Origin of the sequence: Ectorhizobium quercum (genome assembly GCF_026552795.1) — a bacterium.
Taxonomy (GTDB): domain Bacteria; phylum Pseudomonadota; class Alphaproteobacteria; order Rhizobiales; family Rhizobiaceae; genus Ectorhizobium; species Ectorhizobium quercum.
The window spans coordinates 56,025-112,883 of the sequence record NZ_JANFPI010000002.1 but is presented as its reverse complement, the minus strand read 5'-3'; the positions used below and the strand labels follow the sequence as shown (position 1 = coordinate 112,883).

Annotated in this window: 52 protein-coding genes, 1 tRNA gene, 1 other RNA gene and 1 pseudogene (2 of these 55 running past the window's edge); 35 read left to right on the top strand and 20 right to left on the bottom strand. The window is 64.0% G+C overall.

From position 1 onward, the window contains the following. Positions 1-64, bottom strand: the 5' end (the start) of a protein-coding gene (gene metH / locus NOF55_RS05270) for a methionine synthase (RefSeq protein WP_306410937.1). It extends 3,710 nt beyond the left edge of the window; only the first 64 of its 3,774 coding nucleotides appear in the window; its start codon is at positions 62-64; the stop codon falls past the left edge of the window. A 418-nt stretch (positions 65-482) separates the two neighbouring features. Here metH and NOF55_RS05265 point away from each other — a divergent pair, with 418 nt between their 5' ends. The 6 genes from NOF55_RS05265 to NOF55_RS05240 all read left to right on the top strand — a co-directional run bounded on the left by NOF55_RS05265 (position 483) and on the right by NOF55_RS05240 (position 6,255). Then, positions 483-1,919, top strand: a complete 1,437-nt coding sequence (locus NOF55_RS05265) for a DEAD/DEAH box helicase (RefSeq protein WP_306410296.1) — start codon at positions 483-485, stop codon at positions 1,917-1,919. Between the two features lie 297 nt (positions 1,920-2,216). Continuing rightward, complete coding sequence (locus tag NOF55_RS05260; RefSeq protein ID WP_306410295.1) at positions 2,217-3,626, top strand: circularly permuted type 2 ATP-grasp protein; 1,410 nt, start codon at positions 2,217-2,219, stop codon at positions 3,624-3,626. A gap of 4 nt (positions 3,627-3,630) precedes the next feature. After that, complete coding sequence (locus NOF55_RS05255) at positions 3,631-4,569, top strand: alpha-E domain-containing protein (protein ID WP_306410294.1); 939 nt, start codon at positions 3,631-3,633, stop codon at positions 4,567-4,569. A 157-nt stretch (positions 4,570-4,726) separates the two neighbouring features. After that, positions 4,727-5,542 carry a transglutaminase family protein gene (locus tag NOF55_RS05250; RefSeq protein ID WP_306410293.1) on the top strand — a complete coding sequence of 272 codons (816 nt, stop codon included), beginning with the start codon at positions 4,727-4,729 and terminating at the stop codon, positions 5,540-5,542. 72 nt (positions 5,543-5,614) lie between these two features. Continuing rightward, positions 5,615-6,073: a hypothetical protein gene (locus NOF55_RS05245; RefSeq protein WP_306410292.1), complete on the top strand. Its 459-nt coding sequence runs from the start codon at positions 5,615-5,617 to the stop codon at positions 6,071-6,073. Positions 6,074-6,178: 105 nt separating this feature from the next. Continuing rightward, positions 6,179-6,255, top strand: a tRNA-Arg gene (locus NOF55_RS05240). On the opposite strand, the gene NOF55_RS05235 is transcribed toward NOF55_RS05240, so the two are convergent. The 6 genes and pseudogenes from NOF55_RS05235 to NOF55_RS05210 form a co-directional block, all read right to left on the bottom strand. Then, entirely contained in the window at positions 6,226-7,884 is a 1,659-nt protein-coding gene (locus NOF55_RS05235) for a recombinase family protein (protein WP_306410291.1), read from the bottom strand. The genes NOF55_RS05240 and NOF55_RS05235 overlap by 30 nt on opposite strands. Positions 7,885-7,905: 21 nt before the next feature. Further along, positions 7,906-8,175: a hypothetical protein gene (locus NOF55_RS05230; protein ID WP_306410290.1), complete on the bottom strand. Its 270-nt coding sequence runs from the start codon at positions 8,173-8,175 to the stop codon at positions 7,906-7,908. A 181-nt stretch (positions 8,176-8,356) separates the two neighbouring features. Beyond that, entirely contained in the window at positions 8,357-9,340 is a 984-nt protein-coding gene (locus tag NOF55_RS05225) for a LysR family transcriptional regulator (protein ID WP_306410289.1), read from the bottom strand. Positions 9,341-9,415: 75 nt separating this feature from the next. Next, the gene (locus NOF55_RS05220; protein WP_306410288.1) at positions 9,416-10,279 is read right to left on the bottom strand and encodes an alpha/beta fold hydrolase; all 864 of its coding nucleotides are present in this window, start codon (positions 10,277-10,279) and stop codon (positions 9,416-9,418) included. Positions 10,280-10,283: 4 nt separating this feature from the next. Continuing rightward, complete coding sequence (locus NOF55_RS05215; protein ID WP_306410287.1) at positions 10,284-10,673, bottom strand: helix-turn-helix domain-containing protein; 390 nt, start codon at positions 10,671-10,673, stop codon at positions 10,284-10,286. A gap of 126 nt (positions 10,674-10,799) precedes the next feature. Beyond that, positions 10,800-11,108: pseudogene (locus NOF55_RS05210) on the bottom strand (DUF3363 domain-containing protein); the annotation flags it as partial. A gap of 661 nt (positions 11,109-11,769) precedes the next feature. Between NOF55_RS05210 and NOF55_RS05205 the strand changes: the two are divergent. Both NOF55_RS05205 and NOF55_RS05200 read left to right on the top strand, forming a co-directional pair. Continuing rightward, positions 11,770-12,369, top strand: coding sequence for a hypothetical protein (locus tag NOF55_RS05205; RefSeq protein ID WP_306410286.1), 600 nt, complete (start codon positions 11,770-11,772; stop codon positions 12,367-12,369). Further along, positions 12,366-13,121 carry a hypothetical protein gene (locus NOF55_RS05200; RefSeq protein ID WP_306410285.1) on the top strand — a complete coding sequence of 252 codons (756 nt, stop codon included), beginning with the start codon at positions 12,366-12,368 and terminating at the stop codon, positions 13,119-13,121. Before NOF55_RS05205 ends, NOF55_RS05200 begins: the two co-directional genes overlap by 4 nt. Positions 13,122-13,535: 414 nt before the next feature. Here NOF55_RS05200 and NOF55_RS05195 read toward each other — a convergent pair whose 3' ends face one another. Beyond that, on the bottom strand, positions 13,536-14,933 hold the full coding sequence (locus NOF55_RS05195; RefSeq protein WP_306410936.1) for a L,D-transpeptidase family protein: 1,398 nt from the start codon (positions 14,931-14,933) through the stop codon (positions 13,536-13,538). 160 nt (positions 14,934-15,093) lie between these two features. Here NOF55_RS05195 and NOF55_RS05190 point away from each other — a divergent pair, with 160 nt between their 5' ends. The 3 genes from NOF55_RS05190 (at position 15,094) to NOF55_RS05180 (ending at position 16,733) form a co-directional block, all read left to right on the top strand. After that, complete coding sequence (locus tag NOF55_RS05190; protein WP_306410284.1) at positions 15,094-15,936, top strand: DUF4432 family protein; 843 nt, start codon at positions 15,094-15,096, stop codon at positions 15,934-15,936. Positions 15,937-16,004: 68 nt separating this feature from the next. Next, positions 16,005-16,346 (top strand): protein tyrosine phosphatase family protein, encoded by a 342-nt coding sequence (locus tag NOF55_RS05185; RefSeq protein ID WP_306410283.1) that lies wholly within the window; start codon positions 16,005-16,007, stop codon positions 16,344-16,346. Between the two features lie 42 nt (positions 16,347-16,388). Continuing rightward, positions 16,389-16,733 (top strand): RidA family protein, encoded by a 345-nt coding sequence (locus NOF55_RS05180; protein WP_306410282.1) that lies wholly within the window; start codon positions 16,389-16,391, stop codon positions 16,731-16,733. 100 nt (positions 16,734-16,833) lie between these two features. On the opposite strand, the gene NOF55_RS05175 is transcribed toward NOF55_RS05180, so the two are convergent. From NOF55_RS05175 to NOF55_RS05160, 4 genes are all read right to left on the bottom strand, one after another. Further along, on the bottom strand, positions 16,834-18,486 hold the full coding sequence (locus tag NOF55_RS05175; RefSeq protein WP_306410281.1) for a thiamine pyrophosphate-binding protein: 1,653 nt from the start codon (positions 18,484-18,486) through the stop codon (positions 16,834-16,836). A 22-nt stretch (positions 18,487-18,508) separates the two neighbouring features. Continuing rightward, the gene (gene caiB, locus NOF55_RS05170) at positions 18,509-19,693 is read right to left on the bottom strand and encodes a succinate--glutarate CoA-transferase (RefSeq protein ID WP_306410280.1); all 1,185 of its coding nucleotides are present in this window, start codon (positions 19,691-19,693) and stop codon (positions 18,509-18,511) included. Positions 19,694-19,875: 182 nt separating this feature from the next. After that, a complete protein-coding gene (locus NOF55_RS05165) occupies positions 19,876-20,325 on the bottom strand; it encodes a GNAT family N-acetyltransferase (protein ID WP_306410279.1) in 450 nt (149 codons plus the stop codon). 20 nt (positions 20,326-20,345) lie between these two features. After that, the gene (locus NOF55_RS05160) at positions 20,346-21,284 is read right to left on the bottom strand and encodes an alpha/beta fold hydrolase (protein ID WP_306410278.1); all 939 of its coding nucleotides are present in this window, start codon (positions 21,282-21,284) and stop codon (positions 20,346-20,348) included. Positions 21,285-21,387: 103 nt separating this feature from the next. Between NOF55_RS05160 and ettA the strand changes: the two genes are divergently transcribed. From ettA to NOF55_RS05140, 4 genes are all read left to right on the top strand, one after another. Beyond that, positions 21,388-23,037 (top strand): energy-dependent translational throttle protein EttA, encoded by a 1,650-nt coding sequence (ettA, locus tag NOF55_RS05155; protein WP_306410277.1) that lies wholly within the window; start codon positions 21,388-21,390, stop codon positions 23,035-23,037. Between the two features lie 304 nt (positions 23,038-23,341). Beyond that, entirely contained in the window at positions 23,342-24,313 is a 972-nt protein-coding gene (locus NOF55_RS05150; RefSeq protein ID WP_306410276.1) for an ArsR/SmtB family transcription factor, read from the top strand. Between the two features lie 142 nt (positions 24,314-24,455). After that, on the top strand, positions 24,456-25,340 hold the full coding sequence (gene metF, locus NOF55_RS05145; RefSeq protein WP_306410275.1) for a methylenetetrahydrofolate reductase [NAD(P)H]: 885 nt from the start codon (positions 24,456-24,458) through the stop codon (positions 25,338-25,340). A 146-nt stretch (positions 25,341-25,486) separates the two neighbouring features. Further along, entirely contained in the window at positions 25,487-25,708 is a 222-nt protein-coding gene (locus NOF55_RS05140; RefSeq protein ID WP_306410274.1) for a hypothetical protein, read from the top strand. Between the two features lie 70 nt (positions 25,709-25,778). Here NOF55_RS05140 and NOF55_RS05135 read toward each other — a convergent pair whose 3' ends face one another. From NOF55_RS05135 to NOF55_RS05105, 7 genes are all read right to left on the bottom strand, one after another. Continuing rightward, positions 25,779-26,978 carry a lytic murein transglycosylase gene (locus NOF55_RS05135; RefSeq protein ID WP_306410273.1) on the bottom strand — a complete coding sequence of 400 codons (1,200 nt, stop codon included), beginning with the start codon at positions 26,976-26,978 and terminating at the stop codon, positions 25,779-25,781. A gap of 161 nt (positions 26,979-27,139) precedes the next feature. After that, entirely contained in the window at positions 27,140-27,919 is a 780-nt protein-coding gene (locus tag NOF55_RS05130) for a glycoside hydrolase family 25 protein (protein WP_306410272.1), read from the bottom strand. 146 nt (positions 27,920-28,065) lie between these two features. Next, positions 28,066-28,722 carry a class I SAM-dependent methyltransferase gene (locus NOF55_RS05125; protein ID WP_306410271.1) on the bottom strand — a complete coding sequence of 219 codons (657 nt, stop codon included), beginning with the start codon at positions 28,720-28,722 and terminating at the stop codon, positions 28,066-28,068. Beyond that, positions 28,719-29,969, bottom strand: coding sequence for a BtaA family protein (locus tag NOF55_RS05120; RefSeq protein ID WP_306410935.1), 1,251 nt, complete (start codon positions 29,967-29,969; stop codon positions 28,719-28,721). Before NOF55_RS05120 ends, NOF55_RS05125 begins: the two co-directional genes overlap by 4 nt. 173 nt (positions 29,970-30,142) lie before the next feature. Beyond that, positions 30,143-31,177 carry a transglycosylase SLT domain-containing protein gene (locus NOF55_RS05115; RefSeq protein ID WP_306410270.1) on the bottom strand — a complete coding sequence of 345 codons (1,035 nt, stop codon included), beginning with the start codon at positions 31,175-31,177 and terminating at the stop codon, positions 30,143-30,145. A gap of 104 nt (positions 31,178-31,281) precedes the next feature. Next, the gene (locus tag NOF55_RS05110; protein ID WP_306410269.1) at positions 31,282-31,917 is read right to left on the bottom strand and encodes a hypothetical protein; all 636 of its coding nucleotides are present in this window, start codon (positions 31,915-31,917) and stop codon (positions 31,282-31,284) included. Positions 31,918-31,937: 20 nt separating this feature from the next. Continuing rightward, positions 31,938-33,149, bottom strand: a complete 1,212-nt coding sequence (locus tag NOF55_RS05105) for a pyrophosphate--fructose-6-phosphate 1-phosphotransferase (protein WP_306410268.1) — start codon at positions 33,147-33,149, stop codon at positions 31,938-31,940. 333 nt (positions 33,150-33,482) lie between these two features. On the opposite strand from NOF55_RS05105, the gene NOF55_RS05100 reads away from it, so the two are divergent. From NOF55_RS05100 to murB, 16 genes are all read left to right on the top strand, one after another. Next, the gene (locus tag NOF55_RS05100; protein ID WP_306410267.1) at positions 33,483-34,226 is read left to right on the top strand and encodes a J domain-containing protein; all 744 of its coding nucleotides are present in this window, start codon (positions 33,483-33,485) and stop codon (positions 34,224-34,226) included. Beyond that, entirely contained in the window at positions 34,223-34,990 is a 768-nt protein-coding gene (locus NOF55_RS05095; RefSeq protein WP_306410266.1) for an N-acetylmuramoyl-L-alanine amidase, read from the top strand. The genes NOF55_RS05100 and NOF55_RS05095 overlap by 4 nt, the downstream gene beginning before the upstream one ends. Before the next feature lie 90 nt (positions 34,991-35,080). Continuing rightward, on the top strand, positions 35,081-36,274 hold the full coding sequence (locus NOF55_RS05090; RefSeq protein WP_306410265.1) for an NAD(P)/FAD-dependent oxidoreductase: 1,194 nt from the start codon (positions 35,081-35,083) through the stop codon (positions 36,272-36,274). 162 nt (positions 36,275-36,436) lie between these two features. Next, positions 36,437-36,864, top strand: an RNA gene (gene rnpB / locus NOF55_RS05085) — RNase P RNA component class A. A gap of 386 nt (positions 36,865-37,250) precedes the next feature. Continuing rightward, positions 37,251-37,691, top strand: a complete 441-nt coding sequence (mraZ, locus tag NOF55_RS05080; RefSeq protein ID WP_306410264.1) for a division/cell wall cluster transcriptional repressor MraZ — start codon at positions 37,251-37,253, stop codon at positions 37,689-37,691. A gap of 65 nt (positions 37,692-37,756) precedes the next feature. Continuing rightward, positions 37,757-38,782 (top strand): 16S rRNA (cytosine(1402)-N(4))-methyltransferase RsmH, encoded by a 1,026-nt coding sequence (gene rsmH, locus NOF55_RS05075; RefSeq protein WP_306410263.1) that lies wholly within the window; start codon positions 37,757-37,759, stop codon positions 38,780-38,782. A 1-nt stretch (position 38,783) separates the two neighbouring features. Then, a complete protein-coding gene (gene ftsL / locus NOF55_RS05070; RefSeq protein WP_306410261.1) occupies positions 38,784-39,212 on the top strand; it encodes a cell division protein FtsL in 429 nt (142 codons plus the stop codon). Next, entirely contained in the window at positions 39,212-40,948 is a 1,737-nt protein-coding gene (locus tag NOF55_RS05065; RefSeq protein WP_306410260.1) for a peptidoglycan D,D-transpeptidase FtsI family protein, read from the top strand. The genes ftsL and NOF55_RS05065 overlap by 1 nt, the downstream gene beginning before the upstream one ends. Before the next feature lie 74 nt (positions 40,949-41,022). Further along, complete coding sequence (locus NOF55_RS05060) at positions 41,023-42,504, top strand: UDP-N-acetylmuramoyl-L-alanyl-D-glutamate--2,6-diaminopimelate ligase (protein ID WP_306410259.1); 1,482 nt, start codon at positions 41,023-41,025, stop codon at positions 42,502-42,504. Further along, positions 42,504-43,979, top strand: coding sequence for a UDP-N-acetylmuramoylalanyl-D-glutamyl-2,6-diaminopimelate--D-alanyl-D-alanine ligase (locus tag NOF55_RS05055; protein WP_306410258.1), 1,476 nt, complete (start codon positions 42,504-42,506; stop codon positions 43,977-43,979). Before NOF55_RS05060 ends, NOF55_RS05055 begins: the two co-directional genes overlap by 1 nt. 87 nt (positions 43,980-44,066) lie before the next feature. Further along, positions 44,067-45,167 carry a phospho-N-acetylmuramoyl-pentapeptide-transferase gene (gene mraY / locus NOF55_RS05050; protein WP_306410257.1) on the top strand — a complete coding sequence of 367 codons (1,101 nt, stop codon included), beginning with the start codon at positions 44,067-44,069 and terminating at the stop codon, positions 45,165-45,167. Between the two features lie 6 nt (positions 45,168-45,173). After that, positions 45,174-46,583 carry a UDP-N-acetylmuramoyl-L-alanine--D-glutamate ligase gene (gene murD, locus NOF55_RS05045; RefSeq protein ID WP_306410256.1) on the top strand — a complete coding sequence of 470 codons (1,410 nt, stop codon included), beginning with the start codon at positions 45,174-45,176 and terminating at the stop codon, positions 46,581-46,583. 1 nt (position 46,584) lies between these two features. Then, positions 46,585-47,739: a putative lipid II flippase FtsW gene (ftsW, locus tag NOF55_RS05040; RefSeq protein ID WP_306410255.1), complete on the top strand. Its 1,155-nt coding sequence runs from the start codon at positions 46,585-46,587 to the stop codon at positions 47,737-47,739. Positions 47,740-47,746: 7 nt separating this feature from the next. Next, the gene (gene murG / locus NOF55_RS05035) at positions 47,747-48,886 is read left to right on the top strand and encodes an undecaprenyldiphospho-muramoylpentapeptide beta-N-acetylglucosaminyltransferase (RefSeq protein ID WP_306410254.1); all 1,140 of its coding nucleotides are present in this window, start codon (positions 47,747-47,749) and stop codon (positions 48,884-48,886) included. Further along, a complete protein-coding gene (gene murC, locus NOF55_RS05030) occupies positions 48,883-50,295 on the top strand; it encodes a UDP-N-acetylmuramate--L-alanine ligase (RefSeq protein ID WP_306410253.1) in 1,413 nt (470 codons plus the stop codon). Before murG ends, murC begins: the two co-directional genes overlap by 4 nt. Next, positions 50,295-51,272 (top strand): UDP-N-acetylmuramate dehydrogenase, encoded by a 978-nt coding sequence (gene murB, locus NOF55_RS05025; protein WP_306410252.1) that lies wholly within the window; start codon positions 50,295-50,297, stop codon positions 51,270-51,272. Before murC ends, murB begins: the two co-directional genes overlap by 1 nt. Before the next feature lie 227 nt (positions 51,273-51,499). On the opposite strand, the gene NOF55_RS05020 is transcribed toward murB, so the two are convergent. Next, positions 51,500-52,804, bottom strand: a complete 1,305-nt coding sequence (locus NOF55_RS05020) for an MFS transporter (protein ID WP_306410251.1) — start codon at positions 52,802-52,804, stop codon at positions 51,500-51,502. Between the two features lie 507 nt (positions 52,805-53,311). Here NOF55_RS05020 and aqpZ point away from each other — a divergent pair. From aqpZ to ftsA, 4 genes are all read left to right on the top strand, one after another. Further along, positions 53,312-53,998, top strand: a complete 687-nt coding sequence (gene aqpZ / locus NOF55_RS05015; protein ID WP_306410250.1) for an aquaporin Z — start codon at positions 53,312-53,314, stop codon at positions 53,996-53,998. Positions 53,999-54,464: 466 nt separating this feature from the next. Further along, entirely contained in the window at positions 54,465-55,391 is a 927-nt protein-coding gene (locus tag NOF55_RS05010) for a D-alanine--D-alanine ligase (protein ID WP_306410249.1), read from the top strand. Then, positions 55,379-56,311, top strand: coding sequence for a cell division protein FtsQ/DivIB (locus NOF55_RS05005; RefSeq protein WP_370868928.1), 933 nt, complete (start codon positions 55,379-55,381; stop codon positions 56,309-56,311). Before NOF55_RS05010 ends, NOF55_RS05005 begins: the two co-directional genes overlap by 13 nt. After that, positions 56,308-56,859 carry the 5' portion of a cell division protein FtsA gene (gene ftsA, locus NOF55_RS05000; RefSeq protein WP_306410247.1) on the top strand. Its footprint extends 771 nt past the window's final position, so only the first 552 of its 1,323 coding nucleotides appear in the window; the start codon lies at positions 56,308-56,310; its stop codon lies off the right edge, out of view. The genes NOF55_RS05005 and ftsA overlap by 4 nt, the downstream gene beginning before the upstream one ends.

Below are 56,859 nucleotides of genomic sequence, written 5' to 3'. Positions count from 1 at the left end.
GGGCGGAGAAAATCTCGCTGCCGTCGCGTTTTGCAGATTCCTCACCGAAAAGATCGTCAAACACGGGCATGCTCCTGTCCTTCGTTGCGTCGTCACCAAGTCACATAAACATATCTTTATGTCAATATATGGTCATGCCGCCAGATGGCCTGTCGGGACATGTCGGACGTCTCCATAATAGACAGGCAATGCGAGGGGAATGAAAGCTTTCTCTGAAAAGACCTTGACTTATGGCGCCGAAGGCCGCATTTGAGATGCAGCTTTCACCCTTCCGGCCGCCGCGTGAGCGTGCCCTGCCTTGGAAGATTCGCAGAGGAAGGAAGAAGGCGCGACACATGTCCCGGCCGCACACGCGGCTTTCATGCGCCTGAAAGCATCTCCAACCCACAAGTTCCCATTTCACGCGGGGTTCTTGACGTCGAAACGAACCAGACCGGAATAATCCGGCCGGTTGTTTTTCGACGCCCCGAAAGGCAATTGACTTGACGAATTTTAACGAACTCGGTCTCAATCAGCAGATTCTGGCCACCCTGACGCAGGCCGGCTACGAAAAGCCGACGCCCATTCAGGCTGAGGCCATTCCGCTGGTATTGCAGGGCCGCGACCTCATCGGTCTCGCCCAGACCGGCACCGGCAAGACGGCCGCCTTCGGCCTGCCGATCATCCAGCAGCTCATGAACGACGGCAAGACGGTCGGCCCGCACGGCGTCCGCGCCCTCATCCTTGCCCCGACGCGCGAACTGGTCAACCAGATCGCCACCAGCCTCAAGGGCTTCATGCGCAAGTCGCCGCTCAGGATCAACATGGTCGTCGGCGGCGTTTCGATCAACCGCCAGCAGCTTGCCCTCCTGCGCGGCACCGACATTCTCGTCGCCACGCCCGGCCGCCTGCTCGACCTCATCAACCGCAAGGCCGTGACGCTTGCCGGCGTTACCCATCTCGTGCTCGACGAAGCCGACCAGATGCTCGACCTCGGCTTCATTCACGACCTGAAGAGGATCGCGAAGCTGATCCCCGCGAAGCGCCAGACCCTGCTGTTCTCGGCGACCATGCCGAAGGCCATCGCCGATCTGTCCCGCGACTACCTGACCAATCCCGAGCGCGTCGAGGTGACGCCGCCCGGCAAGGCTGCCGACAAGATCGAGCAGTACGTCCATTTCGTCGGCGGCAAGAACGACAAGACCGTCGTCCTCAAGGAGCAGCTTTCCGCCAATCCGGACGGCCGCGCCATCGTCTTCCTGCGCACCAAGCACGGCGCGGAAAAGCTCGCCAAGCATCTCGATCAGGTGGGCTTCGCGGTTGCCTCCATTCACGGCAACAAGAGCCAGGGTCAGCGCGAGCGGGCGCTGAAGGGCTTCCGCGACGGTGATGTCGCCGTGCTGGTGGCAACCGACGTCGCCGCCCGCGGCATCGATATTCCGGGCGTCAGCCACGTCTATAACTACGACCTGCCGGAAGTGCCGGACGCCTATGTCCACCGGATCGGCCGTACCGCCCGCGCCGGACGCGAAGGCATCGCCGTCGCTTTCTGCGCGCCGGACGAGGCGAAGCTGCTGCGCGATATCGAGCGCCTGATGGGCCTTTCCATCACGGTGGCCAGCGGCGAGCCGCATGCCGGCTCCGCGCCGTCGTCGCGCCCGGCGCGTGGCCGCGGCGGTCGTGGTGGTCGCCCTGCGGATGCGCCGCGCGGCCCGAACGGCGCCTCGCGCCGCCAGGGTGCCTCGGAAGAGGGCCGTGGTGACGCAGCGGTTGCAGGCGGCCGGGCCGATCATGGCGACAGGCCGCACCAGAATCGCGGCAAGAACCGGCCCAAATTCGGTCACGGCCGCGACAATGCCGGCCATCGTCAGGAGCAGGGCGGCGAAGGCCGCAAGCGCTCCTTCGGCCAGGGCCGCCCGCAGCGGCAGAAGCAGGCCTGATCTTTTCGCAGCAGGCGATACAGAAATCAGGATGGCGGCGTCGCCATCCTGAAACGGGCGCGAAAACGGGCATTCGCCCATTTTTCGGACGCAATGGCGCCCTTGCCTTGCCGCGGCATGCCGCGAAGGCGATGCGATTGACCAAATCGCGTGCAGACGAGCCGGGCGGAAATTCGTTCAAATCCCGGTAAAATCCAGCAGATTCCCCGTCGGAAATTTCTTGCTCCGAATTGAGCATGGTTCTTGCATTGCCCAAAACATTGTATTCAAATGGTCAAAAAATTGGGGACCGCGCCTTTGGCATTTGACGAAATGATGAATGCGGACAATGTTCCGCGCGAGCCATATCAGTCCTACTTCGAGTGGTATTCCAGTCAGGATCCTGCGCATCTGAAAAACAAGGCCCGCGACGCGGAAAACATATTCAGACGAACAGGCATCACCTTCGCAGTTTACGGACACGCGGATTCCTCCGAAAAGCTCATTCCCTTCGACATCGTTCCCCGCATCATTTCCGGCAGAGAGTGGCGCAAGCTCGCCCAGGGGATCGAACAGCGCGTCATCGCGCTCAACGCCTTTCTCGACGACATTTATCACAAGCAGGAAATCATTCGCGCAGGGCGCATCCCGCGCGAGCTGATCGAGCGGAACGACGCCTTCCTGCCGGAAATGATCGGCTTCTCCCCGCCGGGCGGCGTCTATACCCACATCGTCGGCACCGATATCGTCCGCACCGGCGAAGACCAGTTCTACGTGCTGGAAGACAATGCCCGCACCCCCTCCGGCGTCTCCTACATGCTGGAGAACCGCGAGACGATGATGCAGATGTTCCCGGAACTCTTCCAGGCGAACAAGGTGCAGCGCGTCGAGGATTATCCGTTCCAGTTGCGCCAGTCGCTGGCCTCGCTTGCGCCGCCCGGCTGCAAGGGCAAGCCGCGCGTGGCCGTGCTTACACCCGGCATCTACAATTCCGCCTATTACGAACATTCCTTCCTTGCCGACATGATGGGCGTGGAACTGGTCGAGGGCTCGGATCTGAGGGTCATCGACGGCAAGGTGAAGATGCGCACGACGCGCGGCTACGAGGCGATCGACGTTCTCTACCGCCGCGTCGACGACGATTTCCTCGATCCGCTCACCTTCCGCCCGGACAGCTGTCTCGGCGTGCCGGGCATCATGGACGTCTACCGCGCCGGCAACATCACCATCGCCAACGCGCCCGGAACGGGCATCGCCGACGACAAGGCCATCTATTCCTACATGCCGGAAATCGTCGAGTTCTACACCGGCTCCAAGCCTATTCTCCAGAACGTGCCGACCTGGCGCTGTTCCGAGCCGGACAGCCTGAAATACGTTCTCGAGCACATCGAGGAACTGGTCATCAAGGAAGTTCATGGCTCGGGGGGCTACGGCATGCTGGTCGGGCCGACCGCGAGCCGGAAGGAGCGCGTGGACTTCGCGGAAAAGCTGCGCGCCAAGCCTGGCAATTACATCGCCCAGCCGACGCTTTCGCTGTCCACCGTGCCGATTTTCGTCAACAAGGGCATCGCTCCGCGCCATGTGGACCTGCGCCCGTATGTCCTCGTCTCCGACAAGGTGAGAATCATCCCCGGCGGGCTGACCCGCGTCGCCTTGAAGAAGGGCTCCCTGGTGGTCAATTCCAGCCAGGGCGGCGGCACCAAGGACACCTGGGTTCTGGAGGACTGAAGACATGCTGGGAAGAACCGCCAACGGACTTTACTGGATGTTCCGTTACATCGAGCGTGCCGAAAACCTTGCGCGCCTCGTCGATGCCGGCCTGCGCATGTCGCTGACCCGCTCCCAGGCATCGGATTCCGACTGGGACGGCGTGTTGCAGAGCGCCGGCGTGCGCGAGGCCTTCGGCGAAGACCGCGACGTGACCGCGGCAGACGCCATCGACTACCTCTTGCGCGACAAGTCGAACCCCGCCAGCGTCTTTTCCTGCATCGAATCGGCGCGCAACAACGCCCGCATGGTGCGCACCGCGCTGACGCGGGAAACCTGGGAGGCAACGAATGAATACTGGATCGAGCTGAAGCAGGTTCTCGGGCGGCGGGTGAAGGCACAGGAACTGCCGGAGGTGATCGAGTGCATCAAGCGCCGGGCCGGCCTCGTGCGCGGCGCCTTCCACGGCTCCATGCTGCGCAACGAACTCTACAACTTCTCGCGCATCGGCACCTTCATCGAGCGCGCCGACAATACCAGCCGCATTCTCGACGTGAAATATTACGTCCTCCTGCCGGGTGTCAGCCATGTCGGCTCCTCGCTCGACAACGCCCAGTGGGAATCGATTCTGCGCTCGGTTTCCGCCCACCGCTCCTATCGCTGGGTCTATGACGGCGAGTACAAGCCGGCCGACATCGCGCATTTCCTGATCCTCAACGGCCAGATGCCCCGCTCGCTGATCTATTGCTACGAGAAGATCGTCAACAATCTCGGCTATCTGGCCGGCGAATACGGCGAACGCCACGCGGCGCATGACACCGCCGCGGCGATCAGCGACAAGCTCCAGAGCCTGACGATCGATGCGATCATGGAGAAGGGGCTTCACGAGTTTCTCGAGGATTTCGTCGGGCACAACAATCAGCTCGGTCAGGAAATCACCGATGGCTACCGGTTCTACAGCTGATGCCGCGAACCGGGAATCGCGACGAATGAGGGAACGACATTGCGGGCGGCGCGGGCTGAGCCGCCCGGCGGCCGGATCATAAATAACAGGGGAAATGGAGCGCTCACCGCATCTGTGACGTCGTGAGCCGCTTCCGTTGCAAACCGGGATCATATCCATGCGACTGAAGATCACGCACAAGACCGAGTATGTGTACGACCAGCCGGTTCCGTATACCCTGCAACGGCTGCGGCTGACTCCGCTTTCGGACCGCAGCCAGACCGTTCTCGACTGGAGCGTCAAGGTGAAGGGTGCGCAGGTCGAGGTGGGCTTCAGCGACCAGTTCGGAAATCGCAACGATCTGGTGTCGGTGGACGGGGACCGCCACGCGGTTCGCATCCTCGCCGCCGGCACCGTCGATACGATCGACACGAACGGCGTGACCGGTCCGCATCAGGGCTTCGTGCCCTTGTGGCTCTACCTGCGCGAAACGCCGCGCACCAGGGCCGGGAAGCTGGTCCGCGAGCTGGCGCGCGGCATTACCGGTGACGGTGAGCTTGCCAGGATGCATGCCCTCATGGAAACGATCCATGAGACGATTGCCTATATGCCGGGCACGACCGATTCCGAAACCACCGCCGAACAGGCGCTGGAAGCGAAGAAAGGCGTCTGTCAGGATCACGCCCATCTTTTCATCGCGACGGCGCGGGTGCTCGGCATTCCGGCCCGCTACGTATCCGGTTATCTGTGGACGGAAGAGACGCCGGAACAGATCGCGACGCATGCCTGGGCGGAGGCGCATATTCCGGCTCTCGGCTGGGTGGGCTTCGACCCGGCCAACGATATCTGCCCCGACGAGCGCTATGTCCGCATCGCCACCGGGCTGTGCTACCGCGATTGCGCGCCGGTGTCGGGCCTGCGCATCGGCAATGCCGAGGAAACGCTGACGGTTTCGCTGACCGTGGTGCAGGAGCAGAGCCAGAGCCAGTCCTGATGCAAGCCCCGAGCAAGCCCCGAGCAAGCCTTGTCTGCTCTTCTCGCAGGAGGCTCGCGGACAGGAGGGGACATGCTTTTCGGGCGTTCGGTTTTCCAATCCGTGGTGGAGCGGCTTCGCGCCGAGGCGGATGCTGAGCCGGACAAGGACGGTAAGGGGTCTCCCGCGCACCGGGTGTCGGGATTGAACATGTCTTTCGCGGCGGCGACGGCGGAAACGGACGACGCGCGTCTCCGGCGCTCGGAATGGGCCTATTCCGACATATTGGCCGACCGGCCAGAGCCTTCGCCCGGCCCCGGGGACGACGGGATCATGCCGGCCTACCTGACGGTTCTCGATGCCGATGCGATCGCCGCGGAGCTGGCGATCGGCGAAACGACCACCATCGCCGAACTGCACGACAAGCGCCGGACGTTTGCCCGCCGGAACCATCCCGACTGCGTTTCCCCGGCTTTTCGCGAAAACGCCACCATCCGCATGACGACCGCCAACCGGCTGATCGACGCCGCCTTGCGCGGCCGCCGCACCTGAGTTTTCGACATACCGACGCTGCCGGTAAGGAATTTGCGTTTTAGCCGTTGATGCGCTCGCAAAGCTGGGCTATGAACCGGCTCAGGCGAATCCCGTTCGCCGCATGCACCCGTAGCTCAGCTGGATAGAGTGTTGGATTCCGATTCCAAAGGTCACAGGTTCGAATCCTGTCGGGTGCGCCATTTCAGTACAGAACTCTGAACGCCGAATGCCGTCGTTTCTACGCTGGAAGCGGCGACCAGCGTTCGCAGAAGTTCTGATTTCGATCCCATGATGCGAACCTCGTCGTCGGCAACCTCGACGCGTTGCGTCAGCGCGCGCAGATGGTCGCGGCGGTAGCCGCCATTTTCCAGTCGGATGCGCTGGCGGGCCGTGCTGGCGAAGGTCTTGAGCATGTCGGAGGTGACACCCTGATTGCCTGAACTGTCGAGCGCGAGCTGCGTGCGCTCTGCATCGGCAGCGGCTTGATCCCGCAATGCCTTGAGGCTCACCATGCGCTCTTTCGCCATGGCGTCGTCCTTGTCCACCATGCCGGCTTCGATGGCGTCAAAGAGCCGACCAAGGCGCTGGTCGGCTTCCGCGATTCGCCTTTGAAGCTCGGCAAGGTGCTCACGGCGACGTTCGGTGCGCTCCTGCCGGCGGTCGATGACGCTGGCGAGCACGGTTTCCAGCCGCTTGGGTTGGAGCAGCCGATCCCCGATATAATCAGCGACCAGATGGTCCAGCTTGTCCATCGGGATCGTGCGGCCCTTGCAGCCGGTCTTGCCCTGCCGGGCCTTGGTCGAGCAGGTGTAGTAACGATATGTCTGCCCTGCGCTGCCCCGGCCGGTGCGAAGCGTCATCGCGCCTCCGCACTTAGCGCAGAAGCAGATGCCGGTCAGGAGCGTGGGACCACTCGACACGCGTGCAGGCGTCACCATGGGATTGCGGGATTTGAGGCGGGCTTGCACAGCGTCGAACGTCTCGCGCTCGATCAGGGGCGGCACCGCCATGATGGCGACCTCGCTCTCCGGCTTCTTCTCCCGGTTCTTATGCGAGCGCGTGTTGAACCTGTGCTCGCCGATATAGGTGGTGCGCGTCAGGATGGCGTGGATTTGCGCCAATCCCCAACGCCCACCGTCGCGGGTGAAGAAGCGGCGCTCGTTGAGATAGGTGGCGATGGCCTTGACGCCCATCGCGCCGGATGTGCCGTCGCCTTCAAGGAACAGACGATAGATCATCCGTACGGTGTCGGCGTGCAGCGGATCGATCTCCAGCTTCTTCTTGATCTTCGATCCGCGCTGCTCGGCTGCGACGATGCGGTAGCCGATAGGCGGCCGTGCGCCGTTCCAGAAGCCTTGCCGGGCGTTCTCGTTCATGGCGCGCAGGACGTGCTTGGCGTTCTCCTTCGACTGGTATTCGTCGAACAGCGCCATGATCTGCCGCATCATCTGGTGCATGGGATCGTCGCCCATCTCCTGCGTGATGGACACGAGCTTGACGCCGTTCTTCGCTAGCTTCCTGACGTAGAACTCCATCTCGAAGTGATCGCGGAAGAAGCGGCTGAACGAGTGGACCACGACAATATCGAAGGGCGCGGGCTTCGACGTGCCCGCCTCGATCATGCGCTGGAACTCGGGGCGCTTGTCGTTGGTGGCGGTTGCGCCCGGCTCGACGTACGTCTCAACGAGCTGATAGCCGCGCTGCTCGCAATAGGCTTCACCCTGCCGCTTCTGGTCGGGAATGGAAATATCATGCTCGGCCTGCCGGGCAGTCGAGACGCGCAGATAGAGGGCGGCACGCACCCCCTTTAAGAGTTGGGGTGCGGTCACGGCAGAAACCTCCTTCTCAGATCATCGGCACGGCCCGAAAAACTCATCGAAAAGATCGCCGAACCACGCCTCGAACACATCAACCTCGGCCTCTGTGACGGGAATGTCCTCCGGCCAATCGTCGGTGACGCGCATCCTCTGTCCGTCCGGGTCGAGAAGCGGCGCGTCGCCGGTTCGCGTCCGGCCGTCTGGCGTGGGATCGTCGGCGTAGTCGAACAGATCGTCGGGAAGTGGCTCGGGGATCGACTGTCGCGGTCGCCCTCTCCGGGCGTTGCGGCGCTCTGCGCACATGGAATCCTCCTTGGTTCTGGTGGATTCCGGGGTGATGAAAGTCCCGGAAATAAGCGAACCATGGAGGGGGATTGGCAACCTGTAGCGTGCCGCCTTTGCGTTTGTATGCTGGCAGCACCCCTGTTGCTCAAAGAAGCCGCTGGCCGATTGTCGAGTTGCACCTGAAGCTGACCTTGCATTTTCAACGCTGCGGGGTTGGTTGGGATGAAACGCGGTGGCGACCCATATTGCTCGCGAGCGTGAGTAGGTTTTGCAGAGTGGCGCTGCGATTGAACGGCGACCAGACGGCGGTAAAGGCAACAGGCTCCGGCTCATCGGCAAACGGCAGAAAGACAATGCCGGTAGTCGGCAGCAGCGCCGTCGCCGCCCCGACGATGGTAATGCCGAAGCCCTGTCCGACCATGGACAGCAGCGTGCCGCGTCCCACGTCGAAGCGCAGGATCGAGGGCGCGGGCCAGCGCCCGGCAACGCGTAGCACGATATGGTCATGGACCTGCGGGCCAGTGCCACCATAGCGGACAAGGAAGGTGTCGCCGACCAGATCGGCCCAAGTGATTGCCGACTGTCCGGCGAGGCGATGCCCATCCGGCAGCACCACCACCAGTGGTTCGGTCCAGATCGGGCGGGTATGGCAGTCGGGTAGCTCGGGCTTGCCGGCGACGAACGCCACGTCCAGCCGGTTGGCACGAAGCTGCATCACCGCATCGCGGGCCGTGCCTTCGGTGATTTCGACCCCGATACCCGGATGGTCTTCGCGATATTGCGCGATCAGCTCCGCAAGGAAGCTGCCGGGGATCAGGGCATGGATGCCGACCCGCAGGCGACCACATTCCCCCGCCGCCGCCATGCCTGCGGTCTTCACCGCATGGTCTAGATGATCCACTCCGGCCGCGACCCGTTCGACGAAGTGGCGCCCGGCCTCGGTCAGTCGCACGCCACGCGCATGGCGCTCGAACAGGAGAATGCCAAGGTCTTCCTCCAGCGTCTTCACGCGCGCGCTGACGCTGGACTGTGCTACCCCGAGCGCGTTGGCGGCATGGCGAAAGTTCAGATACTCGGCGACGGCGAGCGTTTGAATCAACGACACCAACGGAATACGCGAACCTAGAAGATTCGTGTGCTCCGATGCGTGGGCATTCTCCTTCCTCGAAAACCGTCGCTGCATCTGTTGCCATCTTTGATGATGTTGCCTTTCACGCTGTCGGCCGTGCAACATGACGGCCGACAGCAAGCAACGAGGTCATGTTTGCACTTCCTTGCCCTGCAAGAATTGGAGAACTGCCTCGGTATGGCCGGGGATGAAATGCGGTGCATCAGGCAGATAGTGCATTGTGAGGTTCGGCAGGTTTTGCTCCAGCCTTTGTCGTGTGACTGGTGCGTCGATGAACACATCCTTTCCACCGAGGATCGCCAGAACTGGCATATTTAGCCGCTGCAAGGCTTCGTCGCTGAACTGAGGCAACGTTGACCTGCGCGGGATAAAGTGGGTGAAGATTTTGCTGGATATATCAACAATCGCGGCAGCAGGCGGCGATAGTGGTTCATCCATCCGTCCGCCGATGCGTTCAAGCATCTTGCGCCGCCCCCACGGACCGAGCAGCAACAATGGGAGCGCCCAAAGCAGGATGTTCTTGGCTTTACCAACGCCACCGGGGCTGAGAAGCACGAGCTTGCTTACGCGCTCGGGTCGGCGGGTAGCATAGTCGAGCGCGACCCATCCTCCCAGCGACATGCCGACAAGAGCCGCAGCGGACAGAGATAGCCCCTCCATCACTTCGTCAAACCATTTCACATACGCATCGGAATCGTATGGCGGTCGAACCTGCGCGCTGAATCCCGCATCGCCGATGATGTCGATGCAGAAAACACGAAAGTGTTGGCTCCAAACCGGGATGTCGACGATCCAGCTTGCCGCGTTCGCCGCTGTCCCGTGCAGTAATATCAAGGCCGGCGCGTCCTCGTGGCCACTCTCGACCACGAATGTCTCGCCTTGACGGGTGGCAATGCGATGCTGGCGATGCGCAACCGGCCATTGACCGAGGATGTCTCGATAGCGTTCGAAGACGATTTTCTGCCCTTCCGGGGTCTTGAAGACAGATGCCATGGGGTCAAGCCTCCAAGCACGCATCGACAAGTTTAAGGAGGCCAGACACGTCCGAGGGTGTTCCGACAGCGATGACCTTCACGGCGCGTCGAATTGGATCATGTGCTATGTCAACTGATATGGCCTGTGGACGCTGCTCGCTGCTTCCCGCAGCACCAAGCATGATCGACGTGAGCCGCCGTAAAAGCTCTTGATCGACGTTGGGAACATCGACCACGGCAGTGACGCGCGCAGCCGGTGCCTCCCGTGCGGAGCCGACGCCGGCAAAAGCGTCGAGATCGGAATGAAGGATTCGGTATTGCTTGCCAATCTTTGTCGCGCGAAGGCGACCTTCGCGGATGAAGCGCAGCACCGTCTTGTTGTGCAGTTTCAGGCGCTCGGCGGCAGCCTCCACCGTGTATAGCTCTTGTGTCGTCTAAAATTCTCTATTTTATCCACAAGTCCCTATCAAATGGAATAATAGGGAGTCAACAGGCTGTTGGATGTCGTCTGGTGGACGCATCTATCGCCCCAACCCTCTCTACCGCCCCAACCGCCACGACACCGATCCGCCCTGCACGACACCCATGACCTCGCGGCCGGGCTGGCGGTCGATGACCGGCCGCCAAGGGGCAAGGGTGAACTCATGGGATTTCTCGACCACGGCGAACTTGCCGCTAGATAGCTGCACGGTGCCGGTGAACTTGCCGCTGACCTTCTCGCCGGCCACGGCGGCGCGGAACGGTAGCCCCTTGTTCTCGGCCATCTCCGCGCCGACGCGGACAACCTCGTGCTCGCGCAACGTGGCGGGAAGGCTGCGCCGATGGAAGATGCGGCCATTCCGTGATCGGATGCGCTTTTCCTCGTCGGCGCTCATGGGCGCGACTCCAGTCAAAACCCCCGGAAAACGGCCGATATGGGCGTATGGTGCCGCTCGAAACCCAGCAAATCCAAGGCCTTGCGCGAAATCGCGGCACGCCACCCCTCAAAACCACGGTGCCGGAATCGGTCGCCTAACCAGTGTGCAGACAACAACAATTTCCAGAAGCGGCCCGACATGGTGCCATCTTCTTTAATCTTGCCCTCCGCCCTTTCTGCCTTTTCTGCCCCTCCTGCCGGGAATCCAGCCGGGCAAAAACCTACCTGACTGGATGCCGAAACCAGCGCCGCCGAGCGCGGCATCGTGCGCCGGAATGGCAGCTCGCACGTTGCCCGAACATGCGACGAAAAATGGTGTGCCGCGCCAATGGGGCGGCGGTGTCAGCCCGGAGGCGAACGCGCTTCCATATTGCGCTGTAGAGAGCCGGAGGGCCGTCAGTGAAAAAGCCCCGGCGCGTAAGCGACGGGACCGTCTGAAACTCGGAAACGGCAGGTCCATTCCCGCTGCATCTTCTTACAGTTCAACAAAGGTGTTCTCTTGGCCGCTTGCACTTAGAGGTCGACAACCCCATTATCTTGGCTTCAAGCGTGCCAAGGGACTCAAGATGGCACAACAGTTTTAGGGGGGTGGCATGACCGCGAAGCTTCATATCAACATCTCGCAGGGCATTATCGACGTTGAAGGTGATCCCGAACTTGTCCAAGCGATTTACGCTGATTTCAAAGAGCAGTTGCTGGAGAGTGTAAAGGGTGTGGCTTCTGCTCCTGCGGCATCTGTTCAAGAGCCTGTGTCTTCTGAAAATGGCGATGCCGCCAGCGGTGCGGCTAATAAACCAAAAGCGAAGCGTCGCGCCGCTGCCAAGAAGAAGGCCAACGGCGACGAGGGCGGTAGCGGTGTAGTAGCGGACTCGCCGAAGCTTGATAAAAATCTGGATACTTCGGGATTGGGCACCTTCTACGGAAAGTATGTCCCAAAGAATAACGCGGAAAAGATTCTCATATTCCTTAAATTTATGACGGAAGATCTAAAGATTAGTAATCCCAATACGGATCAGGTATACACGTGTTTCAAAGCGACAGGAGAGAAGATCCCCAAGGCATTTGCGCAAGCCTTCTACGATACAAGCTCTAAGCTTGGGTATATAGACTTTCGTTCGTCAACAGATATGCCCATTACGATCGCCGGTGACAACCATTTCAATCATACGCTGAAGAAGAAAGGTGCTGAATGACCACGGCGGTCAACCGCTTCTACAATTCCATCGAGAATGCTGCCAATCAGAGTCAGAGCGCGCTCGTCGAATTGTTCATCTATTTTCTGACGGTGGAATCGGGGCAGGACGCGGCAACGCCAAAGCAGGTCGCTGATTGCTTTGCTGCGTGCGATCTTGTTGTTCCAGGAAACGTTGGCGCGCGGCTGTCCGAAGGACTCAAGAGCAAGCCAGCAAAATACATCAAGGCGAACGGTGGATATAAGCTACAGCGTCATATGCGGGAGGCCCTGTCGCGTAAACTCGGAGCCGAGACGGTCACTGCTCAGACAAGCGCGACCCTTCGGGGGTTGGAACACAAGCTCCCGGCCGGAGCGAATAAGGAATTTCTAAAGGAAGCCATCGATTGCTTCGAGCTTGGCGCTAATCGCGCTGCCATCGTCATGGCGTGGATATTAGCGATGGACCACCTGTTCGCCTATATCCTCGCGCACAAGCTCTCAGACTTCAACGCAGCCTTGGGGAAGGACAAGGGTGTCAAAATCGATTCCGTCGCCCAGCGGGATGATTTTACGGAGATTAAAGAAACGAAGTTCATCGAACTATGCCGGGCGGCGGGCATCATCTCGAACGATGTTCGGAAGATTCTGGATCAGAAGCTAGGGACACGAAACTCGTGCGCTCATCCTTCGGGAGTGACCGTCAACAAGTCTAAGGTCATCGACTTCATTGAGGACCTAGTCGACAATGTCATTCTAAAATTCTCTGTTTAATCTACGCGGGCTTATTCCGGATACCGGCATCCAAAAGAAGCGTGCGTCCAATGTCACTTACCGCGCGACGGATTGGACCTATAGCAAAGAGTTTGGGGCTACCCGCAGGACCGGGATCGGTGATAACAGCAAATCTGAATGGATTTCATGAATTCTTTTATAGGGCTATAGCGTAAACGTAGCTGTCATCTTCCCCCGGTGCGGCGCGCCATCTTTCTCTTTTCACATCGCCGCAGCCTGTAGTCTCTCCGCTCTGGAGAGGTGACGGTCGTTCGGCCTTGCGAACTTTCCGGTTCGATTTGTAAAATCAATAAAAGCAACGATTTGAGCCGTCGATGCGTCGGCGTGCCGGATATGAAAAAACGGCGAGATCCTTTCGGATATCGCCGCCGGTTTCATGCCCGCCGGTTTCGCTCAGTCGATGAATTCGACGGTGGCGCCGACCTTGACCATCTTGGCGAGTTCCGTCGCATCCCAGTTGGTGAGGCGAACGCAGCCGTGGCTGTTCGTCTTGCCGATCTTCGACGGTTCCGGGGTGCCGTGGATGCCGTATGTCGGTTTCGACAGGGCGATCCAGACATTACCGACCGGCCCGTTCGGTCCCGGCGGGATTTGCAGGATGCCGTGATTATCGCCCTGCTTGAAGTTGATCTTCGGATTGTAGGTATAGCCCGGATCGAGCGCGATGCGGGCGACCGTATGCGTGCCGGAAGGGGAGGGCGTGTCCGACGAGCCGATGGTGGCCGGATAGGCGGCGACGAGCGCGCCGCTCTCGTCATAGGCGAAGACCTGCTTGCGCCCCTTGTCGGCGACGATGCGGGTCACGGCGCCCGTCTTGCGTTCGCCAGGCGAGATCACCTTGATGACGCTTCCGGGAATGGTGAAATCGACGCCGGGGTTGAGTTCCCGCAGGTAGTTCTCGTCCATGTGGAACCGTTCGGCCAGCGCTTCCTCGACCGAGGTGTAGGACAGGGCCGGCATGGTGGCCTTCTCGCCGTAATCGTCGGGAATGGCGGCGACATAGGGACCGGCCGCATCCTGGGGCGTGATCGTGTAGTTGACGATCGGCATGCCGCCGCTGAAGCTCAGGCGTTGCAGGATGTCCTCGGAATCGTTCGGATCGAGCCGCTCGCCCGTCATCATTTCATAGGCTTCCAGCGCCTTGGTCACATTCGACCCCATGCGGCCGTCGATCACGCCCGGCGAGGCGCCTGCGCGGTCGAGCAGGGTCTGGAGCGCGGCGATTTCGGAGCGCGACTTGCCGTTCAGCGTCAGCGGCGTCTGCGGCGTGACGGTGACTTCGGGCAGGGACCGATCCTGCTCGATCGAGGCGAGGGTTCCCGTCTGCCGGTTGTCGCCGTAGTTGGCGAAGCCGTCGTCCGCCGGGGGCAGGGGGCGGGCGTCGAGCGGCGCGCGCTCGACCCGTTCGGGCATGGAAACCGCGCCGGTGGTGAGGTCGTCGCCGTCGCCGCGATAGCTGCGATAGTCGGGCACGCCGCCATAGGCGTCGCCGGGGCGGGCGTTGCGCGGCCGCGGAAAATAGGTTTCGGCCGGAATCTCGGTGGCGACGAGATTGCCGTAGTGGTCGAGAAGCACGCGGCGGCCCTCGCGATCCCGGCTGACGACGACGGAACCGTGTTCGGGCGTATAGTCGAGCAGGTCGCCTTCCGGGCTGACCAGAACCGTTTCAACGAAAGGCCTGTAAACGCTCTGCGCGGCCGCCATGTCGGCAAGCGGCGCCTGAAGCAGGACGGCAAGGGCGAGGCCAAGGCTGGTTGCTCTGGAAAGGGTCACGGTGAATCTGATCCTCATCATCTACTTCGGCCATCTCTCACATGGTAAATTTGACCCTAATATGGAAAGAATGAACTTCAGGTTAAGGTAACGTTAATTTGCAATGATTCCGCGTTATTACCCGCTTGCAGGCCCGCTTCCGGGCCGCCTGGCGGACGAAGGAATGAAGGACCGTTCCATGATCGAGTTTTCTGCCGCGCGCGGCCCCGTTCTTTTCCTCGACCGGGCATCGGTGCTGGATATCGGCAAGCTGTTCGTCGCGGGCAGGGATGTCTCGCCGGGCCGGGCCATTCCCGACGACGGAGACCCCCGCATCGACCATTCGCTGGAGGGCTTTCTGTTTACCTGCGGTCCCGATCATATCCGTCATCCGGAACCGGTGGAAGGGGCCTCGGACGGCTCGCTCTATCCGCTGCACGGCTCCTTTTCCGCCAGTCCGGCCGAGAACGTCCTCATGGAATGCTGCGGCGACGATGCCGTGTGCAGGGGCGAGGTTCCCGTCCGCCTGGCCAGCGGCGGCCATGCGCGGCTTTACCGCGTCTGGAGGATCGACGGCGCGACGGGGGAGGTCTTCCTGGAGGACCGGCTCGTCAACGACGGCGCCAGGCCTTTCGCGCCGATGCTGATGTATCACATGAACCTCGCGGCCGGGCTGCTCGATGCCGGCACGCGCCTGCAAGGGGATATGCTGGAGGGCGGTTCGCTGCCCTGGGCGTTCGGCGAGGGCGACGGCGGTGTTTTCTGCATTCCGGCGGGGGAGGCCGGACAGGCAGAGGTGCGGCTCGGCCCGGTGGCGGCGCTTTCCGGCCTGACGCTCAGGGTGCGCTTCGCCACCGCGACGCTGCCTTTCCTCCAGGTGTGGCGAAACCAGTCGGCGCCTGCCGATGTCCTCGGCATCGAGCCGGCGTCGCACCGGTGGACGGGACGCTCCGAGCTTGCGACGCGGGGCGAGCTTGTTGCGCTTCAGCCGGGCGAGGCACTGGATTACCGCCTTTCCTTCGCTTTCATCTCCGGGGAATGATGAAGCCTCGCATTGACGCAGGCACGTCCCGATCGTACAGCTTGTTCGCAATTCAAAGAGGAACGACGATGGTTGATATCAGAGAGATCGACGGCGAATATTCCGTCAGCGGTCAGATCACGGTGGACGATCTCGATCAGATCAAGGCGCTTGGGTTCAAGTCCATAGTCTGCAATCGTCCCGACGAGGAGGAGCCCGGCCAGCCGGCTTTCGCGGAGATCGCCGCGCGCGCGGCCGAACTCGGAATCGAGACGGCGCATGTGCCCGTGGGCAAGACCGGCGTCGATGAAGAGGCCGTGACCGGCATGGTCGATGCGCTCGACGATCTGCCGCGCCCCATGCTCGGCTATTGCCGTTCCGGCGCGCGCTCCACCACGGTTTACCAGAAAACCCATCACATGCGCGGCTGAAGCCGCGCCATCCATCAGCCCTTCAATAACAGGAGCATACCAATGAGCATCAAGCGTATCGAACCCGGTGCCCGCATGAGCGGTGCTGTCGTTCACGGCAACGTCGTCTATCTTGCCGGCCAGGTCGGCGACGGCAAGACCGTTACCGAACAGTCCAGGTCCGCGCTTGCCGAAGTCGAACGCCTGCTCGTTGCCGCCGGCTCGAACAAGGCGAAGATCCTTCAGACGATCATCTATCTGTCCGACATGTCCACCTTCGGCGAAATGAACGCCGTCTGGGAAAGCTGGATCGATCCGAAGAACCCGCCGGCCCGCGCCACCAGCCAGGCCGCGCTGGCCACGCCGGACTACAAGGTCGAGTTCGTCGTCACCGCCGCTCTCGACTGAGCCGGACACCGACGAGAGATGACAAAGGCCGGGAAGCGGTTGCTTCCCGGCCTTTTGCGTTTGAGACCGTAGCCGGAGGGGGAACGGCAGGTGCCGCGCCCTACCGTTTCTCGCGAATCTCCGTCAGCGTCTTTGCCGGCGTGATGGCTTCGGGATCGAGGTGGATATCGATGATCGACGGCTTGCCGCTGGCACGGGCCCGTTCGAAGGCGGGGCCGAATTCCGCTGTTTCGCGAACCGTTTCGCCGTGGCCGCCATAGGCGTGGGCGAGGGCGGCGAAATCCGGGTTGGTGAGGCCGGTGCCGGAGACGCGGCCGGGATATTCCCGCTCCTGATGCATGCGGATCGTGCCGTAGATGCCGTTGTTCACGACCACCGTGATGATCGGCAGGTTGTAGCGGATGGCAGTGGCGAATTCCTGCCCGTGCATCATGAAGCAGCCGTCGCCGGCGAAGCAGATCACCTCCCGGTCCGGATGGAGCGCCTTTGCCGCCACGGCGGCGGGCAGGCCGTAGCCCATCGAGCCGGAGGCGGGTGCGGCCTGCGTGGCGTACTGCCGGAAGCGGTGAAAGCGTTGCAGCCAGGTGGCGTAGTTGCCGGCGCCGTTGGTGAAGATGGCGTCGGGGGCGACATTCGCTTCGAGCCATTCCATGATCGGGCCCATGTGCACCGCGCCGGGACCCGTGGCGGGCGGCGTGGACCATTTCAGGTAGGCGGCGTGCATGGCCTCGGTCCGGGCGGCCCATTTCGGCGCGGCGGCGGGCGCGAGCGCGGCGAGGGCGGCGGCGAAATCTTTCGGCGCGGCGGCGATGGCAAGGTCGGGCCGGTAGACGCGCCCGAGTTCCTGCGGGTCCGGATGGACATGAACGAGCGTCTGCTTCGGATAGGGAACATCCATCAGCGTGTATGAAGAGGAGGGCATTTCGGAAAAGCGCCCGCCGACGAGCAGAAGCAGGTCGGCTTCCTTCACCGCCCGCGCAAGAGCCGGATTGATGCCGATGCCGATATCGCCCGCGTAGGAAGGGTGCAGGTGATCGAACAGCATCTGGCGGCGCAGGGAGCAGCCGACCGGCAGCTTCCACGCTTCCGCGAAGGCGCGGAATTGCGCGACGCTCGCCGCGTCCCAGCGGGTGCCGCCGATCACGGCCAGCGGACGCTCGGCCTTCGCCAGCAGGTCTCCGAGCGCTGCGATCTGGGCCGGGCCGGGATGGCTTTCGACCGGCATGTAGGGTCTGGCCGCCGGCGGCGCCGCCCTGCGGGTCAGCATGTCTTCCGGCAGCGACAGAACGACGGGGCCGGGGCGGCCCGAGGTGGCGACGGCGAAGGCGCGCGTCACGAATTCCGGGATGCGGGCCGGGTCGTCGATCTCGCCGACCCATTTGGCGAATTCGGTAAAGGCGCGGCGGTATTCGACCTCCTGAAAGGCCTCGCGTTCGCGGGCTTCGCCCTGCACCTGGCCGATGAACAGGATCATCGGGATCGAATCCTGCCGGGCGACGTGCAGCCCTGCCGAGGCGTTGGTGGCGCCGGGGCCGCGTGTCACGAAGCAGATGCCGGGTTCGCCGGTGAGGCGGCCCCAGCAGTCGGCCATCATCGCCGCGCCGCCTTCCTGGCGGCAGACGAGGGTTTCGATGCCGCTTTCATAGAGCGCGTCCAGCACCGCCAGAAAGCTTTCGCCCGGCACGCAGGACACGCGCTTCACGCCGTTCGCCTTCAGCGCCTCGACGATCAGCTCTCCTCCCGTTCTTTCCATGATATCCTCCCATTGCATATGTTCAGTTCTGTTTTCGGGCCTTCAGTTCGGCGAGGATCTCCTCGCGATGCTCGCCGAGAGCCGGGCTCGGCCGGTCGTATTTCAGCGGCGTTTGCGACATGACGATCGGGCTGCGCACGCCGGGAATGACCGTGCCGTCGGCCGCTTCGAGGTCGATGCGCAGGCCGCGCGCCTTCACCTGCGGGTCGTCGAACATCTCGCCGATGGTGTTGATCGGTCCGGCGGGCACGGCGCTTTTCTCGCAGGCGGTCAGCAGATCGCGCTTGTGCCATCGCGCCGTCCTTTCGGAAACGAGGCGGCGCACCTCCGTCTTGTGGGCGACGCGGGCCTTGTTGGTCGAAAAGCGCTCGTCTTCAGCCACGCCTTCGAGACCGAGAATGGCGCAGAGGCGGGCGAACTGCCCGTCATTGCCGATCGCGAGGATCAGGTGGCCATCGGCGGTCGGCACGACCTCGTAGGGGCTGATGTTCGGATGCGCATTGCCGAGCCGGACCGGCGACTTTCCGGAAACGAGATAGTTGAGGTTCTGGTTGGCCAGAACGCCGGCCTGCACGTCGAGCAGCGCCATGTCGATCATCTGGCCCTCGCCGGTTTTCAGGACATGGATCAGCGCCGCCTGAATGGCGGTGACGGAATATATGCCGGTGAAGATGTCGGCAATCGCCACGCCTGCCTTCATCGGTTCGCCGTCCGGCGCGCCGGTGATCGACATGAAGCCGGACATGCCCTGCACGATGTAGTCGTAGCCGGCGAAATCGGCATAGGGTCCGGTCTGGCCGAAGCCGGTGATGGAGCAATAGACGAGCTTCGGGTTGATGGACTTCAGGCTTTCGTAGTCGAGGCCGTACTTGACGAGGCCGCCGCGCTTGAAGTTCTCGATCACCACGTCCGCGTCGCGGATGAGGTCGAGCACGACGGCGCGGCCTTCCTCGCTGCGGAAGTCGATGTCGATGGAGCGCTTGCCGCGGTTGGTGGCGTGGTAATAGGCGGCGGAGAGGTTTTCGCCGTCACGGCTCTCGACGAAGGGCGGCCCCCAGGTGCGGGTGTCGTCGCCGCCGGCCGGGTTCTCCACCTTGATGACGTCCGCCCCCATGTCGGCCAGCATCTGCCCGGCCCAGGGACCCGCGAGAACGCGGGCCAGTTCGATGACGCGGATGCCGGAAAGCGGCGGTTTCCTCTCGCTCATGGCGACTCCCTGGTGCGATTCCGGCAAACATGCGGAGCGCGTTTTTGCGTCCGGAATTGCGTGAAAACAGAATGATAGTGCATGTGCCTTGCTGCTCAAGCTATAGCCACGCCGCCGCCTTCGCGCACGCGATATAAACTCATCGGGCTCATTCCGTTTTCGCAAGGCGCGCGGACGTGCCGTCAGTCCAGCGCCTTTTCCATGAACACCCGCTTCAACCCCTTCTGTTCCTGCCGGTGCGTCTCGACATAGCCGCGCCGGGCATAGATCGCCTGGTTTTCGGTCATCAGTTCGTGGGTGTAGAGGCGGATGCGGCGAAAGCCCAGCCGGCGGGCTTCCGCTTCGGCGTGATCCATGAGAAGGCGGCCATAGCCCTTGCCCTGCGCTGCGGGGCTGACGGCGATGTTGTCGAGCAGCAGGCAGTCTTCTTCCGGAATGAGGACCAGAACGCCCTCTATGCCGCCATCTCCGCGCAGCAGGTTCACATGGCCGCGGGCGATCGATGAGGCGTAATCGTCGAGCATAGGGCCCGGCCTCGCGCCGATGCGGGCGATGTAATGGGAATAGGAGGCTTCCACCAGGGCTTCCACCGCCGTCCGGTCGGACGCGGCGGCCTTGACGATATCCGGCATCGGTTCCCCTTTCGGTAAGATTATGGCGCGCGCTCCAGGCAGGAATCGCACCAAGCGCCAAGCTCCGCTATGGCCTCCTCCCGCCCGATGTCGTGCAGCGTATCATGTCGGGTATTCCGGTATATCGCAAGTTTTACAGACAGAAAACCGCGCGTGCGCATCGTTTGCGCCAGTTTCGTCACGGCCTTGCCGCCGTCCGTGCCGGGGTCTTCGTCGCCGCCGGCCAGAAAGAAGGGCAGCGCACGGGCGCGGGCGTATCCCGCCCGTTGCGGCCAGCCGGCGATCAGGTCGAAAATGTCGAGCCAGAGCGAAACGCTGGCCGGGTGGCCGCAGAGCGGATCGGCAAGAAAGGCATCGACTTCCGCCGGGTCGTGGCTCAGCCAGTCGGCATCGGTGCGGCGGTGGGCGATTGCCCGGTTCCATGCCTCGATGGTCAGGCGCGGCACGAGGTCGGCTGGCACGTCCGAGCCCTTCAGGGCCCGTTCGGCCTTGAGGATGAAGCGCGCGAGGCCGATGAGGAAGCGGCCCGGAACGGCGTTCATGTTCCACGGCGCGGCTCCGGCGAAGCGCTCCGGCGCCTCGAGCGCCGCGTTGAGCGCGATCAGCCCGCCCAGCGAATGGCCGAACAGGAAGGCGGGAAGGCCGGGATAAAGCGCCTCGGCATGGTCGCGCATGGCCAGCACGTCGGCGACGAGTGTGTCGGCGCCTTCCCGCCAGGCGAAGCGGCCGCGTGGCGCATCCGGCGCTGTTGTCAGGCCGTGGCCGCGGTGGTCGTGGGCCAGAACCGCTAAACCGCGCTTGGCCATCGCCCCGGCGAAGCCGCCGTATCGGCGGGCATGTTCGCCGAGACCGTGACACACGAGGAGGACGGCGCGGGGAGGGGCGTCTACCGGCTGCCAGCGGCAGAAGGCCAGCGATGCGCCCGTGGGGCTTTCCAGCCGTTCGATATCCGGCGGCATGTTGGTCCTCCCGCTCGTCAAAAGCCGCGTGCCGGTTGCTCATGGCCCTTAATTCGCCTACATAGCGGCACAATCCTTTTCCCCTATGCGGAGCTTTTGAGCGATGGCGCGTCAGTTCATCTACCATATGGCCGGGCTTAACAAGTCCTACGGCAACAAGAAGATTCTGGAGAACATCCACCTCTCCTTCTACCCGGACGCCAAGATCGGCATTCTCGGTCCGAACGGGGCGGGCAAGTCCACCGTGCTGCGCATCATGGCCGGCCTCGACAAGGAATTCACCGGCGAAGCCTGGTTGGCCGAAGGCGCGACGCTCGGCTACCTGCCGCAGGAGCCGCAACTCGATCCCTCCAAGACCGTTCTGGAAAACGTGATGGAAGGCGTGGCGGAGAAGAAGGCGATCCTCGACCGCTACAACGAGCTGATGATGAACTATTCCGACGAGACGGCGGACGAGGGCGCGCAGCTTCAGGACATCATCGACAGCCAGAACCTCTGGGATCTGGAAAGCCAGGTGGAAATGGCGATGGAGGCGCTGGCCTGCCCGCCGTCCGATGCCGACGTTTCCAATCTTTCCGGCGGCGAAAAGCGCCGCGTGGCGCTGTGCAAGCTGCTGCTCGCCAAGCCCGACCTGCTGCTGCTCGACGAACCGACCAACCATCTCGACGCCGAAACCATCGCCTGGCTGGAAAAGCACCTGCGCGAATATCCGGGCGCGGTGATGATGATCACCCACGACCGCTACTTCCTCGACAACGTCACGGGCTGGATCCTCGAACTCGACCGCGGTCGCGGCATTCCCTACGAGGGCAATTACTCGGCCTATCTTCAGGCCAAGGCCAAGCGCATGGCGCAGGAAAGCCGCGAGGAGGCCTCCCGCCAGAAGGCGCTTTCGCGCGAGCAGGAGTGGATCTCCTCCAGCCCGAAGGCCCGTCAGGCTAAGTCCAAGGCCCGTATCAAGGCCTATGACGAACTGGTGAAGGCCGCCGGCGAGCGCCGTCCGGGCGACGCGCAGATCGTCATTCCGGTCGGTGAGCGTCTGGGGCAGGTGGTCATCGAGGCCGAGGGGCTTACAAAGGCCTATGGCGACCGCGTTCTCATCGAGAACCTCACCTTCAAGCTGCCGCCCGGCGGCATCGTCGGCGTCATCGGCCCGAACGGTGCCGGCAAGACCACGCTGTTCCGCATGATCACCGGTCAGGAAACGCCCGATTCCGGCACGATCACCGTCGGCGAGACTGTCGATCTCGGCTATGTCGACCAGAGCCGCGACACGCTTGCCGCCGACAAGACCGTGTGGGAGGAAATCTCCGGCGGCAACGATGTGCTGAAGCTCGGCAAGTACGAGATGAACTCGCGTGCCTATTGCGGCGCCTTCAACTTCAAGGGCGGCGACCAGCAGCAGAAGGTCGGCAATCTTTCGGGCGGCCAGCGCAACCGCGTTCACCTCGCCAAGATGCTGAAGGGCGGCTACAATGTCCTGCTGCTCGACGAACCGACCAACGACCTCGACACGGAAACGCTGTCGGCGCTGGAGGACGCACTGGAAAACTTCGCTGGCTGCGCCGTCATCATCTCGCACGACCGCATGTTCCTCGACCGTCTGGCCACGCACATTCTCGCCTTCGAGGGCGACAGCCATGTGGAATGGTTCGAGGGCAACTTCGAGGACTACGAGAAGGACAAGATCCGTCGTCTCGGCGCGGATGCCGTCAACCCCAGGCGCGTGACCTACAAGCGCCTGACGCGCTGATCCCATAGTGGGAACGTATGAAACGAGGCGGTTGATGCCGCCTGCTGACTATCTGCTCATCGCTCTCTTTCGTCATGGTCGGGCCTGACCCGACCATCCACCGCGCCGCCTGCGGCGTGGACCCTCGGGTCGAGCCCGAGGGTGACGAAAGAGAGGGGTTGCCAATACACTGAAGGCGGCGATCCGGGCCGCCTTTTTCATGCCGGCGCGAATGCCGTGGATGGCATCGCCGGGCGGGCTTGCAATGCGATGCCCAATCACATAAAGATATGTTTATATCTTGATTATGTGTGTCAGGGGTGCCGTGGCGACGTTCGGTCTGGAAAAGCTGGTGGATATTCTGAAGGCGGCAGGGGAGACGACCCGGCTTCGCCTGCTCGTGCTCCTGTCCTCGGGCGATCTCACCGTCACCGATCTTACCGATATTCTCGGACAATCGCAGCCCCGTATTTCGCGCCATCTGAAGCTTCTTGCGGAAGACGACCTCGTCGAGCGCTATCAGGAAGGCGCATGGGCCTACTTCCGCCTGCGGCGCGACGGTGCCGCGACGGAACTGGTCAGGGCCATTCTCGCGATGGCCGAACGGGACGATCCGGTTCTCGTCCGCGACGCGCAACGGCTGGTGGCGGTCAAGCGCCAGCGCTCCGAAAAGGCGCAGGCCTATTTCAGCCGCAACGCCTCCGAGTGGGACGAGCTTCGCCGCCTGCATGTGAACGACGAGGCGGTCGAGGCGGCGCTGCTGAAGGCGGTCGGCGATACGCCGGTGGGCTCGCTGCTCGATCTGGGTACCGGAACGGGGCGCATGCTGCAATTGCTCGAAGGCCTCTACAGCCATGCGACGGGCATCGACGCCAGCCGCGACATGCTGTCGGTGGCGCGCGCCAATCTCGACAAGGGCGGGATCGTCAAGGCCTCGGTGCGGCAGGGCGATATCTTCAACCTGCCGGTGGACGACGAGGAATTCGATCTCGTCACCATTCATCAGGTGCTGCATTTTCTCGACCAGCCGCAGCTTGCGCTGGCGGAAGCGGCACGGGTCATCAAGCCCGGCGGCCGGCTGGCGGTGATCGATCTGGCGCCGCACGATCTGGACCATCTGCGCGAGGACCATGCGCATGTGCGTCTCGGCTTTGCGCACGAGGCGATGGCGCAGGCGCTCGAAAAGGCGGGGCTTGCGGTCGAAAAGGTCATCGACATTCCACCGGGCGGGCAGGCGGAGCGCGCGCTCACGGTGACGATCTGGCTGGCGCGCGATCCGCGTCCGGCGGCGGCCTGAAGGCCCGGCAAGAAAGGTAGAGCATTTCCAGCAAAAGTGCGTAGCGGTTTTGCGTCCGGAAATGCGCAAAAACAAAGGTTTGGAGCATTTCATCGTTTCCGTGAAAAGATGAAATGCTCCGGGATTTTACGGAGAGATACCCATGTCCACGCCCCTTCTCAGCGACGCCGATATCGGACGCCTGAAGATCTCCTTCGAATTCTTTCCGCCGAAATCGCCGGAGATGGAAGGCCAGCTGTGGGAAACGGTGGCCGATCTCGGCGGCTGGGAGCCGGATTTCGTGTCCGTGACCTATGGCGCCGGCGGCTCCACGCGGGAGCCGACGCTCGTGACCGTCCGCCGCCTGATCGCGGAGACGCCGCTGCGGACTGCGTCGCATCTGACCTGCGTCGGATCGTCGAAGGACGATGTCCGCCGCGTGGTCGAGGAATTGCAGGCGGTCGGGGTGAGCCGTTTCGTGGCCTTGCGCGGTGATCCGCCGGAAGGGCCCGGCTCCGTCTATCGTCCGCACCCGCAGGGCTACGCCAACGGCGCCGAACTGGTGAAGGGACTGAAAAGCATCGGCGATTTCGACATTTCCGTTTCCGCCTATCCGGAAAAGCATCCGGAAAGCGAAAGCGTGGCCGCCGACATCGAGATGCTGAAGCGCAAGGCGGACAATGGCGCCGACCGGGCGTTGAGCCAGTTCTTCTTCGACAACGACCAGTTCGAGCGCTACATGGACGCGGTGCGCGCCGCGGGCATCACCCTTCCGGTGCTGCCCGGCATCATGCCGATCCATAACCTGACGCAGCTCAAGCGTTTTGCCGGCCGTTGCGGCACCAGCATTCCGGCCTTCCTCGATGAGCGTTTCGCCGGAACCGAGGAGGATGCCGAGCGCCGTTTCGAGGTCGGGGCGGATGTCGCCGCCGAGCAGATCGCCGATCTGGTCCGTCGCGGCATCAGCGATTTCCATCTCTATACGATGAACCGCGCGCCGCTGACGAATGCCGTACTGACGCGCCTCGGTCTTGCCCGCAAGGGGTGAGGAAACGCGGCCGGCGACGGCGCTGAAACGGGAAAGCGGGCGGCAAGGGAGCCGCCCGCTTTCGTGTGATGCGTCACGTTTCGTGACGGAAACAGGTGGATCCGGCGGCTCTGGACGCCGGATGAGATTTCAGGCGGCGCCCTCAGATGAAGAGCATCACCGTGATGAAAAGAAACGCCGCACTGACGATCAGTTTATTGAGAGAGTTGGTTATTCCCATCTCAGCCTCCTCGCGTTTACGAAACGATAATATGTCGGTTTCGTGTCGAATGGAAAGCCGTTTTGTGTTGTGCGATGCGGCGCAGGCCCGGCGGGCGGACATGCAGCCCTGTCATCGTTTTGAAAATATTGTTCTATTTTTGGGATGAAATTAAACGAAAAAAGAAAAAGGGCTGCTTTGTCGCAGCCCTTTTTGCGTGGTTTTTGCGTCTGCTGCCGTCAAAGGGCGTTGAGAAGCGCCTGCGTCGGCCAGCCGTCAGCGGGTATGCCGAGGCGCTGCTGTTCCTTCTGAACGGCAACGCGTGTGCCGGAGCCGAGAATGCCATCCACCTTGCCGACATCGTGGCCGTGGGCCTGAAGCCTGGTCTGGAGCAGCTTCATGGAATCCACGTCGAGGCCCGGTTCCGGATTGCCTTTCTGGTAGGGCTCGGCCCCCATCAGGCGCGTCGCGAAATAGGCGGCGGAGATCGTGTAGATGAAGGACTGGTTCCACTCCAGATAGATTCCGAAGTTCGGATAGGTGATGAAGGCCGGGCCGAGGCGGCCTTGCGGCAGCACCAGGGCGGCGGGAAGAGAGGCGAAATTCGTGTTGCCGTCGCGCGGCCTGACGCCGAGGTCGAACCATTCGCCTGCCGTCATCGTTCCGCCGAGCCCCGATTTCTCGAAAGGCAGGTTCTGCGGAATGGCCACTTCCTGAATCCAGGGTTCGCCCCTGCGATAGCCGAGGCTGTTGATGAAGTTGGCCGCCGTCATGATCGCGTCCGGGGCGCTGGACTTGAGGCGCACATGGCCGTCGCCGTCGCCATCGACGCCGTGGGCGATGATGTCCCTCGGCAGCATCTGCACCTGACCGATCTCGCCGGCCCAGGCGCCGGTTTCGCTCGCCGGATCGAAATCGCCGTGGGAAACCATCTCGATCAGCGCCAGCAGTTGCGGACGGAAGAGTTCGGGACGGCGACAGTCGTGCGACAGGGTCGCCAGCGCGTTGCGTGTATTGAAATCGCCCTGCACGGCGCCGAAATCCGTTTCCATCGCCCAGAAAGCGGTGATGATGCCGGGGGGGACGCCGTATTCGGCTTCGGCGCGCTGGAAGACGGAGCGCAACTGCTCGATCTTCTGCCTGCCGATGTTCAGCCGGCTCTGGGAAACCGTGCGCTGCGAGAATTCGAGGAAGGTCTGGCGGAAGACGCCCTGGGCCCGGTCTCGGGACAGCACCTTCTGGTCGATCGTCGCGCCGGCGAGCGTCTTCTCGATCGCATCGGCGGGCAATCCCTTCTGTTGCGCCTCGGCCCTGACGCCGTCCAGAAAGGCATTGAAATCGCCGCCGCATGCGGCGGTCTGCTGGGCGGAGGCCGCGCCTGCCACGGCGGCAGCCAGGGCGAGGGAAAGGATCATGGAGCGGGAATGGGCGCCGAACATGGTGAAATCCTGTCTGCGGCGCGTATCGGGGTCGTCCTGTCCGCGCCTTGCTTCTTTTTCAAAGGCTTTTCAGGAAGATTGTGACCGAAGCAAGAAATTCAATCGCTCCGGCCCGAAAATGCCGGGAAACTGATGCGGGCCGATGCGTGGCGGCCACGCCGCTACTTGTTCATCGCCGTCAGCCACCGTTTCCAGTTTCCGGCATCGCCGGCAAAGACGTTGATGTCGGTGTTGCCGCGGATGCCGGGAATGGCGCCGGTGGCGGTGTACTGCCAGAAGGCCCAGCGGCGCTCGTCGTATTTGTCGGACGGATGCGAGGCGACCGAGCGGACCCAGAAATGGTAGTTCTTGAACTGGTCGACCAGATTGTCCGCATGGAAATCGACCGTGGTGTAGATGATCGGGCGCTTGCCGTAGTGGGCCTCGATCCTGTCCATGAAGCGCTGCATCTCGGAGCGCACGGTCAGCGGGCTCGGCCGGTAGCTGCACGTCTTCGAATCGTGGTTCCACTCGACGTCGAGAACCGGCGGCATCTTCAGCGCGGCCTTCGGTATGCTGGCGATGAACCAGTCGGCCTGTTCGTCGGCGCTCGAACACCAGTAGTAGAAATGGTAGGGCGCGTGCGGCACGCCGGCTGCGGAGGCTCCGCGCCAGTTGCCGTCGAATTTCGGGTCGATCATGTCCTTGCCTTCGGTCGCCTTGATGAAGGCGAAGGAAACGCCGGACTTGCGCACCTCGGGCCAGTCGATGTCGCCGTTCCACTTGGAAACGTCGATGCCGTGGACCTGATGGCGGTGCGGATGCCGCTCGCCGAAATCGATCGGTTTCGTGTCGTGGAAACGCGGATTGATGGAGGCGGTCTCGATCATGTCGTAGCCGACGGCGGTGCAGCCGCCCGTCAGAAGGGTCAAAGGCAGAAGTGCCAGTAGAAATCGCCGCATGGATTACCCGTTCGCTGCCCTGCCGCCTCCCGTATTTCCACCCCGGTGGAAAACGGCAGATTCGCGCCCGGTGCAAGGCGCGCGCCTGATATGTTTACATCATAACAGCGTAAACAAACCTTTAGGGCAAGGGGGGAGGCGACCGTTCACGCGCTTGCGACCGCGCGGACGGCATAGCCTCGGCCGATGGTCTCGACGGCAAGGGAGAGGTTGCGCGCCCGGCACATTCCAGCCAGCACGGCCGGCATGTCGTCGCGCGGGGCGACGTGGAATTGTGCGAGCCAGGCGCGCAGCAGCGTTCTGAACCAGCGGGGCAGGCCGGACTGGTCGCCGAAATCGACGATATGGATCGAACCGCCGGGGGTAAGGGCGTCGAAGGCCGCGTCGAGCGTGCCTTTCCAGTCCGGGATCATGGAAAGGGCATAGGAGATCATGATGCGATCGAAGCCCTCGACGCCGAAATCCGCCGGACGGCAGCGCGTAGCGTCGCCGGCGACGAAGGTCGCCTGAACGCCCTCGCGCCCGAAGCGGGCCTTCGCCGTCTCGAGCATTTCCCGTGAGATGTCGAGGCCGTGGAGGTTCAGGCCGGGAAAACGGCGGGTGGCCAGCAGGAGGTTGCGCCCCGTGCCGCAGCCGAGTTCCAGCAGGCTCTGGCCCGGTCGGGCGTCGAGGCCGGCAATGGTCCGGTCGCGGCCGAAGAGGTAATATTTGCGCGTGGCGTCGTAGATATGTTTCTGGCCGCGATAGATGCGGTCCATCAGCCGCGCATGGTCGGCGGTTGCGGCTGTCTCCTCGCGCTTCATGCGTCGAGCCGCTCGTAGAGATGGAAGCCGCCATAGATCGCCGAGCGGTCGCGGGCGGTAAACGCGCGCGATTCGTCCTGCCTGTAGTGCCAGCGGTTGATCAGCCCGGGATCGAGCCGCTCCGGCAGGATCGACGCCTCCGCCGCCGTGCGGAAGATGACGCGGGCGCCGGGCGCGGCGGTGCGGGTGATTTCCCGCCACAGCGCGTTGAGCTGCCGGGTGGTCATCCAGTCCTGGGCGTCGAGAAGGCAGTAGCGGTCGACGGAGGCGGCCGGCCTGCGGGCGAGCAGGTCGGTCACGCTCTCGTGGTGGACCGAGACGCGGGACGCCGAGGCTTTGATCGCCGCGTAGTAATCCGGGCGAAGATAGGCCGGCAGCGGCCCTTCTCCGGGCGCGGGATAGCGGCGGGCGAAAGCCTGCCAGGCGAAATAATTGCTTTCCAGCGGAAAGCCGCAGGCAAGGCGGCGCAGGCGCTCCTTCAGCACCGGCCCCACCGTGCCGTCGCCCGAGGCGCCCGCCAGCTCGTCGAACTGCTGCGGCGGGATGCCGAGGCCGAAGAGCGAGCTCTTGCGGCTGGTCGCCCAGCGGATCGCCGGCTTGTCGAAGAGCGGCGCGACGCGCGTTTCGAAGAACCGTTCCTGTTCCTCGATCGTGCGGGCGGCGGTGATGTCCTTCAGCTTGACGCCGTGGAGGCGGGCGATGGCATGGCCGGTGCCGATGAAGCGGCCCAGCAGGCCCTTGCGATAGATGTTGCCGTTGAACATCGTGATGCGGCGGCGGGCCGTCAGGCCGCGCCGGTTCCAGTAGGCGCGCGTTTCCGGATCGAGATGCGGTGCGACGAACCGGTCGTAGGCCTGAACGTTGCCGCGCAGGTTATGGCCGATGAAATGGCGCAGCACGTCGTCATGGCCGGGCAGGTGCCGGAAGGCGGCGAGCTTCAGCCGGTTCAGCGCGACATGATGGCGGTTGAGATCGACGACATCGATCCGGGCGGGCGAGCGCGAGAGATAGGCCAGCATGTTGCAGCCGCCGGAACCGATCGTGACGATCCGGTGTCCGGGTGCCAGATCCATCGCCTCCATGTCGACTTCCGGGTCCTCCCATATCTGGGGATAGACCAGCCCGGAAAAGAGAATGCGGAAGAGACGTTCCGAGAGGCCGTCGGCGGAGAGCGTGCGGTGGCGCAGCATCGCCTCGCCGACCTTGCCCGGGCCGTTGCCGATCGGATTGCGTTCGTGCCTTGTCATGGCGACCGTCCAGTGGGTGAGACTGTCGCTGTTCATAGGCCGGTCATGCAAAGGAATGATGACGGCGCGCGCCGTATGCGGGTCCGGCCGTGCCCCACCGGTTCACGTGAACGTGGCGGCTTCCGTTCCGCAGACGCGGCGCAGGGGTATGAAGGGGAAGACCCGCGCGGGGGTTATTTCATGACGTGGAGCATGCCCTTGCGCTTGGCATCGTAGTAATAGCCGCGGGCATAGAGGCGAACGGCGTTGTCATGGTCGGTATCGGCGACCAGATAGGCGCCGCGCAGATATTTGATCGCGTATTTCAGGTTGGTCTCGGCATCGAGAAGACCGTTGGCCGGACCCTGATAGCCCATCGATTTGGCGGTCGGGTAGGCGATCTGCATCAGGCCGAAATAGCCGCGCCTGTTGTAGGCCGCCGGGTCGTAGCGGCTTTCGCGATGGACGACGCGGTGAACGAGCTTTTCGGGAACGCCGTATTCGACCGCGTAGCGGGCGATCAGGTCGTTGATCCGCTCGCGTTGCGTCTCGCCGGATTGCATGCGCGACGCGGCGGTGGAGGCGGACGCATTGCCGTCGATGGCGGCGAGCGCGCCGTTGCGGCCGGCGGGAGCCGCATAGCCGAGCGCGCCGGCGGGCCGGCTGCCGGGCGCCGCCGTCTGCGGTGAGGCCTGCTCGGCCAGCATGACGCTGGCGGGAATGCCGGCGGCGCTGGCAACGGCGACGGGCGTACCGGCGCGGGCGCCCTTGGCGGCGAGCGGAGAGGCGGGAATGCTGGATTCGGCGAGCCTCTGCGCTTCCGTGGCCGGAACGCCGGGCAGATTGTCAGCCTGCGCGGCGGGATCGGCTGCGCCGTTCTCCGGTGTCGTCATGGCGAGCGCCGTCAGCGGCGAGGGGCGGGGAACCGGCACGGAACCCGGAACGAGCGAGGGATCGACGGCCTCGGCGGCGAGAACCGGATCGACCGCGGGTTCGTAGGCGACGGTGACGGGATAAAGCGTTTCCGGCGGCGTGTCGGGAAGCTCGATCGCGGCGACGGCCGTGCCGGATTCGGCAAGCCGGGGCTTGCCGGAGATCCGCCGCTCGGTGCCGGAGGAGCCGGATGCCTGCTGGCCGGTCGTTTCACAGCCTGCAAGGACGGCGCAGAGAGAAACCATCACGGCCAGATGGAGTTGCGGACTTTTCCTCAACGCCTTGTCTCCGGACATGATACCTCCCTTTCGCCTCCCCCGTCTTCAAGGGGTGCTTCGTTCGATGGGATTTTATTAACCGATTGGCCGCTGCGCCGCAAGCTGCCCGGAGGTTGCAGTTGTCAGGCTGCGATTTTCCGGTAGCCGGCCACCACCGCGCCGGATGCGATCGACACCATTCCGCCGCGGACGGGCTTGCGGCGCAACGCCGTGCGGCGGCGGATGCGGCGCAGGAAGGCATCGGGCATCATGGCCTGATAGAGCGACACGGCAAGCGCTGCAACGGCGACGGCGGCGCAAAGCCACGCAAGCTGTGGTTGCCAGGCGGCGTTGGCGAACAGGAAATGCGGCACGACCGCGAGGTGGAAGAACAGGATGCGCCGTTCGAAAAACGTCTGGGCGAAGACGTCGAGGAAGATGCGCGGCAGGCGCTTTTCCCGCAGGTTGTCGTTATCGGCGAAGGGGCCGACGAGATCGGGCGCGAGGGCGATGCCGGCAATGGTGAAGGCTAGCAGCAAGCCGCCGATCCAGATCACGGCCGAATACAGCACGGGCGAAACGAGGCTGGCCCACAGCGTCAGATGGCCCGCCGCCAGAGCGGCGGCGAGATTGGCGAGCACGAAGGCGGGAACGGTGAAAAGGGCCGTCCGGCGACCCTTTCCGTGGGCATAGGATGCGATCAGGAACCCGCTCCGGCCGGGAATGGCCAGCCAGAAGGCGCTCAGAGCCGTGAATGGAAGCCAGTATTCCGTGTGCATCCGTTTCCCGTCGCGGCCCGTCAGGCCGGCTTGTAGTCCTGTCCGATCGAGGCCATGACGCCGTCGAACCACGGCTGCCTGATATCGAAGTGCTTGCCGCCCTTGATGCGCGGAAACTCGATGGTGCGCAGCCTGCCGTTCTGGTCCTCGTCATGACCGGTGACGCCCGAAACGCCGCCGAGCGCGCTTTCCACAGCAAGGTCCACCATCGAGTGGATGAGGCGCAGGTCTTCGGTGTTGGCCGGAGCGGAGCGGGCATAGTAACCGGATTTCTGCACCATTGCACGCTCTGCGCCGATCAATGCTGCAAATTGCTTGGCGAACCAGCCGCCGACATTGATGGCGTCGATCTTGACGTGGCCGAAGGCGTCGCGCTTGACGGTCTCGCCGGAGGCCTCGCGCTCGGCGACGATGGCGTCGAGGCAGGCGCCTTCGGAAACGAAGATCGTCACGAAGCTGGTGCGGTCCATGATGCCCTTGAGGCGGGCCGCTTCCGCTTCCAGGTCGAAGGCGATCTCCGGCAGGTAGAGGCCGTCGATGTTCTTCATCTGGGTGTTCATCATGAAGCCGTCGGCATATTCGTTGCCGGCGGTGCGCTTGATGTAGGCCTTTGCGGTGGCGGCGGTCAGCCAGCCACAGTGACGGCCCATGACCTCGTGGATGACCAGCGTGCGCGGTGCGGCGCTCTGCTCGTTCGACACGTTGTCGAAGAAGGCGGCGCCGTATTCGGCGGCGGTCCAGGCGCCCAGCGACTGGCGGATCGGCACGATGTCGTTGTCGACCGTCTTCGGCAGCCCGACGACCGTGAGGTCGTAACCGTTGGCGCCGAGATAGGCGGCGAGGTCGGCCGCGGTGGTGTTCGTGTCGTCGCCGCCGATCGTGTGGAGGGTGGTGACGCCATCGGCCGCCAGGCGCTCGGCCGCGACCTTCAGCGGGTTGTCACCTTCCTTCACCAGCCCGCGCTTGGCACAGTCGACGGCGTTGGTCAGCTTGACGCGGCTGTTGCCGATCGGCGAGCCGCCGTAGCGGTGCAGGAGCGGCGCCTGTTCGCGCATCTGCGGGGTGATGTCGATGATGTCGCCGAGCAGAAGGCCCTGATAGCCGGAGCGATAGGCGATCAGCTCAATGTCCGGCGCGATGTCGGTATAGCGCTCGATCAGTCCGCCCACGGCCGAGGAAAGGCATGGGGCAAGGCCTCCGGCGGTCAGCATCGCAACTTTCTGTTTGGCCATCTCATTCCTCCTTGAGCGGACTTTGCCGCAAGTCGATCCTCACATTACCGGAGGGCATGGATGCGACAGGCGCGTGCCTCTGTAAAGTGATAATATCATGAAGACATAGGGTTTTTGCCATATTTTACAGGGCGGTCGTCCCGATCCGCCATTATAATCGGTTCAATTCCGCCGGACACGCATCGCGGGCGCCGCCCCTTGCGTGCCGCTTCCCGCGATGCGTGTCCGGCGCGATCCGAGGTTCAGCCGGCCTGACAAAGCGTGAAGAAAGTTTAATGCGCCAGACGGCGCTTTTTGTTGCTTTTATGCTCCGAATTTGGTCATGCTGGCAGCATGGTATTCGATCACGCCCGCGGGCAACTGACGAGCTTTCTTGAAAAAGTCCTGAGTGCCGTGGGCGAGGCTGCCGGCAGCGTTCTCGGCCGCGTCGTCGAGGCCGTGCGGACGATTTTCGAGGGCGATCCCGAAACCCGCAAGCAGGTTGCCTTCTCGGTGGCGATGATCGCGCTTTCCGCCAAGATCGCCAAGGCCGACGGCATCGTCAGCCGCGCCGAGGTCGATGCCTTCCGCCAGATCTTTGAGTTTCCCGAATCGGAGGCCGCGCATGTCGCGCGGCTCTATAATCTCGCCAAGCAGGACGTGGCGGGCATCGAGGCCTATGCGACGCAGATGGCGACGCTCTGCCGCACCTGCGCCGGCGGACCGTGCCAGATCCTCGATGACGTGCTCGACGGGCTGTTCCACATCGCCAAGGCCGATGGTCTCATCCACGAGAACGAGATGGCCTATCTCGCCCGCATCGCGGAAATATTCGGCTTCGACAAGGACTATTTCGAGCGGGTTAAGGCGCGGCATCTGCATGTCGGCGGCACCGATCCCTATGACGTTCTCGGCGTGTCGCCGTCCGACGATTTTCCGGAAATCCGCCGCAGGTATCGCAGCCTCGTTTCCGAGCATCATCCCGACCGGCTGATCGCCCGCGGCGTTCCGGTGGAGTTTCATGCCGTCGCCCATGAGCGCATGGCCGCGCTGAACGCGGCCTATGAAGCCATCGAAAAAGAGCGCCGCGCCGCATGACGTCGTGCACGGCCGATTTCTCCCGGGCTCTCGTGCGGCCTTCGCCGAATCACGGCGAGCGCAAGGAGGGTCGCGAGCCCAACATGATCCTCCTGCACTATACCGGCATGCCGGACGACGAGCAGGCACTTGCCTGGCTCTGCAACCCGGAAAGCGAGGTTTCCTGTCATTACTTCGTCCACAAGGACGGGCGCGTCGTGCAGCTCGTGCCCGAAGCGCGCCGTGCCTGGCATGCGGGCAGGAGCTTCTGGGCGGGCGAGGAGGACATCAATTCGCATTCCATCGGCATCGAGATCGCCAATGCGGGCCATCCCGCCGGGCTTCCCGATTTCACCGATGCGCAGATCGAGGCGGTGATCGACATCTGTCGCGATTGCGCGACGCGCTGGTATATTCCGGCGGAACGGGTGCTTGGCCATTCCGACGTGGCGCCGGTGCGCAAGGCCGATCCGGGCGAGAAATTCCCCTGGGCGCGGCTGGCGGCGGCGGGCGTCGGCCACTGGGTCGAGCCGACGCCGATTGCCGGCGGCCGTTTTTTCCACCGCGGCGACGACGGTCAGCCCGTCGAGGCGCTCCAGTCGATGCTGGCCTTTTACGGCTACAATATCGAGATCACCGGCTCGTTCTGCGAAAGGACGGAGGGCGTCGTGCAGGCCTTCCAGCGTCATTTCCGCCCGGAGCGGGTCGACGGCATCGCCGACATGTCGACCATCGACACGCTGCACAGGCTTCTGGTTTCCCTGCCGCGGATGGCCGTTGCCTAGATCAAAGCGTGCGCGCTTATTCACTTACGCGTTCCCGGCAAGGCCGTTTCAGGCTTTTGCCGGGAATGCCCTGATCGCCGGGAGATGCAGATGAGCAGTCGCTTCAAATATATCGTCATCGGGCGCGGAATGATGGGCGCCGCGGCGGCGCGTCATCTCGCCATGCGAAGCGATGGCGTCGCCCTGATCGGGCCGGGCGAGCCGCAGGACACGGCAAACCACACCGGCGTGTTCGCCAGCCATTACGACGAGGCGCGCATTACCCGCACCATCGATCCGGACCCGAACTGGGCGCTGCTCGCCAACCGGTCGATCAGCCGGTACGCGGAAATCGCCCGCGAAAGCGGCATCGATTTCTACCGCGAGACCGGTTGCCTGATCGTCGGTGCACCCACCGGATACGGGGCGGGATATACCGATCGCGTTATCGAAGCGGGGAGCAAGGCCGGCGCAGCACTGGCGCGGCTTGACGCCGATGCGCTGGCGCAGGAATTTCCCTTCTTCCGGTTCCCGGACGGGTTCGACGGCGTTCATGAACGGGCGGGCGCGGGCTATATCAATCCGCGCCGCCTGGTGAAGGCGCAGGCGTGGCTCGCCGCCCGTCACGGCGCGGCGGTGATCGGGGAAACGGTGGCGTCGATCCAAGAGGAGGATGGCGGCGTCAGCGTCTCGACCGAGGAGGGGGGCGTTTATCGCGCCGACAAGGTCATCGTGGCCGCCGGCGGCTTCACCATCAACCGCAACCTGCTGCCGCGGCCTCTGGCGCTTCAGATCTTCGCACGCACGGTGGCCTTCTTCGAACTGGACGAGGAGGAGCAGGTCCGTTTTGCGAAGATGCCGTCGCTGATCTGCAAGCCGGAGGATCATACGAAGGAATTCTATTTCCTGCCCCCGGTCGCCTATCCCGACGGCAAGGTCTACCTGAAGATCGGCGGCGACCCGGACGATTACGTGCTGCCGAGCGAGCCGGAAATCCGCGCCTGGTTCCGCAGCGGCGGCCGGGCGAGCACGCGCGATCATCTCGAAGTCTCCATGCGGGCGCTGGTGCCGGGCCTCAAGGCCGAGGCGCCGACGATGGCGGCTTGCGTGACCTCGTTCACGCCGTCCGGCTATCCGGCCATCGGCTTCGCGCCGGGCTCCGAGCGCCTGGCGGTTCTCGCTGGCGGCTGCGGGGCGGCGGCGAAGAGTTCGGACGAGATCGGCCGTCTCGGTGCCGTGCTTCTCCTCGAGGACCGGATCGAGGATACCGCCTTCGGCACGGATTTCGCGCCGCAGTTCCTTTAGGGTATTTCCGCTTTTCTCCGAATCGCGAAAATTCTCTCACTATTCGTTCTGATGCATTTCCGGACGCAAAACCGCGTCGCACTTTTGCTGGAAATACTTTAACCGTATGGACCCGGAACATTTCGGTGGCGTTTGTCGGCGTTCCCGGCTATCACCCGGCTGCCAGTCGGCCGGGCAGCCGCGCTTCACCAATGCCGAAAGGCGGTGAGGTGAGGAAAGTCCGGGCTCCACGGAAACACGGTGCCGGATAACGTCCGGCGGGGGCGACCCCAGGGAAAGTGCCACAGAGAGAAGACCGCGCCGACGTGCCCGTCAGGGGCACATTCGCGGCGTAAGGGTGAAAGGGTGGGGTAAGAGCCCACCGCGGACCTGGCAACAGGAACGGCATGGTAAACCCCACCGGGAGCAAGACCGAATAGGGACGACACGGGCCGCGCAAGCGTGTCCAGGCCTGTTTCCGGGCTCGTCGTCCGGGTGGGTTGCGAGAGGCGCCGCGCAAGCGGTGTCCCAGATGAATGGCTGCCACGTTCCGGCGTCCCGCAAGGGCCTCCGGAGCCATACAGAACCCGGCTTACAGGCCGACTGGCAAATTTTTTCCCACGCCCGGGACCGACACGGCCGAATCGGGCGGCATTTTTTATCAAATTATTGAAAAACCATAGTTTTTATTCCCGTCCCGGGCATGGGAAAGGTGCAGCTTGCCGCCGCGGACTAACCTTTCGTTAAACTTAACGGCTTATAAAGATTTGACCTGGAGCGGTGCGCCGTGCCGTCTCTTCCCATTGACGCCCATGTTGTCCCATGCTATCCCAAATACACACCATTCACGGGCCATCATTCGCCCGCTCATCGCAGAAAAAGCATGAGTTCCCGTTCGGGGCTGGCAAGGCGTTGTGCGTCTGCCGGCGGGGTGGCGTTTTGCGTTCGTGGCGGCTGTTTAGGGCCGCCCGTCTGAGGGAGACGGCAGTATCGCGTCATGGACCGCTTCCTGTCGAATGCGACCAACCGGATCGATGCCAAGGGACGGGTTTCCGTGCCGGCGCCGTTTCGTGCGGTTCTCGCAAACCGGGATATCCGGGAGCTTTATTGTCTCCAGGACTTCGTTTTCCCGGCGATCAGCTGTGGCGGTCCGGACCTTCTGGAGCGTTACGAACGGCAGATAGCGGGCATGGACCCGTTCTCGCCGGAAGCGAACCGGATGTCGCTGCTCGTACATGGCGGCGGCGTCTTCATGAAGCTCGACCCGGAAGGGCGGCTGATGGTGACGGATTTCATTCGTTCCTTCACCGGCATTTCCGAGGAAGTGACCTTCGTCGGTCGGGCGGATCATTTTCAGTTGTGGCAACCGCAGGCGTTTCACGAGGCGCAGGCGGCGGCCAGAGCGGAGCGCGGCCTTCCGGGCACGCGTTCAGGGTAGGGCAGCGGCAGGATGCATTCCGCATCGGGCCGGTGTTTGCAGGCAGCGGACAGCGGGGGATCGGAATGGCGTCGAATTCTGGCGAGGAAAACTCCCTGGCCGGTGGCGGACCGGTTCGGCACATTCCGGTCCTTCTCGCGGAGGTTCTTCAAGCGCTCGCGCCCAGGGCGGGCGACGTCGTCCTCGACGGCACGTTCGGGGCGGGCGGTTATACGTCGGCCATCCTCGACGCCGGCGCCGACGTGATCGCCCTCGACCGCGACCCGGCGGCGATTGCTGGAGGCCGGGCGCTGGTCGAAAAAAGCGGCGGACGTCTCAATCTCATCCATTCGCGTTTCTCGCGCCTCGACGATCATGCTCCGGCAGGCGGCCTCGATGGCGTCGTGCTCGACATCGGCGTGTCCTCCATGCAGATCGACGAGGCCGAACGCGGCTTTTCCTTCCAGAAGAACGGGCCGCTCGACATGCGCATGTCGGGCGAGGGCGTTTCCGCGGCCGATGTGGTGAACCGCGCGAAGACGGGCGATCTCATCCGCATCTTCGGCTTTCTCGGTGAGGAAAAGCAGGCGGGACGCATCGCCCGCGCCATCGAGAAGCGCCGCGCCGAGGAACCGTTCCACACGACCCGGGATCTTGCCGGGCTGATCGAGACCGTGACGCCGCGCAAGGCGAAGGATCGCATCCACCCGGCGACGCGCGTCTTCCAGGCGCTGCGCATCTTCGTCAACGACGAACTGGGCGAACTCGCCTCGGCGCTGTTCGCGGCCGAACGGGCGCTGAAGCCCGGCGGCCGCCTCGTGGTCGTCACCTTCCATTCGCTGGAGGATCGCATCGTCAAGAAATTCTTCGCGGCCCGCTCCGGCAAGGCTTCCGGCTCACGGCACCTGCCGGCGGCCGCGGCGGCCCCGGCCCATTTCGACATGCTGACGCGCCAGGTAGTGACGGCAGGCGAAGCGGAGGCGGAAGCCAATCCGCGCGCCCGTTCCGCCAAGCTGCGCGCGGCGCTGCGCACCGCGACACCGGCGGGCAAGGCCGATCATTCCATCTTCGATCTGCCGGCACTTGCCGACATCGCACGGCTTGGAGGCTGATATGTTCCGTGCCTTCGACCTTCTCCTGATCGGCATGATGGTGGTGGCCGCCACCATCACCTACCAGATCAAGCACAGGGCGGATGAAAAGTTGCAGGAGGTCCGCCGTCTTCAGGCGGAAATCAAGCTGGAGCGCGACACGATCGAGCTGCTGAAGGCGGACTGGGCGCTGCTGAGCCAGCCGAACCGCCTGCGCAAGCTTGTCGAGGCATATAATGACGAACTGAAGCTCGAGCCGACGCAGCCGACGCAGCTTGCCCGCCCCTCCGAACTGCCGATGCTGCGCTCGCAGGCGCCGCAGCCGGAAGTGGCGGAAGGCGCGGCAGGCGGCGAAGGCAGACCGAATTCCGTTTTCGGGACCGTTATCGGCGGGATCGCCATTCCCGCCCTTCGCCCGGACACGATGACAACAGGATCGGTGAACCGCTGATGTCTTTCCTTTCCCGAATCATGGTCGTGAAGAGCAAGGCCCACTTTGCGGCGGGAGGCGCCAAGCGCCCCGCCGGATTCCAGGGGACGGTCAAGAAGAAGGCGAAGCAGGCGCGCAACCGCGTCGGCCTGATGATGCTGGCCTTCGTCGGCGTCTATGCCGTGGTCGGCGGGCGTCTGGTGCAATACGGCATGGCCGCGCCGGAAACCGTATCCTCGATCATGCCGGCCGACCGGCTGATGGCCTCGCGCCCGGACCTTCTCGACCGCAACGGCGAGCTTCTGGCGACCGACATCCGCACCGTCTCGCTGTTTGCCGAGCCGCACAAGATCGTCGATGCCGACGAGGCCGTCGAAAAGCTGGCGACGGTTCTGACCGATCTCGACGTGCGCGGCACCTATCGCCGGCTCTCGATGAAGAATTCGCGTTTCCAGTGGCTGCGCCGCCAGTTGACCCCGAAGCAGCAGAGCCAGATTCTCGCGCTCGGCATTCCCGGCATCGGCTTCCGCCCGGAAAAGCGCCGCTTCTATCCCGGTGGCCCGACCGCCGCCCATGTGCTCGGTTTCGTGAATATCGACAACCGCGGTGCGGCCGGCATGGAACGCTTCATGGACAATCAGGGCCTCGCCGACCTGACGGCGCTCGGGATGACCAGCGACGTTCCGCTGGAGCCGATGCGGCTGTCGATCGATCTGCGCGTCCAGTCGATCCTGCGCGACGTGCTCGTGAACGCCATGACGAAGTTCGATTCGCTTGGGGCCGGCGCGGTGGTGCTGAACGTCCACACCGGAGAAGTCCTCGCTATGGCGTCGGTGCCGGATTTCGATCCGAACAATCCGACCGAGGGCAAGGAGGAAGGCTGGCTGAACCGCGTTTCGAACGGCACGTTCGAAATGGGCTCGACCTTCAAGTCCTTCACGCTGGCGATGGGGCTCGATTCCGGCAAGGTTCGGCTTTCCGATTCCTTCGATGCCCGCTATCCGATTCGCATCGGCGGGTTCACCATCCGGGATTTCCACGGCAAGGGCCGGGTGCTGACCGTGCCGGAAATCTTCCAGTATTCCTCCAATATCGGCACGGCGAGGATCGCCGACACCGTGGGTACGGAAGGGCACAAGGAGTTCCTCGAACGCCTCGGCCTGACAAAGCGCCTGCGGACGGAACTGCCGGAAGTGGCGATGCCCAGCCAGCCGCGCCAGTGGAAGAAGATCAATTCGATCACCATTTCCTTCGGCCACGGCGTTTCCACGACGCCGCTCCAGACGGCGGTGGCCGGGGCGACGCTGGTCAACGGCGGCAAGCTGATCCAGCCGACCTTCCTGCCGCGAACCCGCGAGGAGGCCGATCAGGTGGCCGAGCAGGTCATCAAGCCGTCGACCAGCAAGGACATGCGCTTCCTGCTGGAATGGAACGGCATCAAGGGGTCGGGCCGCAACGCCCGCGTCGAGGGTTTCAATGTCGGCGGCAAGACCGGCACGGCCGACAAGGTCGTCAACGGCCGCTATGCCCGCGACAAGAATTTCAACGCCTTCCTTTCCGCTTTTCCGATGGACGACCCGCAATATGTCGTCCTGACCTTCATCGACGAGCCGAAGACCGACAAGGGCAATGGCGCGGCGCTCGCCGGCACCTCCGCCGCGCCGATGGCGGGCGAAATCATCCGCCGGACGGCCGCCGTGCTGGGCGTGGAGCCGAAGTTCGGCGAGGGCGGGACTGCCTTGTTGCAGTCTTATTGATAGTATGAAGAGAAGCCGGGTGATTCATGCAGGCATGAAAAGCGCCGGGATTCGAACGAAAGAAAAGCAAGACGATGAAGCTGCGGGATCTGGCCGGAGAGATCGACCGGCACGTTGCGGAAGCCCTGCAAGGGGGCGCTGGCGAGGTTGACGTCTCCGGGATTTCCGCCGACAGCCGCAGGATCGCGCCGGGCGACCTGTTCGTCGCCGTGGCGGGCGTCAAGGCCGACGGCGCGGGCTTTGCGGCCGACGCGGTGTCGAAGGGCGCCGCCGCCGTCGTTTCCGCCCATCCGCTCGAGGGCGTCTCTGTCCCGGTTCTCGTCACAAGCGATCCGCGCCGCTTTCTGGCGCTGGCCGCGGCGCGGTTCTTCGGCGCGCAGCCGGAATGCATGGTTGCCGTCACCGGCACGGCGGGCAAGACGTCGGTCGTTTCCTTCACCCGCCAGATCTGGGCTTTCGCCGGCCTCAAGGCCGCGCAGATCGGAACGACCGGCGTCATCTCCCCGGAGCGCGACGATTACGGCTCGCTGACGACGCCCGATCCGGTTTCGCTGATGACGCTTCTGGCCGAGCTTGCGGGCGAGGGCGTGACCCATGCGGCGATGGAGGCATCCAGCCACGGGCTCGACCAGTCGCGGCTCGACGGCGTGCGGCTGGCGGCAGGGGCCTTCACCAACCTCGGGCGCGACCATATGGATTATCATCCGACGGTCGAGGACTATTTCGCCGCCAAGATGCGGCTTTTCGATCTTCTGCCGAAGGGCTCTCCGGCGATTATCTTTTCCGACGACGAATGGTCGAAGCGGGCCGTGGAAGCGGCGCGCGCCGCCGGGCAGGACGTGCGCACCGTCGGCCGCTCGGGCACGTTCATCACGGTCAAGCGTGTCGAGCATCTTCGCGACGCCCAGATGGCGGAAGTCCATCATGGTGGCGACATCTACGAGGTGCGGGTGCCGCTGGCCGGCGATTTCCAGATTTCCAACGCGCTGGTTGCCGCCGGCTTCGCCATCTCGACCGGCGTGAAGCCGTCCGTCGCCTTCGAGGCGCTCGGCAAGCTCAAGGGCGCGCCGGGGCGTCTCGAACTCGTCGGCAAGGCCGTCAACGGTGCGCTCGCCTATGTCGATTACGCCCACAAGCCGGATGCGCTCGCCAATGTGCTGGCCTCCGTCCGCCCCTTCACCTCGGGCCGCATCGTCGTGGTGTTCGGTTGCGGCGGCGACCGCGACAAGGGCAAGCGTCCGATCATGGGTGAAATCGCCACCCGATACGCCGATGTGGTGATCGTCACCGACGACAACCCGCGCTCGGAAGTGGCGGAAACGATCCGGTCCGAAATCATGACCGCGGCTCCGGGAGCGACCGAGATCGGCGACCGCCGCGAGGCGATCCGCCATGCGGTTGCGCTGCTGAAAAGCGGCGATACGCTGATCGTTGCCGGCAAGGGGCACGAGGAAGGTCAGATCGTTGGCTCGACGGTGCTGCCGTTCTCCGATCATGAGGAAGTGCGCGATGCGTTGCGGGACGGCGACGCGCAGAATCATAGGGAGGTCTCCTGATGGATGATTTTCTCTGGACGTCCGAGGAACTCGTCACGGCAATGGCGGGACGGCCGCTCGGCAGTCTGCCGGGCGGCGTCACCGGCATTTCCATCGACAGCCGTTCGGTGAAGCCGGGCGATGCTTTTTTCGCCATCCGCGGCGAGCGGGTGGACGGCCACGATTTCGCCGGCGTGGCGATGGCCAACGGCGCGGCGCTGATCGTCGTGGCCGAGGCGAAGCTGCCGGCGCTCGGCCGCCTGACCTGCGCCAAGATCGTCGTCGAGGACGTGCTGGCGGCGCTGGAGCGTCTCGGCGTTGCCGCGCGCAAGCGCAGCCAGGCGACGGTTCTCGCCGTCACGGGCTCCGTGGGCAAGACGACGACCAAGGAAATGCTGCGGGGCCTGCTGGCCCCGTCGGGCGAGGTCCATGCGGCGGTCGCTTCCTTCAACAACCACTGGGGCGTGCCGCTGACGCTGGCGCGCATGCCGGTCAGCGCCCGTTACGGCGTGTTCGAGATCGGTATGAACCATCCCGGCGAAATCCGTCCGCTGGTGAAGATGGTCGAGCCGCATGTCGCGATCGTTACGACCATCGCCCCGGCCCATCTCGGCAATTTCGCCAGCATCGAGGAGATCGCCGCCGCCAAGGCGGAGATCTTCGAGGGAGTGCTGCCGGGCGGCGCGGCACTCATCAACCGTGACAATCCGGAGTTCGAGCAACTGGAAGAGGCGGCGCGCGCGGCCGGCGTCACGCGCATCTTTCCCTTCGGCCAGCATGTGCAGGCGCATTACCGCATGGAGGATTTTCACGGCGAGGCCGACCGGTCGGCTTTCACCTTCATCGCCGGTGTGGAACGCTTTGCCGCCGAGATCGGCGCGCCGGGCCGTCACGTCGCGGAAAATGCGGTCGCCGCACTCGGCGCGGTGCAGCAGGCCGAAGCCGATCTCGATGCGGCCATCGATGCGCTCGCCCTGTTCGGCGGCGTGAAGGGGCGCGGCGAACGCCACCGCCGGCGGATCGGCGACGGCGCCTTCATGCTGATCGACGAGAGTTACAACGCCAATCCGGCCTCGATGCGGGCGGCGATTGCCGTGCTCGCGGCGGCAGAGACCGGGGGAGAGGGGCGCCGTATCGCGGTTCTGGGCGACATGCTGGAAATGGGCGCGCATTCCGATGCCGTTCACGCGGACCTCGCCGGGCCGCTGCTTGCAGCGGGAATCAGTCACGTATGGCTGGCGGGGCCGGCTATGGCGCATCTGCGCGACGCCCTGCCGGAGAGCGTTTCGGTGGAATATCGGGAAAAGACCGGAGATCTGGCGTCTTTTGTCGCGCAATCGGTGCTTCCGGGCGATGCGGTGATGGTGAAATCGTCACTCGGCCTCGGATTCGGCAAGATCGTCGCGGCCCTGCTTGACAAGTTCCCGCCACTGGCCGACACGCAGGCCGATACGGCAGCACCGCACGTCGCGGATGACGGGCAGGGGACGCCGTAGCACTTTTCGTAATGGCGCATGGCTCCCGGGTTCGCTCCGGATCCGGGGGAACATGCGCGAACCAGCCGTCGTCGGGGAAAGACAGAAATGCTCCTTTGGTTCGTGCAACTTGCGGATCATTTTCAGGTTTTCAACCTGTTCCGCTACATCACCTTCCGCACCGGTGCGGCGCTGGCGACTTCGGCGGCCATCGTCTTCCTGTTCGGGCCGGCGATGATCAATTCGCTGCGCGTGCGTCAGGGCAAGGGGCAGCCGATTCGCGCCGACGGGCCGCAGACCCACTTCAAGAAGGCGGGCACGCCGACGATGGGCGGCCTGATGATCCTGAGCGGCATCGTCGTCAGCTCCCTGTTGTGGGCCGATCTTTCGAACACCTATGTCGTCGCGACGCTGCTCGTCACGCTCGGCTTCGGCGCCATCGGCTTCTACGACGACTATCTGAAGGTGACGAAGCAGTCCGACAAGGGGTTCTCCGGGCGGGCGCGCCTCGGGATCGAGGCCCTGATCGCGGCCATCGCCGTGTTCTTCATGATGCGCCATTCCATCGCCACGGCGCCGAACGGGTCGGGCATCGGCACCTCGGTGACGTTTCCCTTCTTCAAGGATCTGATGCTGAACCTCGGCGTCTTCTTCGCGCTGTTCGGCGCCTTCGTCATCGTCGGCGCCGGCAATGCGGTGAACCTGACGGACGGCCTCGACGGGCTGGCCATCGTGCCGGTGATGATCGCGTCCGCCACCTTCGGCGTCATCGCCTATGTGGCCGGCAACGCCATCTTCGCCAACTATCTCCAGATCAATTTTGTGCCGGGCACCGGCGAACTGGCGGTCATCGTCGGCGCGGTGATCGGGGCCGGGCTCGGCTTCCTGTGGTTCAACGCGCCGCCCGCCGCCATCTTCATGGGCGACACCGGGTCGCTGTCGCTCGGCGGCCTGATCGGCTCCATCGCGGTCGCCACCAAGCACGAGATCGTCATGGTCATCGTCGGCGGCCTATTCGTCATGGAAACGCTGTCGGTCATCATCCAGGTGTTCTGGTTCAAGCGCACCGGCAAGCGCGTCTTCCTGATGGCGCCGATCCACCATCATTTCGAAAAGAAGGGCTGGACCGAAAGCCAGGTGGTGATCCGCTTCTGGATCATCGCCGTGGTGCTGGCGCTGCTCGGCCTTTCCACCCTCAAGCTCAGGTGATTGGCGATGATCCCGGTTTCGGTCTTCAAGGGCAGGAAGGTGGCGCTTTTCGGACTGGGCGGTTCGGGGCTGGCGACCGCCCGGGCGCTGGTCGCCGGCGGCGCCGACACCCTTGTCCATGACGACAATCCGGAAAGCGTCGCCAAAGCCGCCGCCGAAGGGCTGAAGACCGCCGACCTGCGCGGCCTCGACTGGAGCGGCATCGCCGCGCTGGTGCTTTCGCCGGGCGTGCCGCTCACCCATCCGAAGCCGCACTGGTCCGTCGATCTCGCCCGCGCCGCCGGCGTCGAGGTGATCGGCGACGTCGAGCTTTTCGTCCGCGAGCGCCGGGCGCATGCGCCGGATTGCCCGTTCATCGCCATCACCGGCACCAACGGCAAATCGACCACCACGGCGCTGATCGCCCATATCCTGCAATCGAGCGGCCGCGACACGCAGCTCGGCGGCAATATCGGCACGGCGGTGCTGACGCTCGATCCGCCGAAGGACGGGCGCTTCTATGTCGTGGAATGCTCGTCCTACCAGATCGACCTTGCGCCGACGCTCGACCCGTCCGCCGGCATCCTGCTGAACCTGACGCCGGATCATCTCGACCGCCACGGCACGATGCAGCACTATGCCGACATCAAGGAGCGGCTGGTCGCAGGCGCCGACACGGCCATCGTCGGCGTCGACGACAGCTTCTGCACGCTCATCGCCGACCGGGTCGAGCGCGCCGGTACGAAGGTCGTGCGCATTTCCCGCCGCCAGCCGGTGGCCGACGGGTTCTATGCCGAGGGCTCGCGGATCATGGAAGCGCATCAGGGGGCTTCCGCGCTGCTGGCCGATCTCGACGGCATCGCGACGCTTCGCGGCGGCCACAACGCGCAGAACGCCTGCGCCGCCATCGCCGCCTGCCTTGCCGTCGGCGTCAGTCGCGATGAAATCCGCGCCGGGCTTTCCTCTTTCCCGGGGCTGAAGCACCGCATGCAGCCGGTGGGCCGCAAGGGGGCCGTGCTGTTCGTCAACGATTCCAAGGCGACCAACGCGGATGCCGCCGCGCCGGCGCTGTCGAGCTACGAGAATATCCACTGGATCGCTGGCGGCCTGCCGAAGGCCGGCGGCATCGCGTCGCTTTCGCCGCTCTTTCCGCGCATTGCCAGGGCCTATCTGATCGGCGAGGCGGCGCCGGCCTTCGCGGCGACGCTGGGCGAGGCCGTGCCGTTCGAGATTTCCGATACGCTGGACCGCGCGGTGGCGCATGCGGCGGCGGATGCGGAGCGAAACGGCGGGGAGGCGGTCGTGATGCTATCCCCGGCTTGCGCAAGCTTCGACCAGTACAAGAATTTCGAAGTGAGGGGCGAAGCCTTCGTGTCGCATGTGGCGGAGATCGAGGGCGTGACCATGCTGGTGGAACCGAACACGGGGACGAAATGACATGGTGAGCAGAGCGGAACGTGGAGCGCTGGCCGACTGGTTCTGGACCATCGACCGGTATTTCCTGGCAGCCTTCATCCTCCTGATGGGGATCGGCTTCATGCTGTCCTTCGCGGCCTCGCCGCCGGTGGCCGAGCGCATCGGCCTGGACAGTTTCCATTTCGTCACGCGTCACGCCTTCTTCCTGCTGCCGTCCTTCGCGGTCATGATCGGCCTGTCCTTCCTGTCGCCCCGGCAGGTGCGGCGCACGGCGATGATCATGCTCGTCGTCTCCGTCCTGCTGATGGTCTTCGCGCTGTTCTTCGGCATCGAGGTGAAGGGCGCGCGGCGCTGGGTGAATATCGGCAACCTTTCCATCCAGCCGTCCGAATTCATGAAGCCCGCCTTCGTGATCGTCTGCGCCTGGCTGTTTTCGGAAAACAGCCGCCAGCCGGACATTCCGGGCAATTTCTTCGCCATGCTGCTTTATGGCATCGTCGTCGTGCTGCTCGTCGCGCAGCCCGACCTCGGCCAGACGATCCTGACCAGTGCCGTCTGGGGCGGCATGTTCTTCATGGCCGGCCTGCCGTGGTTCTGGATCATCCTGCTCGGCGGTCTCGGCATCGGCGGGCTCTCCGCCGCCTATTTCGCCCTGCCGCACGTGGCCGGCCGCATCGACCGCTTCATGACCGGCGAGGGGGACACGTTCCAGGTGGACACGGCGCGCGAGGCGATCATCCGCGGCGACTGGTTCGGCCAGGGTCCCGGCGAGGGGATCGTCAAGCGCATCATCCCCGACGGCCACACCGACTTCGTCTTCTCCGTCGCGGCGGAAGAGTTCGGTATCCTGTTCTGCATGGCACTGGTGGCGATCTTCGCCTTCATCGTGCTCAGGGGGCTGGGCCACGCTTTTCGCGAGCGCGACGATTTCACCCGTTTCTCCATTGCCGGCCTCGTGCTTCTGCTCGGCCTGCAATCCTTCATCAATGTCGGCGTCAATCTGGAACTCCTGCCCGCCAAGGGCATGACGCTGCCGCTCATCTCCTACGGCGGCTCGTCGATGATCGCGATCTGCGTCACGGCCGGCTTCCTTCTGGCGCTGACCCGCCATCGCCCGGAAAAGCGGGCACAGGAGCGCAGCCTGTTCCGGTCGAGCCGCAGCGTGCCGGCGGAATAGGACCAGAATGACCGATAGACTGATCTTTCTCGCCGCCGGGGGAACCGGCGGCCATCTTTTCCCGGCAGAGGCGCTGGCGCATGAGCTGAAGGCGCGCGGCTATGGCGTGCATCTCGTGACCGACAGCCGCGCGGCACGCTATGCCGGCAAGTTTCCGGCCGACGAGATCCATGTGGTTCCCTCGGCGACGATCAGTTCGAAGAACCCCATCGTCGTCGCGAAGGCGGCGCTGATGCTGTGGCGCGGCCTCATCGCCGCGCGCCGCATCCTTCGCAGCCATCGCCCCGCCGCCATCGTCGGCTTCGGCGGCTATCCCACCGTGCCGCCGCTGATGTCGGCCGTGCGCTTCGGCATCCCCTCGGTCGTTCACGAGCAGAATGCGGTGATGGGCCGCGCCAACAAGGCGCTCGCGCCGCGCGTGCAGGCGATTGCCGGCGGGTTTCTCAAGCCGTCCGGCGCTTTCGCCGGCAAGATCGTCGAGGTCGGCAATCCGGTCCGGCCGTCGGTGATCGAGGCGGCGACGGTGCCGTTCACGCCGCCGCAGGAGGAGGGAGAATTGCGCCTGACCGTGTTCGGCGGCAGCCAGGGTGCGCGCTTTTTCTCCGACATGGTGCCGGAAGCCGTCGCGCGCCTGCCGGAGGCGCTGCGGAAGCGCCTGCACATCGTCCAGCAGGCCCGCGCCGAAGACGAGGCGCGCGTGAAGGCCCGTTATGGCGAACTGGGCGTCGAGGCCGAGATCGCATCGTTCTTTTCCGACCTGCCGGGCCGGGTGGCGCAAAGCCATCTCGTGATCGGCCGCGCCGGGGCCTCGACGGTTCTGGAACTGACCGTGATCGGCCGGCCGTCGATCCTCGTGCCGCTGCCCATCGCGCTCGACGACGACCAGGGCCACAACGCGCAGATCCTCGTCGACGTGGGCGCGGCCGAAATGCGCCGGCAGAACACCATCGACCCGGACAACCTCGCCGCGGAGATCGCAAGCCTTCTCTCCGATCCCGCGCGGCTGGCGGCAATGGCCGCGGCGGCGCGCACGCTGTCGCGGACGGACGCGCAGACGCGCCTTGCCGATCTGGTGGTCGCCATCGCCGAGGGCGAAACGGTCGAGCATTTCAAGACACATTGCAACAACAAGGGGGCACGGCCATGAAGATGCCGCAAGCCATCGGTCTCGTTCATTTCATCGGCATTGGCGGCATCGGCATGAGCGGCATCGCCGAGGTGCTGCACAATCTCGGCCACCGCGTGCAAGGGTCCGACCAGTCGGACGGCGCCAATGTCCAGCGCCTGCGCGACAAGGGCATTCCGGTCTTCGTCGGCCACAGGGCGGACAATCTGGGCGAGGCCGAGGTGGTGGTGGTTTCGACCGCCATCCGGAAGGATAACCCGGAACTGGTCGCGGCGCGCGAGCGCGCCCTGCCGATCGTGCGCCGGGCGGAAATGCTGGCCGAGCTGATGCGCTTCCGCAATGCCATCGCCATCGGTGGCACCCACGGCAAGACGACGACGACCTCGCTGGTCGCGGCGCTGCTGGTGGCGGGCGGCCTGGACCCGACCGTGATCAACGGCGGTATCATCAACGCCTATGGCACCAATGCCCGCATGGGCGCGGGCGACTGGATGGTGGTGGAGGCCGACGAATCGGACGGCACCTTCCTGAAGCTTCCCGCCGAGATCGCCGTCGTCACCAATATCGACCCGGAGCATCTCGACCATTACGGCAATTTCGACGCGGTGCGCGCCGCCTTCCGGCAGTTCGTGGAGAACGTGCCGTTCTACGGTTTCGGCGTCATGTGTCTCGATCACCCGGAGGTGCAGGCGCTGGTCGGCAAGATCGAGGACCGCAAGGTGATCACCTACGGCGAGAACCCGCAGGCCGATGTGCGCTTCATGAACGTGCGCATGGAGGGGACGCAGTCCTTCTTCGACGTCGAGATCCGCCGGCGCCGGACGGGCAAGGTGTTTTTCTTCCGGGACCTGATGCTGCCCATGCCGGGCCGGCACAACGTGTCGAACGCCTGCGCGGCGATTGCCGTCGCCAACCGACTCGGCATCGACGGCGAGGCGATCGCGCGCGGGCTCGCCTCGTTCACCGGCGTCAAGCGCCGCTTCACGCTGACGGGCGAATGGAACGGCGTGCAGGTGTTCGACGATTACGGCCATCATCCGGTGGAGATCCGGGCGGTGCTGAAGGCGGCGCGGGAGGCCTGCAAGGGCCGGATCATCGCCATTCACCAGCCGCATCGCTATTCTCGCCTGTCGAGCCTGTTCGAAGAGTTCTCGCATTGCTTCAACGATGCCGACGTCATTTTCATTCCGCCGGTCTATGCGGCGGGTGAAAATCCCATCGGGGGGGCGAATGCGGAAGCGCTGGTTTCGGCGCTGAAGGCGGCGGGACATCGCGATGCGCGCTACCTTCCGGAGCCGGAAGGATTGGCCGAAGCCATCGCCGGCATTGCGAAGCCTGGCGACTTTGTGGTTTGTTTGGGGGCTGGCAGCATTACCCAGTGGGCGCAGGCGCTGCCGCATGGATTGGAAAGCTATTCGGGAAAGTCTTGATGAAACAGGTCGATGGGGAAAAACTGCTGGCGTCGCTGGGCGAGGGCGTGAAAGAACTGCGGGGGCGTCTCACCACGGACGCGCCGATGGAGCGCGCCACCTGGTTCCAGGCCGGCGGCATGGCGGAACTGCTTTTCCATCCGCACGACGAGGACGATCTGATCGCTTTCCTGAAGCTTCTGCCCGAAGAGGTGCCGCTGACGGTGATCGGCCTCGGCTCCAATCTTCTGGTGCGCGATGGTGGCATTTCGGGCGCGGTGGTGCGGCTTTCCGCCAAGGGCTTCGGCCAGGCCGAGTTCATCGGCGACAACCGTATCCGGGCTGGCGCGATCTGCCCGGACAAGACGATTTCGGCCGTCGCGATGGATAACGATCTCGGCGGCTTTCACTTCTACTACGGCATTCCGGGGTCGATCGGCGGCGCGCTGACGATGAATGCCGGCGCGAATGGCGGCGAGACGTCCGAACGCGTCGTCGAAGTCCATGCGGTGGACCGCAAGGGCAACAGGCACGTGCTGACGAAGACCGACATGGGTTACGGCTACCGGCACTCGCATCCGCCGGAAGAAGGGCTGATCTTCACGCAGGCCATTTTCGAGGGCTTCCCGGAGGACAGGGCGAAGATCCGCGCCGACATGGACGCCGTGCGCCAGCATCGCGAGACTGTTCAGCCGATTCGCGAGAAGACCGGCGGTTCGACCTTCAAGAACCCGGAAGGCCATTCGGCCTGGGAACTGATCGACGAGGCCGGTTGCAGGGGCATGATGATCGGCGGCGCGCAGATGTCGTCCCTGCATTGCAACTTCATGATCAACACGGGCCACGCCTCGGCCTACGACCTCGAATATCTCGGCGAGAATGTCCGCCAGCGTGTTTTCGAACATTCGGGCATCAAGCTGCAATGGGAAATCAGGCGTCTCGGCAAGTTCATCCCGGGCCGGGAAGTGAAGCCGTTCCTCGGCGCGACCACGGAATAAGCCGTTCTCTTCTGGAAGACAAAATGAAACGGGGGCCGAAGGGCCCCCGTCAGTGTATCGACAAACCCTCTCTTTCGTCACCCTCGAGCTTGACCCGAGGGGCCACGCCGACAGCGGCGCGGTGGATGGTCGGATCAAGCCCGACCATGACGAAAGAGAGCGATGAGCCGTTGGTCAGCAGTCTGACGGGGGCCTTTCGGTCCCCGTTTTCCGTATATACGTCCGGTTCAGACTTCGTTCTTGCCGCTGCAAAGGATGCAGGCGAGCGAGATGAGGGCGGCGCCGCCCACATAGAAGCCGACCGCGCCGAGGCTGTAGGTCGTCGCGAGCCAGGTGGCGATGTAGGGCGCGAGCGACGCGCCGAAGATGCTCGCCAGGTTGAAGGTCATCGAGGCGCCGGTGTAGCGCACGCCGGCCGGGAACGGAGCGGCGAGGGCTGCGCCGATCGGGCCGTAGGTCATGCCCATCAGGGCGAAGCCGATGACCGAGAAGGCGACGGCGCCGGCGGTGCCCGCCGACAAGAGCGGCGCGATGGCGAAGCCGAACACGGCGATGATGACCGAGGTGACGGAGAGCACGGCGCGGCGGCCGAAGCGGTCCGAGATGCGGCCGGCAAAGGCGATGAACAGGGCGAAGAAGATCACGCCGAAGAGCTGGATGAACAGGAAGGACTGACGGGTGAAGCCGAGACCGCCGATTTCGGCCGGACGGGTCGCCCAGGACAGCGAGAAGACCGTCATGATGTAGAACAGCACGAATGTGGCGAGCGCCGCGAAGGTGCCGAGCAACAGGCTGCGCTTGTAGTTCTTGAAGAGCGTGGCGATGGGAACCTCAACGCGCTCCTTGCGCTCGATGGCGGCGGCGAACTCCGGCGTTTCGGCGATCTTCAGGCGGACGTACAGGCCGACGACCACGAGCAGGATCGATGCGAGGAAGGGCAGGCGCCATCCCCAGTCGAGGAACGTCTCGTTGCTCATCGTCTCGGTCAGCACGATGAAGAAGGTGGCGGAGAGGAAGAAGCCGATGGGTGCGCCGAGCTGCGGGAACATGGCGTACCAGCTCCGCTTGCCGGGCGGGGCGTTTTCGACCGCCAGCAGCACCGCGCCGCCCCATTCCCCGCCGAGGCCGAGACCCTGGCCGAAGCGGCATAGCGCCAGAAGCAGGGGCGCGGCGACGCCGATGGCTTCGTAGCCGGGCAGGAAGCCGATCAGCACGGTGGACAGGCCCATCGTCATCAGTGCCGCGACCAGCGTCGCCTTGCGGCCGATGCGGTCGCCGAAATGGCCGAAGACCAGCGCGCCGATGGGGCGGGCGAAGAAGGCGATGGAGAAGGTGGCGAAGGATTGCAGCATGGCCGATGCCGGATCGCTCGCCGGAAAGAACAGGTGCGGGAAAACCAGCACCGCGGCCGTCGCGTAGACATAGAAATCGAAGAACTCGATCGTCGTGCCGATGAGGCTGGCGACGAGAATGCGGGCAGGAGACGATGAAGCAGGAACTGCCGCAACGTCCGAAACGGTTGCGTCTGTCATGAATGGTGTCCGTCTTTTGTATCGGGGAGCTGCTGCGTCGCAAAGGGGCGTACCAGCCGGTTCGGTTTGCTACATACGACGAAAGATGCAATAGTCAAGCCGTTTCACGTCATTTTCTTGCAAAAACACCCCCTGCTGCGCAATTTTTCAAAGCGGTGTGGAGATGAGGAAACGCAATTCCTGTCGCGCGGGCGCGAATCGCTTTTCTCCGCTTCGCCATTCGTCCCGGTGGCGTCCAGGCCAATTCGGCTCTCCTCATGCGCGAGTAATATTCATATTCCGTTCACCTTGCGAGCATTAGGGGATGGCGCGTGGCGGTTTTCGCGCACGGCCGGACAGGGGAAATTCGTCCGGTCGGCGCGGGAGCCGCCGTGAGACTGGTTCACCGCTTCACGGGGGCCAAGAACCGGTCTGGCGCTTTGTTTTCACGCAGTTCAGGACGGATAGCCGCTTCCCGCGTTTTCCGGAATTGCCTAGCTCCCGCATGATGCGGGAAAGGAGAGGGACATGATGAAAAAACTGGGTGCCGAGTTTCTCGGCACGTTCTGGCTTGTGTTCGGCGGTTGCGGCAGCGCCGTCCTGGCGGCGGCCTTTCCGGAGGTCGGAATCGGCCTGCTCGGCGTTTCGCTGGCATTCGGCCTGACGGTGCTGACGATGGCCTATGCCGTCGGCGGCATATCCGGCGGTCATTTCAATCCGGCGGTTTCGGTCGGGCTGACGGTGGCCGGGCGCTTCCCGGCGGCAAGCCTCGTTCCTTATATCGTCGCGCAGGTCGTCGGCGCCATCGCGGCGGCAGCGGTGCTCTACGTGGTTGCGACCGGCAAGGCGGGCGCCGAACTCGGCGGTTTTGCCTCGAACGGCTACGGCGAGCATTCGCCGGGCGGCTATTCCCTCGGCGCCGCGCTGGTCATCGAGGTGGTGCTGACGGCGTTCTTCCTGCTGATCATTCTCGGCACGACGCACGGGCGGGCGCCGGTAGGCTTTGCGCCCATCGCCATCGGTCTCGCGCTCACGCTGATCCACCTGATCTCCATCCCGGTCACGAACACGTCGGTCAATCCGGCGCGCTCCACGGGGCAGGCGATCTTCGCGGGCGGCTGGGCGCTGGAGCAGTTGTGGCTGTTCTGGGTGGCTCCGATTGCCGGCGCCATCATCGGCGCGGCGATCTGGAAGGTCGTCGGCGAAAAGGACTGAGCCTGAAAACGGCCTTGCGGCTCAGGCTGCTGACAAAGGGCCTGCCGCTCTCTTTCGTCCTGTCCGGGCTCGCCCCGAGCATCCATCGGCACCCGCTGCATGGACCCGCGACTCGAGGTCGAGGGTGACGAAGGAGAGGTGCGGGCAATATCCTGAGCCGCCTTGCGGTTTCCCTTAACATGAAGCCCCCGTGGTGACGGCGCCACGGGGGCTTTGTTTTTGCTCATGTTTTGAATCAGAATCTTGATTTGTGGCCAAGGCTCTGATTCTTGTGGATAATTCATTCGATGGCTTGATTCGTCCGGCATTCGTTTTTTGCCGATCCTCATGCCGGAGGTTAACGAAAGTAAACGCTTCATTAACCTTAATGTCGTTTGAATAGCGTCGATGCGGATGGCGGACGATTCCGGTATCACGCGTCTCTTGGGTTCCGGCCGGCGTTCTGCGGCATTTCGGGGGTTCGTTGATGAGCGGCAAGCATGTGGCTGTCCTGATGGGCGGTTTTTCTTCGGAGCGGCCGGTGAGCCTGGCTTCGGGCAAAGCCTGCGCCGATGCTCTGGAAGAGGTCGGCTACCGCGTGACGCGGCTCGATGTCGAGCGCGACGTCGCCGCCGTCCTGGCCGGTCTTCGTCCCGATGTCGCGTTCAATGCGCTGCACGGCCCGTTCGGCGAGGACGGCACCATCCAGGGCATCCTCGAATATCTTGAAATTCCCTACACCCATTCCGGCGTGCTGGCCTCGGCCCTTGCGATGGACAAGAGGCAGGCCAAGATCGTCGCTGCGGCCGCGGGCATTCCGGTGGCCGAGGCGAAGGTGATGAACCGGTTCGATTTCGGCAACGAGCACCCGATCGCGCCTCCTTACGTGGTGAAGCCGGTGCGCGAGGGCTCGTCCTTCGGCGTCGTCATCGTCAAGGAGGATCAGGCCCATCCGCCGCAGATTCTCACCAGCGACGAATGGCGTTATGGCGATCTGGTGATGGTCGAGCGCTACATTCACGGGCGCGAGCTGACCTGCGGCGTCATGGGCGACACGCCGCTGGGCGTGACGGAGGTTCTGCCGCAGGGGCTCGCCTTCTACAATTATGAATCGAAATATGCGCCCGGCGGCTCGAAGCATGTCATTCCGGCACAAATTTCACCGAATATTTACCAAAAAATACAATCATTGGCCCTGAAGGCCCATCAGGCTCTCGGATGCCGCGGCGTCAGCCGCTCCGATTTCCGTTTCGATGACCGTTTCTCCCGGGAAGGGGAGGTGATCTGGCTGGAACTGAACAACCAGCCGGGCATGACCCCGACATCTCTCGTTCCGGAAATGGCTCAGCATGCGGGGCTTTCATTCGGTGAATTTCTCCGTTGGATGGTGGAGGACGCGTCTTGTCTGCGGTGAAGGGTAGAAACGCAAAATTGCCGGACGGACGGGCCGCAATCCCCGCGGCAGAGGCGGGCGAGCGCTTCATTCTGCCGCGTCCGCTGCGTCGCACGTTCCGCTTCTGCGCCAGCCTTGCGACCGGGCGCATCGCGATCCCGAACCATGCCGGCACGCTTGCCGCCGTCGCCTTCTATACGGCGACGGGGCTCTACGGCATGTCCGTCGGCGGCCATACGCCGGCCGTCGAGCAGTGGATCACCAGCGCCGCCGGCTTCTCCATCGAGGACGTTAAGATTTCGGGCAACGCCCAGACGTCGGAAATCGATATTCTCCAGCTTCTCGGTCTGGACGGCACGACCTCGCTCGTCGCCCTCGACATCAACGACGCGCGCCGGAAGCTGACGGACCTGCCGTGGATCGAGAACGCCGAGATCCGCAAGATCTATCCGGGCACCGTCGAGGTGAAGCTGCGCGAGCGCGAGGCCTATGCCATCTGGCAGCACGGTTCGGAACTGTCGCTGATCGAGAAGAGCGGCAGCGTGATCGCGCCGCTGCGCGACAACAAGTTCGCCGCCCTGCCGCTGTTCGTCGGCCGCGATGCCGAGCAGGCCGCCGTGACGTTCGAAACGCTGTTTACCGGCTGGCCGGAACTGCGCGAGCGGGTGCGGGCCTATGTCCGCGTCGCTGGGCGCCGCTGGGACCTGCACCTCGACAATGGTGTGGTGGTCCGCCTGCCGGAAGAGGATGTGGACGGCGCGCTCGGCCGTCTCGCCCGTCTTGAGCAGGAACAGCAGGTTCTGGAGCGTGACATCGCCGCCGTCGATCTGCGTCTCGGCGACCGCATGACCATTCAGCTGACGCCCGGCGCGGCCGAACGGCGGCAGGCCGCCGTCGAGGCCCGCAGCAAGGCCCTGAAGAAAGCGGGGCAAAATATATGAGCATCTTCGGTCATTCCCATTTCGGCCTGCCGCGGATGAAGCCGCTGTCCTCGAAGCGGTCGCACATCGTTTCGGTACTCGACATCGGCTCGACCAAGGTCGTGGCGATGATCGGCAAGCTGACGCCCTGCAAGGAAAGCGAAGTGCTGCCGGGCCGCACGCACAAGGTCGAGATCATCGGCATCGGCCATCAGCGCTCGCGTGGGGTCAAGTCGGGCGTCATCGCCGATCTCGATGCGGTCGAGAGCGTCATCCGCCTGGCGGTCGACGCTGCCGAGCGCATGGCCGGGCTGACCGTCGACAGCCTGATCGTCAACGTTTCCGCCGGCCGCCTGTCCAGCGACATCTATACCGCCACCGTCGATCTTGGCGGGCAGGAGGTGGATGAGAGCGACCTGCGCAAGGTGCTGACGGCGGCGAACCTCCAGTCGCTAAGGCACGACCGCGTCGTCCTGCACTCGCTGCCGACCGGCTTTTCGCTCGACGGCGAGCGCGGCATCCGCGATCCGCTCGGCATGTATGGCGACCTTCTCGGCGTCGACATGCAC

Bases quoted from the DNA above. Each gene is read 5' to 3' on its own strand.
- NOF55_RS05255 (WP_306410294.1), top strand. From the start codon at position 3,631: ATGCTGGGAAGAACCGCCAACGGACTTTACTGGATGTTCCGTTACATC.
- NOF55_RS05250 (WP_306410293.1), top strand. From the start codon at position 4,727: ATGCGACTGAAGATCACGCACAAGACCGAGTATGTGTACGACCAGCCG.
- NOF55_RS05245 (WP_306410292.1), top strand. From the start codon at position 5,615: ATGCTTTTCGGGCGTTCGGTTTTCCAATCCGTGGTGGAGCGGCTTCGC.
- NOF55_RS05230 (WP_306410290.1), bottom strand. From the start codon at position 8,175: ATGTGCGCAGAGCGCCGCAACGCCCGGAGAGGGCGACCGCGACAGTCG.
- NOF55_RS05225 (WP_306410289.1), bottom strand. From the start codon at position 9,340: ATGCAGCGACGGTTTTCGAGGAAGGAGAATGCCCACGCATCGGAGCAC.
- NOF55_RS05220 (WP_306410288.1), bottom strand. From the start codon at position 10,279: ATGGCATCTGTCTTCAAGACCCCGGAAGGGCAGAAAATCGTCTTCGAA.
- NOF55_RS05205 (WP_306410286.1), top strand. From the start codon at position 11,770: ATGACCGCGAAGCTTCATATCAACATCTCGCAGGGCATTATCGACGTT.
- NOF55_RS05200 (WP_306410285.1), top strand. From the start codon at position 12,366: ATGACCACGGCGGTCAACCGCTTCTACAATTCCATCGAGAATGCTGCC.
- NOF55_RS05195 (WP_306410936.1), bottom strand. From the start codon at position 14,933: ATGAGGATCAGATTCACCGTGACCCTTTCCAGAGCAACCAGCCTTGGC.
- NOF55_RS05190 (WP_306410284.1), top strand. From the start codon at position 15,094: ATGATCGAGTTTTCTGCCGCGCGCGGCCCCGTTCTTTTCCTCGACCGG.
- NOF55_RS05185 (WP_306410283.1), top strand. From the start codon at position 16,005: ATGGTTGATATCAGAGAGATCGACGGCGAATATTCCGTCAGCGGTCAG.
- NOF55_RS05180 (WP_306410282.1), top strand. From the start codon at position 16,389: ATGAGCATCAAGCGTATCGAACCCGGTGCCCGCATGAGCGGTGCTGTC.
- NOF55_RS05175 (WP_306410281.1), bottom strand. From the start codon at position 18,486: ATGGAAAGAACGGGAGGAGAGCTGATCGTCGAGGCGCTGAAGGCGAAC.
- caiB (WP_306410280.1), bottom strand. From the start codon at position 19,693: ATGAGCGAGAGGAAACCGCCGCTTTCCGGCATCCGCGTCATCGAACTG.
- NOF55_RS05165 (WP_306410279.1), bottom strand. From the start codon at position 20,325: ATGCCGGATATCGTCAAGGCCGCCGCGTCCGACCGGACGGCGGTGGAA.
- NOF55_RS05160 (WP_306410278.1), bottom strand. From the start codon at position 21,284: ATGCCGCCGGATATCGAACGGCTGGAAAGCCCCACGGGCGCATCGCTG.
- ettA (WP_306410277.1), top strand. From the start codon at position 21,388: ATGGCGCGTCAGTTCATCTACCATATGGCCGGGCTTAACAAGTCCTAC.
- metF (WP_306410275.1), top strand. From the start codon at position 24,456: ATGTCCACGCCCCTTCTCAGCGACGCCGATATCGGACGCCTGAAGATC.
- NOF55_RS05140 (WP_306410274.1), top strand. From the start codon at position 25,487: ATGAAGAGCATCACCGTGATGAAAAGAAACGCCGCACTGACGATCAGT.
- NOF55_RS05135 (WP_306410273.1), bottom strand. From the start codon at position 26,978: ATGTTCGGCGCCCATTCCCGCTCCATGATCCTTTCCCTCGCCCTGGCT.
- NOF55_RS05130 (WP_306410272.1), bottom strand. From the start codon at position 27,919: ATGCGGCGATTTCTACTGGCACTTCTGCCTTTGACCCTTCTGACGGGC.
- NOF55_RS05125 (WP_306410271.1), bottom strand. From the start codon at position 28,722: ATGAAGCGCGAGGAGACAGCCGCAACCGCCGACCATGCGCGGCTGATG.
- NOF55_RS05120 (WP_306410935.1), bottom strand. From the start codon at position 29,969: ATGACAAGGCACGAACGCAATCCGATCGGCAACGGCCCGGGCAAGGTC.
- NOF55_RS05115 (WP_306410270.1), bottom strand. From the start codon at position 31,177: ATGTCCGGAGACAAGGCGTTGAGGAAAAGTCCGCAACTCCATCTGGCC.
- NOF55_RS05110 (WP_306410269.1), bottom strand. From the start codon at position 31,917: ATGCACACGGAATACTGGCTTCCATTCACGGCTCTGAGCGCCTTCTGG.
- NOF55_RS05105 (WP_306410268.1), bottom strand. From the start codon at position 33,149: ATGGCCAAACAGAAAGTTGCGATGCTGACCGCCGGAGGCCTTGCCCCA.
- NOF55_RS05100 (WP_306410267.1), top strand. From the start codon at position 33,483: ATGGTATTCGATCACGCCCGCGGGCAACTGACGAGCTTTCTTGAAAAA.
- NOF55_RS05095 (WP_306410266.1), top strand. From the start codon at position 34,223: ATGACGTCGTGCACGGCCGATTTCTCCCGGGCTCTCGTGCGGCCTTCG.
- NOF55_RS05090 (WP_306410265.1), top strand. From the start codon at position 35,081: ATGAGCAGTCGCTTCAAATATATCGTCATCGGGCGCGGAATGATGGGC.
- mraZ (WP_306410264.1), top strand. From the start codon at position 37,251: ATGGACCGCTTCCTGTCGAATGCGACCAACCGGATCGATGCCAAGGGA.
- rsmH (WP_306410263.1), top strand. From the start codon at position 37,757: ATGGCGTCGAATTCTGGCGAGGAAAACTCCCTGGCCGGTGGCGGACCG.
- ftsL (WP_306410261.1), top strand. From the start codon at position 38,784: ATGTTCCGTGCCTTCGACCTTCTCCTGATCGGCATGATGGTGGTGGCC.
- NOF55_RS05065 (WP_306410260.1), top strand. From the start codon at position 39,212: ATGTCTTTCCTTTCCCGAATCATGGTCGTGAAGAGCAAGGCCCACTTT.
- NOF55_RS05060 (WP_306410259.1), top strand. From the start codon at position 41,023: ATGAAGCTGCGGGATCTGGCCGGAGAGATCGACCGGCACGTTGCGGAA.
- NOF55_RS05055 (WP_306410258.1), top strand. From the start codon at position 42,504: ATGGATGATTTTCTCTGGACGTCCGAGGAACTCGTCACGGCAATGGCG.
- mraY (WP_306410257.1), top strand. From the start codon at position 44,067: ATGCTCCTTTGGTTCGTGCAACTTGCGGATCATTTTCAGGTTTTCAAC.
- murD (WP_306410256.1), top strand. From the start codon at position 45,174: ATGATCCCGGTTTCGGTCTTCAAGGGCAGGAAGGTGGCGCTTTTCGGA.
- ftsW (WP_306410255.1), top strand. From the start codon at position 46,585: ATGGTGAGCAGAGCGGAACGTGGAGCGCTGGCCGACTGGTTCTGGACC.
- murG (WP_306410254.1), top strand. From the start codon at position 47,747: ATGACCGATAGACTGATCTTTCTCGCCGCCGGGGGAACCGGCGGCCAT.
- murC (WP_306410253.1), top strand. From the start codon at position 48,883: ATGAAGATGCCGCAAGCCATCGGTCTCGTTCATTTCATCGGCATTGGC.
- murB (WP_306410252.1), top strand. From the start codon at position 50,295: ATGAAACAGGTCGATGGGGAAAAACTGCTGGCGTCGCTGGGCGAGGGC.
- NOF55_RS05020 (WP_306410251.1), bottom strand. From the start codon at position 52,804: ATGACAGACGCAACCGTTTCGGACGTTGCGGCAGTTCCTGCTTCATCG.
- aqpZ (WP_306410250.1), top strand. From the start codon at position 53,312: ATGATGAAAAAACTGGGTGCCGAGTTTCTCGGCACGTTCTGGCTTGTG.
- NOF55_RS05010 (WP_306410249.1), top strand. From the start codon at position 54,465: ATGAGCGGCAAGCATGTGGCTGTCCTGATGGGCGGTTTTTCTTCGGAG.